Raw genomic sequence first — 57,671 nt, forward strand, 5'->3', positions numbered from 1 at the left:
GAGCTTCCGCGCCGTGCCGACCGAGCGGCCGCTCGCGATGAGCTTCGAGGAGAGCCAGCCGCCGCCGATCGCGCCGCCGTCGGCCACGATGAACACGACCGGGATCGCGTAGGCCATGAACATCGGCGTCAGCTTGAACTCGCCGACGAGGAACTTCGGCAGCCAGGTGAGATAGAACCACCACGGCGCGTCGGTGAAGAACTTCGCCATCGCGACCGCGTAGACGGGCCGCATCCCGAACACCTCGCTGATGCCGAGGGCCTCGGTCGACTCCTTCGCGTCGGAGCGGATGTGCGCGAGCTCCGCGGGCGACACCTTCGGGTGCTCCTCGGGGCGCCGGTAGAGGCGCGTCCAGAAGAAGATCCACACGACGCCGATCCCGCCGAGGAAGAGGAAGCAGGCGCGCCAGCCGTACGCCTCCGCGATGCGCACCGCGAGGAGCGGGGCGAGGATGGCGCCGACGTTCGAGCCGCAGTTGAACAGGCCGGTCGCGAGCGCCCTCTCCTTCTTGGGGAACCACTCGGCGACGGTGCGGACGGCGGAGGGGAAGTTGCCCGCCTCGCCGACCCCGAGCAGGAAGCGGATCGCGGCGAAGCCGCTGAAGCTGCCGACGAAGGCGTGGGCCGCAGAGGCGACGTTCCAGAGCAGGAACGTCACGGTGAGCCCCTTGCGGGTGCCGACGCGGTCGATCCAGCGCCCGACGAACACCATGCCGAAGCCGTAGGCGAGCAGGAAGCTCACGTTGATGAGCGCGAGGTCCGTCGGCCCGAGGCGCAGCTCGTCCTCGAAGAACGGGACGAGCAGCGAGAAGAGCTGCCGGTCGAGGTAGTTGATCGTCGTCGCGAAGAAGAGGAGCGCGCAGATGGTCCAGCGGGTGCGCGTCATCACGCCGCCGCTCGCCGGGACCACGGGAGATGCAGCGGTCATTGGTTCACCCCAGAAGCTAGAAAGCCACCGTCGACTGCGATGCTCGTGCCGGTGATGAAGCTCACCGCGTCAGAGCAGAGGAAGAGGGCCGCGCCGATCAGCTCCTGCGTCTCGCCGAAGCGGCCGAGCGGCGTGCGGGCGAGCAGCTCCTGCCCGCGCGCGGTGCCGTCGAGGAGGGCGCGGTTGAGGTCGGTCACGAAGACGCCCGGCACGAGGGCGTTCGTGCGGATACCGTGCTTCGCCCACTCGGCCCCGAGGCTCCGGGTGAGCGCCATCACGGCCGCCTTGGATGCGCCGTAGGCCGCCACCTCGTGGAACGCGACGAAGCTCGACAGCGAGGCGATGTTGACGATGCGGCCCCGGCCGCTCTCGCGCAGCGGGCCGTGGAACGACTGGCAGGCGCGCAGCATGCCCGTGACGTTCGTGTCGAGCAGGCTGTTCCACTCGGCGTCTCCGACGTCGACCGTGGGTGTGCGGAAGGTCCGGCCGGCGCAGTTGACGAGGATGTCGACGCCGCCGAGCGCCTGGACCACGCCGTCGCGCAGGGCGTCGAGGGACGCCCGGTCGCTGACGTCGCACGTCGCCTCGAGCGAGCGGACGCCCCGCTGGAGGATCTCGCCATGGACCGCCCGGGCCCGATCGGCGCGCGTGCCCGAGGCGACGGTGTGGACCCCCGCCTCGGCGAGGCCGAGGGCGATCGCGCGGCCGATGCCGGAGGTGCCGCCGATCACGACGGCCGTGCGGCCCGCGATGTCGAAGATTTGGGTCATGCTCCCAGCCATTCCCCGGCGATGCCGCCCAGGAGCGCGCGCGCGTCGCGCTCGATTTGCGCGTCGGTCGGCGGGACGGACATCGCGCCGTAGCGTCGCGAAAGCGCGTTGCCGATCGAGCGGCGCGCGTGGCGCCATTTGTAGATCAGCTGATCCAGGACGCGTGCGTCGGAGTGCTGCGGCACGAAGGTCGGCCCCAGCATCTCCAGCCGCATCGAGGTCGTCTCCTCGATGAGGCTCGGGTTGTTCATGAACCACCAGCAGCCGAACGGGAGGACGTTCGCGAACTTGCGCGCCACGACGCAGAGGCCGTGCGTGTTCTCGCGCGCGAGCGTCGTGACGAGGAAGCGGACGTCGGGGTTGTCGCCGGCGAGCCGCTCGAGCGGGGCCAGGTCGACGGTGCTCATGCCGTCGCCGGCCACGCCGAGGCGGGGGTTCACCGCGCGCCGGACGCCGACCATCATCGCGAACGGCAGGTCGTGCGCGCGGCACGCGTCCAGCACGGCCCGGGGCGGGGCCGAGACCTCGTTGACGGAGATCGCCAGGTAGCGCGGCCGCATGCGGGCGATCCACCGGTCGAGCTCGGCCGCGAGGTCGTTCGAGGTGACGAGGCGATCGATGCGCAGCGCCGCGTAAAACCGCGGATCGGGCGCGACGTCCGCCTCCCAGATCGCGCGCTCCGCGGGGTCGGTCGGGTCGTTCGTCATCGCGAGCGCGGTCACGCCCGCGAGGCGCAGCACGTCCTCCAGGTGCTCCTCGACCTTGCGCGCGGCGAAGAAGGCGCGCGCGTCGCGCAGGTCGGGCGCGGCGGGGTCGAGCCCGAACGCGTCGAGCACGGTGGCGACCCCCGCGGTCGCCTCGGACAGCGGCGATCGGCGGACGAAGAGCGCCTCCCACACGAGATCGGCCTGCGCCGTCTTGTCGCGGGCGTAGAACGCCTCGGGCGCGACCTTCGGCTCGGCGCGCAGGGTCTCGGCGACGAGGTAGTGATAGGTCAAGAGCTCGTCGACGCCCCAGAGGTTCAGCGTGTTGAACTGGGGGGCGAAGAGGTGAGTGTGGAGATCGATGACGGGCGCGGCGGCGACCGCCTTGGCCACGCGTTCGGCGAGGGTCATCTCGGCACCTCGGGGATTCGGTCGTCCTTGGGATCGGCCCAGCGATCGTTCGGCACGGTCGCGCACCAGGCCGGGCGCAGCGGATCTCTGTCGTAGGGATAGGAGCCCAGGCGGCGGTATTCCTCGGCGTAGTGGGCGAGCTTGTCGCGATCGAGGCGGACGCCCAGGCCGGGGCCCTCGGGGACGCGAATACGGCCGTTCCGGTAGGGGAGCGGGCCTCCCCGGATCACGTCGTCTTTGAGGTGGTGGTAGTGCGCGTCGGCGGCGAACGAGAGGTTCGGGATGACGGCGCCGAGGTGCAGCATCGTCGCGAGCTGCACGCCGAGCTCGCCCGAGGAGTGGACGGCGACGCCGAGGCCGAAGGTCTCGCAGATGCCCGCCGCCTTCACGCAGGGCCGGATGCCGCCCCAGAACGTCGTGTCGAGGAGGATGACGTCCACCGCCGTGTCCAGCACGTTCGCGGCGAGCTGCTCGAAGCCGACGACGACGGTGTTCGTCGCGAGCGGCATCCGCACCTTCTCCCGGGTGCGGCGCATCGCGTGCAGGCCGAACACGGGGTCTTCCAGGTAGTCGTTGTTCAGATCCTCGATCGCCTGCCCGAAGCGGATGCCCTGTTCCGTCGACCAGACGGCGTTCGGGTCGAAGCGGACGCGATCTTCCCCGACGGCGTCGGCCACCGCGCGGTAGCACTCGAGCTCGTAATCCGGGTGGAACACGCCGCCCTTGAGCTTGTGCGAGGTGAACCCGTGCTTCTTCTTCAGCGCCCTCGCCTCGTCGGCGATCTGCTTCGGCGTGCGCACCTCGCCCGATCCATCGGCGTTCGGGTAGCGGAAGAAGAGGTAGGACGCGAAGGGGACCTCGTCCTGCAGCTTGCCGCCGAGGAGGTCGTGGACCGGCACGCCGAAGGCCTGCCCGAGCAGGTCGAGGCAGGCGAACTCCAGCGCGGCGAGGATCTGGGTGCGGTTGTTGTAGAGCGAGGCCGTCGGGTTCGCGATCCTGAACCGCATCTCCTCGAGGCGGGCGGGGTCGTGGCCCACGAGGTAGGCCTTCATGGCGCGGAACACCGCCTCGGCCGACTCGCCGCCGCCGCCCATCTCCCCGAGGCCGATCAGCCCGTTGTCCGCCTCGACCTCCACGATCGTGCGCACGAAGCGGCCCCAGTGGCAGCCGTTCGCGTGGCGCAGCGGCGCCTCGAGCGGCACGGTGACGGTGGTGGCGCGGATGTCGACGATTCTCATGCAGGATGGGGCTCCCGTGGCCCCAGCTTTCCGGTGGGTTGGACGAAGGGTACCCGACGCGCAGTGGTGCCTGCAGGGCGCGCCATCGCCCGATCGGCTCCAGCGTGCAAGACCCGATCAGCGGCTGTGACGCATAAAATTGCAGCAAATCCGCGTAAACGCCGGCGTTGCTGTGCGGCGCCGGTGAATTCCCCCACCGAGACGAATTGATCACGCGTCGATCTGAAATGTGCGATCTCCGCCACCTCGCCGACAAAGTCGCCCGATCAGACCGCCGAGGGGGCTCTGCAGCGCTGCGCGAGAGTTAGAGAAGGAGAGGAACCGCCAAGAGCGCCAAGAGCGCCAAGAGAAGAAATTTTCACAACCACCGTTGACACCTCGCCATGTCCCCGGCTCCGCGGAGAGCGCCGCCCCGAGATCGCCCCCCGCGCCGCTCGGTGGACCTCGCGGTGACGGTGGCGGACGAGCTGCCGGCCGGCACGCGACCGCTCGCGCGGAGCTCCGTCGGCCTCACCACGGCGCCGCTCGTCAAGCTCCACGCAGATATGTAGTGACCGTTAGAAAGACGAAGTACGTTCAAGACGTTATGGCGTGCGCCAATACCTCTTCGTCGCTTGGCGTGGTACCCCGCCCGTTTCTGTCCTTGCGGCGCGATCCACAATGGCTGATAACGAGAGGCTGACCGGGGGGAGATGGGTTTGGCTGCATGGCGTTCAAGCTCCCTTGCATCGACGTCTCTGACTGGAAGACTTTCGAGCTGCTCCAGCTCGTCATCGACACCATCCCGGATCCCATCTTCGTCAAGGATCGGCAACACCGCTGGATCGCCTGCAACCCGGGCTTCTGCAGGCTGATCGGGCAGCGCCACGAGGCCCTGATCGGCCGCAGTGACCCGGATTACTGGCCGAAGGAGCAGGCGGAGGTGTTCTGGAGCTACGACGATGTGGTCTTCGACTCCGGTGAGCCGAGCGAGAACGAGGAGAGCGCCACCGGCTCGGACGGGGTGACGCGCACGATCTGGACCCGCAAGTTCCCGATGAAGAACGCGCGGGGCGAGGTGGTCGGCCTCTGCGGGCTCATCACCGACATCACCGATCTGAAGCAGCGGCACATGGAGGCCGAGCGGATGGCGGCGGAGAACCGGGAGCAGCGGGCGATCATCGACGCGCAGTCGGCGATGCTCGATCGCATGGCGATGCCGGTCATCCAGGTCTGGCAGGGGATCCTGCTCATGCCGCTCGTCGGGGAGATCAACGACCAGCGCGCGGCCCAGGCGCTGGAGAGCCTGCTCGGCGCCATCGGGCAGCGGGGCGCGGAGTTCGTGATCCTCGACATCACCGGCGTGCCGATGATCGACACCGCCGTGGCGCGCCACCTGATCCGCGCCGTGCAGGCGGCGGAGCTGCTCGGCTGTCGGAGCGTGATGGTGGGCATCGGCCCGGAGATCGCGAGGACGCTGGTGAGCCTGGGCATCGACTTCGGCGGGATCTCCACGCAGAGCACGCTCCAGAGCGGGCTCGCCTACGCGATGAGCCGCCTCGGCGCGCAGCGCGCGGCGAGCGCGGCCGCCCGCTGATCCTCGACCGCGGCGGGCCGCGCCGCGGCGCAGCCGTCGCGGCGCGAGCTCACCGCGCCCGGGTCTCGCTCGCCTGGATGCGGCGGACCCCTTCCTCGAGGGTCACCTCGTCGGCGCCGGCCGCCTCCCAGTGGGTGACCGCATAGTTGGGCTCGACCAGCTCGTTCACGGCGTCCATCGCCGCCAGGTGGGCAGGGCTCATGACGAACTCGACCATCGCCTCGGTCGACGACCACACGGCCAGCGTGCGCCCGGAGCCGCAGGACGGCGACTGGCCCAGCTGGATCGCCACGAGGCCTGGCTGCGACGCGAGCTGCGCCTGAATCGCCCCGAAGTACTGCACGTATTTCTCCATCACGGCGTCGCCCGGCCTCGGGATCCCGTAGGTCGCGCTGACCGTGTACGACGAGCCCTCCGGGGGCGGCTGGAGCTTGCCCGTGGCGGGATCGACGCCGGGCCCGCTCAGCGGTTCCGCCTGCAGATCGGCCTCGAGCACGCCGCCTGTGCACTCGGCGGGGGGCGCGTCGGGGGGCGTCGCGCCGGCGTCGTTGCCGCATCCCGGCAGCATCACCCCGAGCGCCGCGAGGACCGCGGCGGCGAAGGCGCGCGAGGAGCGCTCGAGGGTCTCGTTCAACGTGCGTGTCGTCATGGTCATTGTCCTTTCTGGTTCGGGCGCTGCCAGGGGCTCAGTCGGCGCGCGAGACGACCCCGAACACGAGCTCGGGGAACGTCCGCGAGAGGCGGCTTGAGTGGAAATTCGTCTTGCGACCCATGCTCCGCACCTGCACCGGGGTGCCGGGCGGCGGCGCGTCGCCGACCGTGACAGCCCACGTGAGGGCCTCGCCGGTGCGCACGGCGACATAGGTGTACGAGCCGGCCGGGAGGCGCTCCTCGACGCGGCCGACGAGGAGCGCGCGATCGGCGCCGGACCGGGAGAGCTGGCCGAGGGGGTTCGCCGCCGCCACCGCCGCGAGAGGCCCCGAGGCCGCGGATGGCCGGTCCAGTTGCCACGCGAGCGCAAGGAAGAGCGCCGCGAAGACCATGAGGCCGAGGAGCGGCTTCACGAGCCGGCGCCGGGCAGATCGCGGCGCAGCGCTCCGCGCCGCGGGAGCAGGGGAGAGGGGCGTCATCGGTGACTCCTTGTGGGCGCGCCTCGGGCACCCCTTCGAGAGGTCGCCGCTGCGTGGCCGGATACACCTCCGTTCCCGGACGCCGGCGGAACGTTCAATCGACGCCGCGCTTTCGCTCGCGGCCGTTCCAGCACCCCGTGTCGTCGATGATGCAATGCGTTATATTCGCCACGATCGCACAGGATGCAGCGACGCAGGGGGACACAAGGGGGGCGGCGATCCTCCGACCTGCTGAACAAGGAGACGGATCGCGTGGATCGAGCGAGAAATGAACCGCCGCGACGCGAGGGGCGGTCCCAAGAGGCGGCTGTGCAGCCGCCCGGAACCATGTAGAATGACGGTGTCCTCAAAAAGGGGGTAGATTTGAGCCTGTCCGATTTCTTCAAGTCGCCGTTCAGCCGACGGTCCGACGTGTCGTCGCTGCCCTCGCCGCCGCTGGCACCGGAGGACGACGTGCCCGCACCGCCTTCTGAGGTCGATTTCGCGGCCATCCTGCTGGCCGCCGGCGTGAGCCCCGAGCAGCGGAGCAAGATCCTCAAGGCGCAGGAGCTCCTGAGGACGCTGCCCGGCGATACGCCCGCACCGGTGAAGCGGGACATCGTCGAGGCGGCATTCAAGGCCTTCGATGTCCCGACTCAGGAGATCGTGGCCGCAGCGTCGAAGCAGATCGAGGCGCTGAGGGCGTTCACGCGCACCGGCGAAGAGCACACGCAGGAGGTGCTCGCCGAAGGAAACCAGCAGATCAAGCTGCTGGAGTCCAAGATCGCCGGAGTGAAGGCGTCGATGGACCGCGAGGTCGCCGCGCAGGCGGTGCGCGCCAGATCCACGCTCGACCAGATCAACAAGGTGCAGCCGGTGCTGCAGTTCTTCGCGCGGGACGCGGCCGTCCCGGACCACCAGGCCGACCCCACGGTCACCTCGCCGGGGCCAGGGGAGTGGTCCCAGGGCGAAAGCGTGGACGTCCAGTTCGACGGGAGCCCCCTCACCGAGCAGCGTCGCGGATAGGTACCCTCGTCCAGCAGCCGGATCACGAAGGCGACAGGAGCGTCGCCGTCCGGCTCCATGACAGGATTGCGCCGCCGCTCCGCCTTGCCATGCGCTCGGGTGAGGGTGCATCCTGACCAGCCCATGCTGCCCGGCAGGCTGCTCGACGACCGCTTCGAGCTGGCGGAGGTCGCCGGCTCCGGAGGGATGGGCACGGTCTACCGGGCCATCGATCGCGCGAGCGGAGAGGTCGTCGCGGTCAAGCTGCTGCGCCGGGTGGACGCGCGCGCGGAGGCGCGCTTCCTCCGCGAGGCCGAGGCGCTGTCCCGGCTCACGCACCCGCACATCGTGCGGTACGCGACGCACGGCGTGGCGCCGACGGGGGAGCCGTACCTCGCGATGGAGTGGCTCTCCGGCGAGAGCCTCGCGGATCGGCTGTCGCAGCAGGAGCTGCGCGTCGGCGAGAGCGTCGCCCTCGCGCGGAGGGTGGCGGACGCGCTCGGCGCGGCGCACGCGCGCGGGATCGTTCACCGCGACATCAAGCCGAGCAACCTCTTCCTGGTCGACGGCGCGCTCGATCGGGTCAAGCTGCTCGACTTCGGCATCGCGCTGCTCTCGGACGCCACGTCCCGCCTGACGGGGACGTCGGCGGTGCTGGGCACGCTGGGCTACATGGCCCCGGAGCAGGCGCAGGGCGACCGGGCGGTGGTCGATGCGCGCGCCGACGTCTTCTCGCTCGGCTGCGTGCTGTTCGAGTGCCTCACCGGGCAGCGGGCGTTCCGCGGGCAGCACCTCTCGCTCGTGTGGAAGCTGCTCCTCGAGGAGCCGCCGCGGGCGACGGACCTGCGGCCCGAGGTGCCCGAGGCGCTCGACGCGCTCCTCGCGCGGATGCTGGCCAAGGACCCGTCGGGGCGACCCGAGGACGGCGCGGCCGTGGCGCGCTGCCTCGACGCGCTCGGCGCCCTGGGAGGGGGCGGCGCCCCCTCGCGCCTGCCTCGCGCCGAGGCCATCAGCGCGAGGGAGAGGCGGCTGGCCTCGATCGTGGCGGTCCGGGCCGCGCAACCGTCGTTCTGCGCGACGACGGAGTCCCTCGATGTGCGCGCGCCGCCGCCGGGCGCGCTCGCCGCGGTGCGCCGCGCGACCCTGCCGCTCGGCGCGCAGGTGCAGGAGCTCGGCGACGGGAGCGTGGCGGCCATCGCGGCGAGCGCGGGCGGCGCGACCGACCAGGCGGCGCTCGCGGCGCGCTGCGCGCTGCAGATCCGCGCGCAGCTCCCCGGCGCGGCGGTCGTGCTGGTGACGGGGCGGGGCGAGACAACGGGGCGAGCGCCGTTCGGCGAGGTGCTGGACCGGGCGGCCGCGCTGCTGGAGGAGGCCGCCGCGCCCGCGCCCGCGCCCGCGGACGGCGGGCGCGGGGGCGTCCACATCGACGCGGTGACGCGGGCCCTGCTCGACGCGCGCTTCGAGGTCGTGGCGCAGGACGGGATCGCGCGGCTCGAGGCCGAGAACGAGATCGGCGAGGGGGCGCGCGAGCTCCTCGACAGGCCGAGCCCCTATGTCGGGCGCGAGCGGGAGCTGCAGCAGCTGCTCGAGCTCGTCGACGACAGCTTCACCGAGCGGCGCGCCGCGGCGGCGCTCGTGACCGCGGCGGCGGGCATGGGCAAATCGCGCCTGCGCCACGAGGCGGTCGAGGCGCTGCGCCGGCGTCACCCCGGCCTGGTGCTGAGCGTCGCCCGCGGCGACCCCCTCGGCGCGGGCTCCGCGCTCGCGATGCTCGCCGGAGCGCTGCGGAGCGCGCTCGGGATCGCCCCCGACGAAGCGCTCGACGTGCGGGGGGAGAAGGTCGCGCAGGCGCTCGGGCCGCTGCTCGCGGGCGAGGAAGGGCGGCCGGCGGCCGCGGTCCTTGGCGAGCTGCTCGGCGTCGCCCCTCGGGACGCGGCCGCGCCGGCGCTGCGGGCCGCGCGGCGCGATCCGGCGCTGGTGGCCGAGGAGAGCCAGCGCGCGTACGTCGACCACGCGCGGGCAGTGACGGGCGCGCGCCCCATGCTCGTCGTCCTCGAGGATCTCCACTGGGGTGACGCGCCCTCGGTGAGGATCTTCGATCGGGCGCTGCGGGAGCTCGGCGATCGCCCCTACGCGGTGCTCGCCTTCGCCCGGCCCGAGGTCCACGCGCTGTTCCCCCAGCTCTGGGCCGAGCGGGGGCTCTCGGAGCTCCGGCTGCGCGAGCTGCCCGCCCGGGCGGCCGAGCAGCTGGTGCGGAGCGCGCTCGGCGCGTCGCTCGCGGCCGAGCAGGTCTCGGCGCTCGTGCGGCGGGCCGGGGGCAACGCCTTCTGCCTCGAGGAGCTCATCCGGGCCGCGGCGGAGGGGCGCGGCGGCGCGCCGCCGGAGACGGTGCTGGGCATGGTGGAGGCGCGCCTCGCGGCGCTCGGGCCCGAGCCGCGGCGGCTGCTGCGGGCGGCCAGCGTCTTCGGGGAGGTCTGCTGGGCGGGGGGCGTGCGCGCGCTGCTCGGCGCGCCGGCACCGAGGGCGAGCGAGCGCGATGCGTGGGCCGAGCTGGTCGATCGGGAGGTCCTGGAGCGTCGGCCGAGCTCGCGGTTCGCGGGCGAGGAGGAGCTCGCGTTCCGCGATGCGCTCCTGCGGGAGGGCGCCTACGCGATGCTCACCGATCGCGACAGGACGCTCGGCCACCGGCTCGCCGGGGCGTGGCTGAAGGAGGCCGGCGAGCAGGACCCGGAGGTGCTGGCCGAGCACCTCGCGCGGAGCGACGAGACCGGGCCGAGGAGCCCGGATCGCGCGTTGGGGTGGAGCGACCGCCGTGGTAGGGGCGTCGCATGAGCGCGGTTTGCAGCTCCAGCGCGGGCCGGCCGACGAGGCGCCGGGCCCCGGAGGCACCTCCGCCCGCCGACGGGTTTCAATGACGCCTCAAAAATGCACCGGGTGGCCCGGGAAATGCGCCGCGGTCGACGGCTTCGAGAAAAAAGCGCCCATCCGTGATTGATTGGAAGGCGTCCCGGATACAGGGACGCTGAAGGAAAGGCTCGTTCATGCACTGGGACGTTGGATCTGCCGCTCGTCGGAGGGTGGCCCGGGTGTCGTGGGTCACGCTGCTCGCCCTGGCCTGTTGCACGGATCCGGGGGCCTCCGGGGACGGCACCGGAGCTGGAGCGGGAGGGGCCGGCGGAGGCGCGTCGCCCGAAGCGAGCAGCTCGAGCGCCGGGAGCACCGTGGCGTCGACGGGGACCGCTGGCAGCGCCGGGGCCGGCGGTGACGCGCCCGCCGGAGCGGGGGGCTCGGGCGGCGATCCCGGCGGCGGCGGGTCAGGCGGGATGGAGCCGCTGCCGAACATCACGATCTGGATCGCGGGCGACTCCACGGTCGCCAACGGGCAGACCCCCTGCCCGGCGGGCTGGGGCGGCCAGTTCGCGGCGCTGTTCGACGAGCGGGTCACCGTCGTGAACCGCGCCGTCGGCGGCCGCAGCGTGCGGACGTGGCTCTACCACGTGCAGACCGCCATGGATAGCGCGGGGGAGTGCGTGCTCGATCGCGACTCGAGCGGCGAGCCCGTGCTGCAGGACAGGTGGACTGAGATGCTCGACGGCATGAAGCGGGGAGATTACCTGTTCATCCAGTTCGGCATCAACGACGGGTCGCGCACGTGCGACCGGCACGTGGGGCTCGACGCCTTCAAGAGCAGCTACGGGATGATGGCCCTCGCCGCGCAGGAGCGAGGCGCCCAGCCCGTGTTCGTGACCCCCGTGAGCGCGATCGCCTGCAATGGCAGCACGGCCCGGGGGACGCGCGGCGGGTATGTGACCGCGACCCTCGAGGCGGGCGAAGAGCACGGCGTGCCGGTGATCGATCTCCACGAGCACAGCGTCGCGCTGTACAACACCCTCGGCTTCTGCCCGGTCCCCGGGGGAGACGTGAGCGGGACGACCGGAGGGCCGGTCGGCGAGTTCTTCTGCGATGATCACACGCACTTCGCGCGCTCCGGCGCGGAGCAGATCGCCAGGGTCGTCGCCGGCGCGCTCCGCGCTCAGGAGCTCGGCCTGGCCGCGTACCTCGAGTGACCCCGCGCCGGCGCGGCGCGGGAGCCCCTCAGAAGCCGATGTCCTCACGGATGGCGGCCACGATCTTGCAATGGTTCACGAGATCGTCCGTCGTCTTGACCTCGCTCGTATAATTGAGACCGTACGGCCAGAAGTGCTGGCTGTCCGCGTGCACGACATCGCTCTCGTTCCCCGTGATGGCCCTGAGCTGGCGCGTCGCCGCATCGCCCGTGAAGATGCCGTCCTTCACCAGCGCCACGAACTCGAAGCTGCCGACCCCCAGGGTGTGGCCGATCTCGTGCATGGCCGTGATGTGATTCATGGAGGCGAGCGAGCCGAACCGGATGGATCCATTGACGTTGCCGTCGGCCGTCGCGACCGATGGCACGTAGGACACCGACAGGCTCTTCTCGATGCTCGTGTGGCAGTTGTAGTGCGACAGCGCCTCATCCATGGCGCTCGTGATCATGTCGTACGCGGACTGCTGCTCTGCCGTCGGCGCAGGCGCCTTCGCGAGCGTGTAAGAGATCCCGCCCATTCCCACGCAGCCGGTCCCCTCGCCCCCGCCCGCGCCGCCCGCGCCCGCGCCGCCCGTGCCCCCACCGCCGGTGCCCCCACCGCCGGTGCCCCCGCCGCCCGTGCCCCCGCCGCCCCCCTCCGCGAGGCCTCCCGCGCCGTCGTCCCCGCCGGCGCTGCTGCTGCTGCTGGCCGAGGTCTGTCCGCCGGAAGCCGCCGCGCCGCCGCTCCCGCTGGCGACGCCGCTGTCGTCGGTGCCCGCAGGGCTGTCACCCGACCCCGAGCACGCGACCGGACCGGCCGCCGCGAATGCGAGCAAAACGATGTTCGTCGCCAGTTGCCTCAGCATGTTTCGCACTCCTTCCAAAGAACCTTGCGTCGTCGCTCACAGGCCGTGGGGCGCTCGCGGCGCATCGCGCGACAGCTCGCCGACGAAGCCCGCGCCCTCGCCCTCTCACCGGCGGCGTCAGAGGTCAATTCGCTGCAGATCGCAGGGATTGAATCGGCAGCTGCGGTAGAAGATTCCAGCGGCCTCGGACAGCTCCGGACGAGCCCCGCCGCCGCCCGGTGAGCGGCGCGCCGCCCCGCGCGCACCGGTCCGCCTGCCGGCCGCGGCGCTCCCGCGGCGCCGGTCGGGCGCGAGCGCGATTCTGAATTTCTTCATCAGGTGCGCCGGAACCGGACGACCCTCGACGGACGTCCGAGGCTCCACACCTTATATGAGCTACCGTGAGCAGCGAGGTCGGCCGTGGATAAAGCCTTATTGACGAGGTCGACAGCCGCCCTGCGCAAGCGCATCATCGACCAGGCGAGCCGTCCGGCGCCGCGCGCCGCTCCTCCCGGAGCGCGCCCGCTCGCCCTGCCTCGCCGCGCCGCCCAGCAGAGGGAGCGACGATGAGCCGGACCGCCATCGGCCCGGGAGCCGTGTTCCAGGAGCGCTACGAGATCGTCTCCGCGCTGCGGGAGAGCGGGTTCGCCGACGTCTACAAGGGGCGTCAGCTCGCCACCGGGCAGATGGTGGCCATCAAGGTCATGCGACCAACCGGGGGCGGCAAGCCCGCCGACGTCGCCCGGCGCTGCGCTCGCTTCCACCAGGAGGCGCGGTTCTGCGCGCAGCTCCACCACCCCAACATCGTCCGGCTCATCGACGCCGGACAGACGGACGAGGGCACGCTCTACACCATCTTCGAGTTCGTGCCCGGCAAGAACCTGGCAGAGGTGCTGGCCGAAGAGATCGCCCTGGAGCCGCGCGAGGCGCGGCACCTGATGCTCCAGATCCTCGACGCGCTCGGCTGCGCCCACGGGCAGAACGTCGTCCACCGCGACCTCAAGCCCAGCAACATCATGATCGTCTCGACCGGCGCGCGGCGCAACGCGCTGGTGCTCGATTTCGGCATCGGCGCGCTCATCGCCGGGGCCATGGAGGGCATCGACGCCAAGCTCACCCCGAGCAACGAGATCCTCTGTACGCCCGCCTATGCAGCGCCGGAGCAGCTCCTCGGGCAGCCGGTGAGCGTGCGTTCGGATCTGTACGCCTGGGGGCTCGTCTTCCTGGAGTGCCTCACCGGGCGGCCGTCGATCGCCGGCAGGTCGCTGCAAGAGGTGCTCTTGCGACAGGCCAGCTCCGAGCCGATCCCGATCCCCGCGGTGCTCCTCGGGCACCCGCTCGGCACCCTCCTCAGGCGCGCGACCCTGAAGAACGTGTCCGATCGCGTCGTCACCGCCTCCAGCCTGCTGCGCGCGCTCGAGGCCTGCGACGTCGAGGAGCTGAGCCGTGAGGACCTCGTCGCGCCCGCGCGAGCGCTGGACCCACCGATGGCCCCGGACGCGCCGGAGGGGGACGGCTGGGTCCAAAGCGCCAGCGAGACGGCGCCGCTCGCTCGGCTCCCGCGGGAGGGCCGGGCGACGCCCAGCGACCGCGCGGCGGCAGATACGCTGCCTTCCCCGGCGACACCGCGCCTGGACGACACGCCCTCTCCCCTGGAGGGGGAGCGCGCCGGCGGCGCCAGCGCCGCGTGCCTCGACGGCGAACGGCGGCCGCTCACCGTCGTCTGCTGCGCCTTCACCACCTCGGGCGCCGGCCTGAAGAGCGCCGACGTCGAGGAGCTCGACGACCTGCTCGGCGAGCAACAGGACGTCTGCTCCGAGATCGCCCGCCGCCACCGCGGGCGCTTCGCCGGCGCGCTGGGCGATCAGATCCTGCTGCATTTCGGCTACCCGTCCGCGCAGGAGGACGACGCCCGGCGCGCCGCGCGCGCGGCGCTGGAGATCGTGGAGGACGTCCGCGCGCGCAGCGCGCGCCTGGAAGCGACGCGGGGCCTCTCACTCGAGGTCCAGGTCGGGCTCCACACCGGCCTCGTGATCGCCGGCCAGTGTCCACGCTACACACAGCACCTCGGGACGACACCGCAGATCGCGTCCCGGCTGAGCGCGCTCGCGGCCCCGGGCACGATCGTTGTGAGCGGCGACGCGTTCAGGCTGCTCCGGAGCCGGTTCACGCTCGAGCAGGTGACGTCGCACGACCTCTCGTATGCGGACCGCCCGGTCGCGATCTACCGCATGGGGCAGGAGATCGCTGTCGCGCCCCAGGACCAGGACACCGCAGGCCGGGATACGGAGCCGCTGATCGGCCGGAGCCAGGAGCTCGATCTCCTGCTCCAGCGCTGGGGCCAGGTCCGGCAGGGCATCGGGCAGAGCATCCTCGTCACCGGCGGGCCCGGGATCGGCAAATCCCGCCTCAGCTGGGAGCTCGCCCGGCGGCTCCACGGCGACTGGCACAGCTGCCTCGAGTGCCGCTGCACCCCCGACCGGCGCAACAGCGCGCTCCACCCGATGATCGAGCTGCTCGATCGGCTGATCGACCCCGGCCGGGACGACGCGCCGGGGCGCCGGCTCGCCCGGCTCGAAGGGCTCCTGTCCCGCCGCGGCTTCGACCTGGAGGAGACGGTGCCGCTGTTCGCGGCGCTGCTGTCGATCCCCCTGGAGGCGCGCTACTCCGCCCCGCAGGACCCGCCGCCGCGGCAGAAGGAAAGGACGCTCAACGCGCTCGCGACAATGCTCTTCGACATGGCCGAGGAGCGGCCCGTCCTGTTCATGGTCGAGGACCTGCAATGGGCCGATCCGACGAGCCTGGAGTGGCTCGGGATGCTGATCGTCGACGTGCCCTCGACGCGGCTCATGGCGCTCCTCACCGCGCGGCCGGAGTTCTCGCCGCCCTGGTCGACGTCGGGCATGCTCCAGATCCAGCTCGGCCGCCTGGATCGCTCGCACGTCGAGCACATGGTCGCGCGGCTCGCCGGCGGCCGCTCGCTGCCCGAGCCGCTGCTGGCGCAGGTGGTCGAAAGGACCGACGGCGTCCCCCTCTTCGTGGAGGAGCTGACGCGGATGGTGCTCGAGTCCGGGTCCCTCGTGGACGAGGGGGACCATTACACGCTCTCCGAGCCGATCTCGGCGCTCGCGATCCCGACGACGCTGCGGGGCCTCTTGATGGCGCGCCTCGACCGGCTCGGCAGAGCCAAGGAGACGGCCCGCATCGCCGCGGTGCTCGGCCGGGAGTTCAGCCTGAAGGTGCTCAGCGCCGTGTCCACGCTCGACGGGGAGCTGGTCCAGGAGGACCTCGATCGGCTGATGGCCGCGGACCTCGTCCACAGGAAGCGCCGGCTGAACAACCCGACCTACCTGTTCAAGCACGTGCTCATCCGGGACGCCGCCTACGAGTCGCTCTCGAAGCGGAGCCGGCAGAAGCTGCACGCCCGCGTGGCCCGGACGCTCGAGGAGCGCTTCCCCGAGATCGCCGCGGCGCGGCCCGACCTGCTCGCGCACCACCACGCCGCCGCCGAGCAGAAGCAACAGGCGATCGCCTACGCGGAGACCGCGGCGGAGCGCGCGCTGAAGCGGCCGGCGAACGCGGACGACAACGAGGCCGTCCTTCATGTGACGCAGGCGCTCGGCTGGCTCGAGGCCATCACGGACGACCGGGAGCGCGCGCTCGCCGAGCTGCGCCTGAACAGCCTGCTGATCATGGCGCTCCTGGAGCGCCGCGGGTACATGCTCCAGGAGCTCGCGGCGGCGGTGAAGCGCTGCGAGGAGCTGAGCGACGCGTTCGGGGACAGCCCGATGACCGCGCCGACGCTGTGGGCAATGTTCTGGTACCACAACTTCCGGAGCCATCGGCGCGAGGCGCGGGCGCTGACGGAGCGGCTGCTCGGGATGGCGACGCGGTCGCAGGACACCGGCCAGCTGGTCGCGTCGACGGTGCTGCTGGGGAATTGCCTGTTCTTCGAGGGGAAGCTCGCCGAGGCTCGCCCGCACCTCGCGCGCGGCATCGCGCTCTACGACCCTGCGCATCGGGAGCAAGTCGCCCTGTATGGCTTCGATCCAAAGACCAATGGCCAGTACACGCTCGCGCTGTTGCTCTACCTGATGGGCAGCCCGGCGCAGGCGTTCGCCCAGGGGGAGGCGGCGGTGGCGTGGGCGCGCGAGCTCGACCACCCGAACACCCTCGGGATGGCGCTGCTCCACCTGGCCGGCGTCTATCACTACGGCCACGAACGGGAGAAGGTCGCCGCGGTGACCGACGCTCTCGTGCAGCTGACCGAGCGCCATCTCCTCTGGTTCAAGGAGCTCTGCTGGGCCATGCGCTCCTGGGCAGAGCGCGACCTCGAGAAGCTGAGGCGGGATGTCGAGGCGATCCGGCGCACCGGTCAGAAGATGGGATTGCCGTACTGGCTCTCTCTCGTGGCGGAGCTCGAGGCCGAGCGCGGGCAGCACGAGGCCGCGGTCGAGCGGCTCGCGGGCTGCTTGCTGCTCGCCGCGGAGCTGGGCGACGTCTACTACGTGCCGGAGCTCTACCGCCTGAAGGCGCTGTCTCTCCGCGCCTGCGGCGCCCACGCGGAGCAGGAGAGCGAGCGCTGCCTGCGTCAATCGATCGCGATCGCGCGCGAGCAGGGCTCGCGGATGATCGAGCTGCGCTCGACGCTCTCGCTCTGCCGTACCCTCGTGCGGCAGGACCGGCGCGACGAGGCGCGCCCGCTGCTCCGGGAGATCGACGGCTGGCCTGTCGAGTGCGCCGATCTGCCCGAATTTGCCGAGGCGCGCACGCTGTACCAGGAGCTGGCCGGTTGAGCTGTCACGGCACCTTCTCGAGCGCCTTCGACACGGCACCTTCTCGAGCGCCTTCGATCTCCCGCGGAGGGCTCGACGGGGGGCGGCGCCGGCTCCATGGTTCCCGGGGCGCCTGCACGGATGGAGACAGCCATGTTTTCCCCTCAGTCATCCAAATACGAGTCTGGGACGTCGGAGACCGAGAGCACAAGGGCGCAGGTCGAGGGTGGAGGCGGTTCGGTCGAGATGCGCCCGCCGCGCGAGCGAGGCGCGACGGAGGACGAGCTCCTGGAGCTGGAGTCCGCGTGGCTGCGCGCCGTCGCGCTCACCTGGGAAGACCCGGCGCAGCTCGCTCGGCTGAAGAGGGATCCGCGGGAGTTCTTGATGGCCTGCTGCAGCTATACGCTGCCGCCGGGGATCGAGCTCACCCTCCGCGAGGCGCGGGAGCCGGGCTCGCCCAGCGGCGACGGGTGGCGCTTCTGCGAGCAGCGCAAGGGCTGGGATCCATCGGCGAGCGCCCTCACGCTCTATATCCCACCGCCGCCGGAGCTGTCCGAGCGTCCCGTCGCGCTGGCCGAGCTCGCGAGCGACGCTTCGCTCTCCGTCCTCATCTGCTGAGTCACGCCTCGATCCCGTAGAACCTGGCGGCGTTGTCCCAGAGGATCTTGCGGAGGGCGTCGCCGGGGAGCCTGCCGCGGAGCGCGAGCGCCCGCTCCACCATGCCCGCGTCGTGGTCGATGTGGGGGAAGTCCGTCCCGAAGATCGCGTTGCCCTCCCCGAGCCACGGGATCGCCTGCGCCAGCAAAGGCTCGTCCGGCTCGATCTCGATGAAGCACTGGCGGCGGAAATACGCGGACGGCTCGCGGCGGACGTGCGGCGCGACCTCGTCGGCCAGGCCGCGGTACTCGATCTCGTCGAGGCGCCAGAGCCAGTAAGGCAACCACCCGCAGCCGGCCTCGAGGAAGGCCACCCGCAGGCGGGGGTGGCGCTCGAGCACGCCGCCCTCGATCAGCGCGAGCAGCGCCATCATCTGCTCCATCGGGTGCGAGCAAGCGTGCAGGGCGAAGCGGCTGCGAAAGCGGTCCGCGCCGGCCGCCGGCAGCGAGGCGTGCGCGCCCTCGTGGAGGGCGACCGCGATGGAGCGCCGCTCGCACTCGGCCCAGAACGCCTCGTAGGCAGGGTCGCCCAGCGTCCGGCCCGCGACGGGGTTCGGCCGGAGCACGACGGCGCGGAAGCCGAGCGCCACCGCCCGCGCGAGCTCGGGCACCATCTGCGCCGGATCGTGCGGGCTCATCAGCGCCACGCCCCGGAGGCGCCCGGGGTCGTGATCGCAGAAGCCGCGCAACCAGCTATTATAGGCCCTCGCAAAGGCGCTCGCAAGCGGCGGCTCCAGATGGGCCATGCCGAGGAGCATCAGCGCGAGGGTCGGGTACAGGAAGGCCACGTCGATGCCCTCGCGGTCCATGTCCTCGACCTGCGTCCGGGGCAGCTCGAGCGGGCCGAGCCGCGCGAGCCGCCCGGACCGCCGGCGGGCGGCCGAGGCGAGCGCGCGCCATGTCCGCGCGCTCATCCGGTGATGGAGCGGCTGTCCATCCACCATCGGCTGCGGAGGGAGCGAGAGCAGGCCCTCCGGTCCGGGGTACGCCACGCGGTCGGCCAGGGGCTCGCCCTCGCCGGTGTACGCGAGGTACGGCGCGTGAGCGCGGAGCTCCGGATCGAGGTGGGACTTCCACAGATCGAGCGGCTCGATCACGTGACGATCCGCGTCGAGGATGCGATGGCCGTCGCGCATGGGAGGGGGTCTCCTTGGCCGGATGCGGCCTAGACGTGGAGAGGCACCGGGTTCAGGTCCCCTTCCCGATTCGCCCGGTCGAGCCACCCGAGGCGGACCGGAACGTCGTAGAGGCGCCCCGGCCCGAAGCGGGGCCAGAAGTGCCGCAGCCCGGGCACCGCCACCTTGACGACGCACAGGCCCGTATCGGGCCGCGTCTGGTCGAGCACCACGGTCTCCAGGCCGACGCGCGCGGCGCGCGCCACGCAGTCGTTCACGTCGTCGCGCAGGTCGTCGCGCAGGGCGTAGGGATAATCGCCGCGCGTCCGCGCCGGGACGGCCTCGGCGGGAAACAGGTACGGCTCGCCCGCCAGGGAGGCGCGATCCCAGCCGCGGGGCGGCCCGAGGCCGCTCGGGTCGAAGAGCTGGTTGAGCTCGGTCAGCGCCCGCTGCACCCCGAGGCGGGCCTCGTGATGACAACCGAAGCCGAGGGTGAGCCGGGCGGTGTCCGGCGTGCGCGCCACGGCGACGAACGCCGGGATGCCGAGATCGGTCGTGACGTCGAGCACCCAGAGGCGCTGGCCGAGATCGCGGTAGTGGGCCTCGAGCGCGTCGAAGTACGGCTCTCCGAAGCTCGCCAGATCGACCGCGGGCCGGCGCGCGCGGTTGTACCACCAGAGCGCGACCGCATCGCGCTCCACGAGCTCCAGGAAGCCTTGCACGATCGCCTCCTCGATGCAGTTGCCGGCCGCGTGCCCGTTCGAGTCGAACGAGCAGAACGGCTCCCCGGACGCCGCCGGCAGGTGGAGATAGCAAGCAGCGGCCGGGAGGTAGCGCCGCCTGCCGTGGGTCAACGACCACGCAGGGGCCCAGTCGATGGCCGCGGCCGGGTCGTACGGCAGGGAGACCGCCTGCCGGGGGTCGCGCGCCCGGCCGAGCTGCGCGCCGCCGGCCTCCGCCGCGCGGAGCTGCGCCTCGCTGACGTGCTGCAGGGCGTCCGGGGGGATGCCGTCGCCGCCCAGCTCGGCCAGGCGCGCGCGGCGGAGGGGCGCGTCGCCGTGGTAGGTCGCGCTGTAGCGCTCGATCGCCTCGCACAGGGCGCTCGCCCGCGCCTGGGCGGGGGTGCGGCCCTTGCCGCTGCTCGCGCGGTGGAAGTCGCCGAAGGCGGGCGCGTCGCCCGCGGGGCAGGCGCGGTAGACGGCCGCGTAGACCGGCCGGAGCGGGTGATCGCGGCCCTCCAGGGGGCCAACGCTCGCGACGAGGCCGGTCGACGGGCTCACCTGGCGGCAGACGCGCGCGATGGTCGCGTCGGGCGGGACGGCGCGGTGGCCGCCGTCGTCGGTGAAGCGCTTCGGGCGGGACGCCAGCGTCACCGGCGCGAGCGCGCGCGCCCGCGCGCCCTCGGGGTCGCCGCAGGCCGGGCACTGGGGGCGCCGCTCGACCGGGTGCTCCGCGAGCCGCATGCACGCGAGATCGAGGCTGTAGAGGCGATCGTCGAGCGGGCCGGCGCCCCCCGCGGCGATCCAGCGCGCGAGGAGCACGGCGGCGAGCCCGAGCGCCGCGCGCCGGCCCGCAGGCAGGGCGACGCGCGGAGGCAGGAGCGGGTCGCCGCCGCCGCGCCGCCGCTCCAGGTACGCCTCGACCGGGCGGTTATGCCGCAGCCGGTGCGCAAGACAGGCCCAGCACGGCCCCGCGCCGGGGCAGAACATCGGCCCCATCCACGGCTCGACCCCGCCGGGCTTGACCGGCACCCAGCGGAGCACCTCCCGGAGCGCGCGCCGGTTCCACGCGTCGAGCCCGGCGTCCAGGTAATCGCCGGTCGCCAGGGCGACGATCGGGGCCTCCGGCTGCACGACGACGCCCGCCTCGGCGAGGGCGCCGGCGAGCGCCTGCGGATCCTCACCCCCGGCCGCCCGCACGGCGACGGGCGTCGACGCGAGCCGCTCCGCGGCGCGGCCGGCGTCCACCCCGAGCGCCTGCCAGAAGCCGGCGACCTCCGGCGCCGGCGCGGCCTCGGCGAGGTAGCCCCGCTGCTCCAGCCGCATCAGCGCATAGCGGACCTCGACGCCGGAGACCTCGCCGTCGAGCGCGGAGACGAGCTCGTCCTCGGTCCGGCGGCCATCGAGGAGCGGCCCGAGGAGCCCATAGACGCGGCCGCGGAGCATGAAGCGCTCGCGCTCGCCGATCAGGAACACGGTCTCCTTGTCACCAGCGGGCTCGACGCGCAGGTGGTGCTTGAATTGCAAGATGCGAGGCATGCGAGGCATGCGCGGCATGAGGGGCATGAACACCGGACCCGGTGAGCCATGTGGTGCGTCGCGGGCCGCAGGAGACGCCCGTGCCGGTGCGCAATTCAGCATCAGCGAGCGCCTGCCTGCGAGGCGGGCGGGCGGGCTCGCCGCCACGCGCCGCCCGGCGCGCAGCGTGGCGCCCGGGCCCCGGGACGACATCTCGTGAGAGGGGGATAAACAGCGTGTCAGTCATTCGCGAGGACAGCGGCATGGAGACAACGCCGCTGTCGAACAGCTTCATCGATGCGCTCCAGCGTGTCAGGCAGGACGACCGGCGCGTGGCCCTGCTCGTCTACCATCGCGACGGCGCCGAGCGCGTCGTGCTGAGCCCGGGCGCGCCGGTCGTCATCGGCCGCGCGCCGCCGTCGCAGGTCCAGATCCGCGACGTCAGCCTCTCGCGCGAGCACGCCCGCTTCACCCTGTCCGGCGACAACGTCCTCATCGAGGACCTGCGCTCGACCAACGGCACCTGGCTCGGCGGGGCGCGCGTCGCGCGCTGCGAGGCGAAGCCGGGGGACGAGGTGATCCTGGGCAAGGTGGTGGTCGCCGTCCGCGCGATCACGGCGGCCGAGGGCGAGCTGCCGGGCCTGCTGAGCCACGAGCAGCTCCGCGTCGCCCTCGAGGAGGAGGTGAGGCGCGCGCGGTACTTCGGGCGGAGCTTCGCCATCGTCATGGCCCGGCCCGCGCGCCAGCAGGACGCCCACGTGAGCCACCTGTTCCCGCGCGTGCGGGCGCTGCTGCGCCCCGTGGACCGGATCGCGCTCTACAGCTCGGACGTGGTGGCGGCGCTGCTCCTGGAGGCCGGGGCCGAGACGGCGCTCGACGTGGCGCGCGCGCTCGCCGCGCCGCCCGGGGGCGGGGGGCCCGTCATGCTCTCGGGATTCGCGACGTTCCCGGACGCGGGGACCGTGGCGGAGGAGCTGCTCCATCGGTGCTGGAGCGCGGTGCGCAGCGCGACGGTGGATCAGCCGGTGCGGTCGGCGCCGGGGGGGACAGTGAAGAGCTATCCGGGCTCCGGGCACACCGATCCCGTCGCCGCGAGCCCCGCGATGCTCCGGGTCTTCGAGATCGTCAAGCGGGTGGCGCGGTCGTCGATCCCGGTGCTCTTGCTGGGCGAGACGGGGACGGGCAAGGAGGTCGTGGCGCGCGCGATCCACGACCTCGGCCCGCGGAGCGGGAAGCCGATGGTGTGCGTCAACTGCGGGGGGATCCCGCAGCAGCTCGTCGAGAGCACGCTCTTCGGCCACGAGCGCGGCGCGTTCACCGGCGCGTGGCAGCAGCAGCGGGGGGTGTTCGAGGCGGCGGATGGGGGGACGGTGTTCCTCGACGAGATCGGCGAGCTGCCGGCCGCGGCGCAGGCCGCGCTCCTGCGCGTCCTCGAGACCCGGCAGGTGACCCGGGTCGGCTCGAACAAGCCGATCGAGGTCGACGCGCGCATCCTCGCGGCGACCCACCGCGACATCGAGACCATGTGCGCGTCCGGCGGGTTCCGCAGCGATCTGCTCTACCGCCTGAACGCGATGACGGTGACGATCCCTCCGCTCCGGGCGCGCCCGGACGACATCGAGCCGCTCGCGCTCCGCTTCCTCGAGCAGGCGAACCAGGCGAACGCTCGCTTCGTTCGCGGGTTCGACGCCGGGGCGCTCGCGCGGCTCCGGACCTACGCGTGGCCGGGGAACGCGCGGGAGCTGCGCAATGCGATCGAGCGGGCCGTGGTCATCGCCGAGGGCGAGTGGATCGCGGAGGAGGACCTGCCCGAGCGCGCGCGGGCGGCGCCGCCGCCGGCCGCGACGGCGGAGGAGCGCGAGCCGCCGTGCGACGGCGTCGAGCTCACGGCCGCGGCTCCTGAGGGGGACTTCCTGAAGGCGCGGCTCCAGCGCTGCGAGGCCGAGCTGATCGTCCAGGCGCTCCGCAAGGCGGGCGGGAACCAGACGGAGGCGGCGCGCGCGCTCGGCATGCCGCTGCGCACGCTCGTCTACAAGCTCAAGGCGCTCGGGATCAAGCGGCTCGGGTACGCGCCGCCCGGGGATCCGTAGCGCGGGATCATGGGTCCGTAGCGCGGGGTCATGGGTCCGTAGCGCGGGGTCATGGGCTCGACGGCGTTCACGGGAGGCGCGCGACGCTGGCCTGAATGGCAGGCTCGGGGCCGAGCGGGAGGTCGACGAGGAACGTCGAGCCGCGGCCCAGCGAGCTCTCCACGCCGATTTGGCCGCCGTGGGCGCGCGCGATCTCACGCGCGAGATAGAGCCCGAGGCCGAGACCACCGAAGTGCTCCACATCGCCCACGCGCTCGAAGCACGCGAAGATGCGCTCCTGGTCCTCGTCCGCGATGCCCGTGCCGTGATCGCGGACGAGGAGCTGCGCCCCCCTGGGAGAGGCCTTCACCTCGACGGAGATCGGCCGGCCTTCACCGAACATGATGGCATTCTTGACCAGGTTGAACACGAGGCGCCCGATCTGCTCGCGATGCCAGCGGCCGACCACGCCCTCCGGCGTGTCGACCGAGATCGAGGTGGACGGGGCGCTGAGCTCGATCGCAAGCCCGGCGACCACCTCCCGGACGAGCGCCCCGAGATCGACGCTCTGGCGCTCGGGCGCGAGCTGGCCCGCTCGGAGCGCGATCGCCTGGAGCATGTCGTCGCAGAGCCGGGCGAGCCGGTTGACCTGCCGGCCGACGACCTCGAGCGAGGCGACCCACGTCGACGCGTCCCCCGCCTGGCGCTCGCTCATTCGCTTCATCCTCTGCACCTGTAGCGCGAGCGAGGTCAGGGGCGTCTTGAGCTCATGGGATGCGAGCGTGAGGAACTCGTCCCGGAAGCCGTCCCCTCCGTCGTGCTCCGAGGCGCGAGCAGGCCGGCGTACATCGAGGGTTCCAGTGGGCTGCGGGTTCAGGGCGGACATGGTGAGCATCCCGGTCAACAGTGGATGGTCGTTCGTGGTCGTCGCGTCGTCGTCGTTCAAGCATCCGCGATGCCATGCGTCCGCGCCGCGGGCCGGAGCGTCATTCACCCTGGATCTTGCATGCGAGTCCAGGCTGCCGAGGGCGGGTGTGTCCTCGCGCGCGACCTGCGTTTGCTCAAGTACGCAAGAGGCGTACGAGGAGGCGGTGTCCGTGGGCAGGGAGGCCAGGACCGCCCGCGCGCCGGAAGAGCGGGGCGAGGCGCGTCGCGCGAGCCATGCCGTGGCGGGCCACCGTGGCGGGCCACCGTGGCGGGCCACCGTGGCGGGCCGTCGGCGAGGCCGGTGTGGATGGGGAGGTGTCGTGGCCGGCGAGGACGGCGGAGCATCGAGTAGATCAGGCTCGCCAGGACGTCCTTGACCCGAACCACGTGTTCCCCGTGAGCGGCCGCAGGCTACCGAGCGACGCTCCGATCACGACGAGCTCCAGAGGTCCCGTCCCGTTCGACTTTTCCTTCAACCGGCGCAGTGACCCGACCCAGGTTGCGAAGGTTGGGGCGACCCGACCCAGGTTGAGTGACCCGACCCAGGTTGAGTGACCCGAAGGTTGGGGTGACCCAGGTTGGGGTGACCCGGGTGACCCAAGGTTGGGGTTGGGGCGGGCGATCGACGGCAGCCTGGGGTGGCGGACAACCTGGCGGCCGCCACCCTCCGGGCGCACGGCAAGTCCTTGCAATCGCCCACCACGAGCCTCGGCACGGCGTTTGTTGATGTGCGCCAGCCATGAGCCAGCCCCGCGAGATCATCCCCGGCGCCACGTACCTGATCACCCGCCGTATCCTGCGCCGGCACCACCTCCTCCGCCCCGACGCGACCATCACCCAGCTCTTGGTCTACGCTCTCGCGGTCTCCAGCCGCCGCTACGGCATCGAGGTCCACGCGCTCTGCGCGATGTCAACGCATCTGCACCTCGTCGTGACCGACGTCAACGGCGTTTTGCCGCGCTTCCTGCAGTTCTTCCATCGTATCGCCGCGCTCGGCACGAAGGTGCTCCGCACGTGGGAAGGGCCGGTGTGGGACCACGAGCCCACGAGCGCGGTGCGGCTGCTGACCCGCGCCGCGTTGGTGGAGAAGATCGCGTACGTCCTCGCAAATCCTGTGGCCGCTGGCCTCGTCCAGCATGCGAACGAGTGGCCCGGCGCCAAGGTGGACGTGGGCGAGCTCGGTCGCGGCGTGCTGCACGCAGTACGGCCCTCGGCCTATCTCGACCCGGAAAACCCACAATGGCCCAAGGAAGCGACGCTCCCGCTCGCTCTGCCCCCGGCCATAGAGCAGGACAGCGCGGAAGCGTTTCGCCGCGAGGTCACCATCGAGCTCGAGCGACTGGAAGCGCAGGCACATGCCGAGGCGCAGCGGCAGGGACTCCGGTTCCTGGGCGCCGAGCGAGCCAGCAAGGTCTCCCCTTGCAAGCGGGCCACGAGCTTCGAGGCACTGCGCGATCGCAATCCGACGTTCGCGGTGGGCCGTGATCAGGGTGACGCATGGCGAATCGCTGGTGCCGCTGTGCGGGCGTTTCGCGCGTTGTACCGCGCGGCGCTCGAACGCTGGCGTGCCGGAATACGCAGCGTCGTCTTCCCGGCGGGGACGTGGTGGATGCGCACGTTCCACGGCGCCAGCGCGACCGATGTCGTGCTGGTGGTGTAGGCGCTGCGCGGGTGCGCTACACACTGAAATGCGCACGGGCGCGCGACAGCTGCGACGCGCTGTCGTGGGGACCGTTTGTTTTGAAAAGGCGGAGCGGGCGACAACTCCTCCGCACGGCGTTGCATGAATGGTTGTGCGTGGGTCATGGCGCGCCGAGCGCGTACGAGGCGGCGCCAGGGGCGAGGGGTTGTAGGGGCTGCTTGACCGAGCGGTGCCGCGCCTTAGCGGTTGGCGGCGACCCCAACCGATGGTCAACCCGGGTCGCTTCGAGAAAGGGGTCGATGGGTCAACCCGGGTCGGGCAATGAAAATGGATGGCTCAACCCTGGATGGCTCAACCCAGGTGGGTCACCCGGCTGATTGCGGACGCCCTCAACGCGTAACAACGAACCCCAGGGCCTCCAAGCTCGCGCCAACCTCATTGTCCCAGCCCAGCCGCGGAGCCAGGCGCAGCTCGCCCGGTGCAAGCGATGCCGTCAGTGCCAGCAGGGCGCCGACCTCGACCCCTTCGAGCTCGGCACCGGCGTCGCCTGCGAAGGGCGGGCAGAGCACGCGGCCGAACGGCGCGAGCGCTAGCGCGGTGCGCAGCGGCTCGCCGAGCACGGCACGCAAATCGTCGAGATCGCGGCCGATGGCGACCGGCGGGATGGCCGCCGGCCAGAGCCAGACCGCGAGGCCGGGCAGATCGGCGACGCAGGCCGCCGCCGCGCGCTCCGGCGGGAGTGCGAGGCCGCGGGCGCCGACGCGCGAGGCTGCGATCGCGGCGACGACGAGCCCCGGTGGCGCGAGCGTCAGCGCCGCGAGGCGACCCAGGTTGCGGTGCGCCGCAGTCCGGCGGGCGGCAACCACGGTGAGGTCGTCGGGTCGGTCGTAGACGAGCTCGACCTCGCGCTGGACGGCCACATGAGGCGCCGCCTGCGCCGCCGCCGCGAGCGCCCGCTCGCGGAGCCCGCCGTCCGGCGCCGGCCCGCCGTTATCCTGCGGCGGCGCGGCCTCCTCGATTTCCAGCCGCTCGCGGAGCAGCTGCGCCACCCGCGACGGCAGCCCCAGCGAGCCGAGCGACCAGGCCGCGGAGAACCAGTCGACCGGCGCCGCGGGCTCCGCGGGCGCGAGCGCCTCTGCCGACGCACGGTCCCACGCGGCGAGCGCCTCCCCGAGCGGATGGCCGAGCTCCCGGAACAGCGCGCCCGCCTCCTCGAGCGCCGCCGCCGCGCCGGGATCGCCGAGGTCCCGCCGCGCGCGCCCGGCAGCCCGCGCCGCGTAGGCGATCCAGGTCCGCAGCGGCGGCGCGGCGCCCGCGGCGACCTCGCGGGCGCAGCTCGCGAGCGCGAGGGCGTCATCGGCACGGCCCAGCTCGAGCGCGAGCTCCGAGAGGAACGCGAGCGCCCGGGCGCGGCCGAACGCATCGCCGAGGCGCGCGCACAGCCACTCCTGCCGCTGGAGCGCCGCGCGGGCGCGCTCGAGGGCGCCGAGCCCGAGCGCCGCCGCGCCGAGCTGGCCACAGGCGATCGCCTCGCCCACCGCATCGCCCCGGCGGCGATGGAGCTCGGCCGCATGCTCAAGCAGCGCCTCGGCCGCGCCGTGGGCGCCGAGGGTCACGTAGAGCGTGCCCAGCGAGTTCAGGATCTGCGCCCGCTCGCCGAGGAACGGCTCCGACCGGCGCAGCGCCGACAGCAGCGTGCGCTGCGCGGCCGCCGCGTCGCCGACGATCCGCTCGGCCGTGCCGCGGTAGTGGCCGGCCACGACCGCGGCGCGGCGGCCCGTGTCCCCTGCGCCCGCGATGGCGTCGAGCTCCGCGACGGCGGAGGCGCAGGCCGACCGCGCGTCGCGGCGCAGCCGCGCGAGCACCGCCTCGCACCGGGCGAGGTCCCGGGCCTCCGCCTCGCCTTCCCGGTCGAACGCCGCGGCGGCGCCCTCGAGCAGCACGACCGCGGCGTCCAGCGCCCCCTCGCGCAGCGCGAGCGCGCCCCGCCCGAAGCCGAGCGCCGCCGCGAGGAGCGGGCCTCCGGCAGGCGGCGCAGCCGGCGCCGCCGCTGGATCCCCGGCCTTCCCGAGGAGCACCGCGACACGGTCGAGCTCGGCGCGGACCTCGGCGCCCGGCGCGCTCCGGAGCAGCCGCGGCAGCGGCGACATCCTCTCGAGCGGGTCAAGCGGGAGCACGGCCATCCTCCAACTCCTCCGCGCCCGCGCGCTGCGGCGCCGCTCGCGCCGCCGTGGCGCCCTCCACCGCGCTCCTCCCCGCCCCGCGCGCGAGCTCGTGCAGCGCCGCCTTCACCGCCTCGATCGAGAGCTCCGGCCGGGCGGCGCGGATCCGCGCCACGTGCGCGGTCACGTGGGGCGCCGCGAACGAGGTTCCGGTCCAGCGCCGCTCGCCGCCGCCGGGCGCGGGCGCGAGCACCTCCTCGCCGGGCGCGAGGATCTCATGGTCCAGCGTGAGCTCGCTCCGGAGCGCCTCCGGGTCCTGGAGGGCCCCTCGACCGACGCCGATCAGCGACTTGAAGCGCCCTGGATAGGTGCGGAACGCCGCCGCGTTCGGGCCGGCGGCCACGAGCACGACCTCTGCCGTGTAGGCCGCGTCCGCGACCTCGTAGAGCTCGACGAGGGACCGGTAGTCGCCGGGGCGGAGCGGCGCGCTCCTCGGGATGTCGATACCGAGACTCAGGTTGACCACGGAGAAGCGCTCGCGGACGCAGAAGCGCAGCGCGGCGATGAGCCCCTCGCGCGAGCATCGTCCGTCCTCGCCGAGCGCGCGCACGCTCGTGATCTCGGCCCCGGGCGCCATGCGGTGGACGATGCCCGCGCACGCCGTCCCGTGCCCGCTGACGTCTCCCGGCGCGCACGGCGCGGCCTCGTGCGCGCCGCCGCGGCGGACCAGCGCGACGTGGCGCAGCGCCGCCGCGCTCAGCGCTGGGTGCGAGGCGTCGACGCCGGAGTCGACGAGCGCGACGCGCACGCCGGCGCCGCGGCGCGCCTCCCCGCGCGCCGCGTCGTCGAGGTCGCCGCCCGGTCCTGCCGGAGGGGGCGCCGTCACGCCGCGCTCCCCTCCCCCTCGGCGAGCGGCCCCTGTGCGCCGCCGGCGCCGCGCGCGTAGGCGTCGATCCGCGCGAGGAGGTCGAGGGCGAGGCGGGCCTCGGCCTCGCCGTGCTCGGCGAGCCTCCCCACCACCGCCGCGAGCTCCAGGCGGCGGCGGTACTCCGGCGTGAGCCGGAGCGCGTGGATGTGCCGCTCCAGCGCGGCGCGGAGCGAGGTCGGCGGCGGGGCCGCTCCTTCCTGCGCCGACTGGCCCGGCGCCTGCGCGAGCAGGTCTGGCATCGCGCGGGCGAAGAGCTCGAAGACGACCCGTTCGGTGCGGAACGACTCCACGGTGAGCGCGAGGACCTCGGCGAGCCGCTCGGCCATGTCGAGCTCCCTCGCTCCGAAGGGAGCGTCATGCGAGAAGAGCGCGGCGCCGCCCACGGTCGTCGCGCCGACGCGGATCGGCACGAAGATCGCGGCCGTCGGCGCCGCGGCCAACAGCGGCCGGAGCGGCGCGATCATCGGGTCGCCGTCGGACAGCCCCACCGCGTGCCCGCCGCCGCCGCCGAGCAGGAACGCGAACGGGGTTCCGCTCGGCGGCAGCTCCGCGCCCGGGGCGCGGAAGCCGGCGGCGTCGGCGACGACGGGCACCGTGAGCCGCCCGAGCGCCTCCATCTCGACCGCGACGAGCGCCTCCGAACACGGCACCGCGAGGCAGGCGAAGCGCAGGTGCTCTCCGAGCCCGCGCACGCGCGCCTCGACCGCGCCGAGGAGCGCCGCCGACTCGACGGTCGCGAGCAGATCGCGGAGGCGCGCGGTGAACGGGGCGAGCGGCGAGCGCAGCGCGTGCGGGTGGGGCGGGAGGGCCCGCGCCGGGGCGGGCGGGGCGCCCGGCGCGGAGCGGTCGGCGAGCGGCATGGTGCGGCGATGCTACCGCCGTAGGGCCCTCGAGCGAACCGCCATGACGCCCGCGCCGAGCCGCTGCCCCCCGGACAGCGCTGCCGCGGGCGCGGCGGGCCGCCTCCCGCCCTGCGAGGTTCGGGTTGACGTGCCCTGCTCCTCTCCTAGCATGCAAAGACATGCGGCGATCCGGCTGCCCCGCGCACCGTCCGAAGCGATCGACCGCGCACGCGGCAGACGGATCGCGGTTCACGGCCGCGAGGCCCCTCGATCCGGCGCGGGCGCGATGAGCCCGTCCGTCCGCGAGCAGCGGCTCCGTCTCGCCGTCGTCCTCTGGGGTGTCCTCGGCGTCGTGGCCGTCCTGATCGAGGCGATCTACCGGCTCGGGGCCACGGCGGTTCACATCCTGACAACCCACGATCTCACGACAGCCCAGCTCATTCTTCTTGCGGCCTGGACGGTCGTGATCGCCTATTTCGAGGGGTATCGCGGTTTTCAGCAGCGCTTCTCGCCGCGGGTGATCGCGCGCGCGCTCCACCTCGCGGAGCACCGTCGGCCCCTGCATGTGGCGCTGGCGCCGCTCTACTGCATGGCGCTCTTCCACACGACGCGCCGCCGGCTGATCGCGACGTGGGTGCTCATCGCGGGCATCGTGGCGCTCATCCTGCTCGTCCGGCAGATGTCCCCGCCCTACCGCGCGATCGTCGACGCGGGCGTCGCGTTTGCGCTCGCCTGGGGGACCGTGTCCATCCTCGTCTACCTCGCGCGGGGGCTCGCGGGCCGCCCGCTCGGCATCCCGGCGGACGTGCCGGAGGACGCGCTCCGCGCGGGCAGCGGCGCGGGGCAGCTCGCCCGTCCGGCCGTGCAGGCGGGCGGCCCCTGCGATCCGTGAAGCCGTGCAGACGGGCGGGCGGCCCCTGCGGACCAGGAGCTCCGCGCAGGCGACCGACCTCCGCAACAGCACAGCCATGCGGGCGAGCGGCGCTGTGACGCCCGATCGGCCCGGCTCATCATACGCCCTGATCTGAACCGCGTCGCGGCCTCACCTGTGGCCTTCTGGTCATCGCCTCCGACGTCGCGATTCGCGGCAACAAATACTTTGTAAACACATCTTCATGTCACGCGTGTGGCGCGATGCCTCGCGCGGCGCGGCCCGCGCAGGGGAGAGCGCGCTGTCGCGCGGCGCCTCGACGCCTGCGGCCGCAGTTGGCCCGGACCGTGCTCCAGACCGGGGACGACCGGGAGCGCTCGTCGAGGGCGCGTCACCGACGAAGAACCGCGCTCCGTGGAGCGCACCGGGGCACCGTGCAGGACTCGATCAACAGCCAGAGACCGGCCGACGAGAGAGCAGAGATCGCCGACGAGCTCATCGTGCCTGTCGTCGCGCAGGAGCTCGAGGTGCAGAAGCGCACGGTCGAGTCTGGACGCGTCCGCATCGCCAAGCAGGTTCACGAGCGGGTGGAGGCCGTCGAGGAGCCGCTCGTGAGCGAGCGCGTCGTCGTGGAGCGCGTCGCCGTCAATCAGGTGGTGACGGAGCCGCCCGCGACCCGGCAGGAGGGCGACACCCTGATCGTGCCGGTCGTCGAGGAGGTGCTCTTCGTCGAGAAGCGCCTGGTGCTGAAGGAAGAGCTCCGCATCACCCGGATCCGCGCGGTCGAGATGAGCCCGCCGGAGCGCGTCACGCTCCGGAGCGAGGACGTACGGGTGGAGCGCGTGCCTCCGCGCGATCGCGACGGCGAGTGAAGAGTTTTCGAGGGGCTCCGGCGTCCCGGACCCCGAGCCACGAACCCCACCCTCGCGCGCGGCGCGGGGGACAACGGTCCAGAGGGACCCCACCGACCCTGGAGGTCATGTCATGAATCACAGCGAACGTTCCATGTCCCCGTCCCAGCGCTCTCAGCAGCTGAGCAAGTCCCAGCAGACCACCAAGACCGCCACCTCGACCGCCAGGACCGAGGACCTCCGGGCCGACGTCCTGCAGGAGCAGCTCGCCGTCCCCGTGATCGAGGAGGAGCTCCAGGTCGGCAAGCGCGAGGTGAACCGCGGGGGCGTGCGCGTGTCGAGCCGCCTGGTCGAGCAGCCGATCCAGGAGTCGGTGAGGCTGCGCGAGGAGCACGTCCACGTCGAGCGGCACCCGGTGGATCGGCCGGTTCAGCCGGCGGCGCTCGACGCCTTCCAGTCCGGCACCGTGGAGCTCGTCGAGACCGACGAGGAGGCGGTCGTCGCCAAGAAGGCGCGCGTCATCGAGGAGGTCGTCGTCAGCAAGGCGGTCACCCAGCGGACCGAGCAGATCCGGGAGACCTTGCGTCACACCGAGGTCCACGTCGAGCCGGTCAGCGCGGCCGAGCGCAGCAACGGCGTGAGAGGGTACGAGCAGTACGACACCGACTTCCGGCAGCACTACCAGACGGGCGCCTACGCCAAGCACGGCTATGCCTACGAGCAGGTCGCGCCGGCGTATCTGTTCGGCTACCAGCTCGGCACGTCCAAGAACTTCAAGGGACACGACTGGACGACCATCGAGATGGAAGCGGGCAAGGCGTGGGAGGAGCGCAACCCCGGGACCTGGGAGCACATGAAGGCCGCGGTGCGGCACGCCTGGGACAAGGTCACGGACAAGGCGTAGGAGCGCGGCGCTGGCACGCCGCTGAGCCCCCGAGACGGGAGGGCGCTGGAGGCGCCGGGAGATGGGTTCTCTCGGCGTCTCTTTGCTTGCTCCGATTCAGGACCAGCCCTCTTCCAGCCGCGCCGCATGGGCGCCGGGGCCTCGGGCTCGTGCCTCGCTCGCGGGGCGCGGCTTCCACCGGAAGGCCAGCACCACGATGAGCGTCGTGCACGCGATCTCGATCGTCGCGAAGAAGAGATAATAGCCGGCGGTGGGACCCATCATGAGCGTCGCCGCGACGACCGCGGTCTTGACGGCGCCGGCCACGATGTTGGCCCACCGGTTGGCCCGATGCGGCAAGACGCGCGACAGGAGCGTCATCGCGATCGGGATCTCCATGAGCACGGCTGCGCCGAGGAGGAACTCGCGGGTGATCCGGAGCGAGTCGACCTGGCCGCGCAGGTACTGCGCGAGCATCGTGGAGTCCATCAGCCCCACGACGTCGGCATAGAGGTAGTTGAACATCGCGAAGACCCACAGCGCCGAGAGGAGGCGCTGCATGTCCCGGGGCGGCGCGTGGATCGCGGCGGGCGGCGTCGAGAGGGTGTGTTCCGGGTGCCTCATGCGATGAACGTAGCGGTTCACATTCGTTCAACCGATGGTTGAATCCGCAGATTCACTGTGCAAGGATGCACAGGTGGACTGGGACGACCTGCGGCACGTGCTCGCCCTCGCGCGGCACGGCACGCTGAGCCGCGCTGGCGTCGCGCTGCGGACGACCCACACGACGGTGGCGCGCCGCATCCGGGCGCTCGAGGAGCGCCTGGGGGTTCTGCTCTTCGCGCAGACGCCCGACGGCTACGTGGCCACGGCGGCGGGCCAGGACGTGGTGGAGGTCGCCGAGCGGACCGAGGGCGAGCTGCTGGCGCTCGAGGCGCGCGTGCTCGGCCGGGACGCGCAGCTCCAGGGGAGGCTCCGCGTATCCACGATGGATATGCTCTTTCGCGTGTACCAGCCGGCGTTCTCGTCGTTCACCGAGCGCTACCCGGGCGTCGAGCTGACGGTCGCCTCCGGCGACAGCGAGGTCAGCCTGCCGCGCCGCGAGGCCGACGTCGTGCTGCGCATGACGAGCTCACCCCCCGAGCACCTCGTGGGGCGCAAGGTCGGCCGCGTCCAGTTCGCCGTGTACGCGAGCAAGGGCCTCGCGGAGCGCGCGGGGCAGCCGGCGCGCTACGCCGACTTCCCCTGGATCCACTGGGACGAGCGGCTCGACCCGCGCTGGCTCGACGCGTGGCTGGCGGCGAACGTTCCGGGCGCGCGCATCGCGATGCGGGTGGACTTCAGCTCGATGGCGCTCCAGGAGGCGGTCGCCGCGGGGATCGGCGCGCACTTCCTCGCCTGCATCGCGGCGGACGGCGACCCGCGGCTCGCGCGCATCGGCCCGATCGACCCCGCGTTCGACCGCGACCTCTGGCTGCTCACGCTCCCCGAGCTGAGGAACGTGAACCGCATCCGCGCGTTCATGGAACACATGGCCGAGGCGCTGTCGGCTTGACGCCGCGCTCGCACGGGAGCCGCGTGGGGGCTCACGCCGGTGGGGCGCCGAGCTCCGCGCGCCGGCGCTCGCGACGGGAAGCCGGAATGCGCAAGCCCCACGACATCCTCATCGAAGACAACGTCTTCTGGGGGGGGGACCGCGAGCATCATCACCACTACGTAGCGAGCAGGAAGAACGATTTCGCGACGACCACGATTCGCGGCAATTTCTTCGTCGAGCGGCAGATGGGCTGGGGGAATTCCCTCAAAGCTTCGGAGGACGATCACAAGGTGGGCGTGGAAGCCCAGCCGAAGCCGTCGGCCGGCTGGCACATCGTTCGCTCTCCGGAGATCAAGAGATCAAGTCGAAATACGAGAACTATCGCCTCATCACCGTGAACGAGGACGGCGCCTTCGTGGTCCGCGGCGACGTCCCGATCACGAGGGGAGGGAGCAGCTGAGCCGCAGCCCGCCGGAGGCGCGTCGCCGCCGGCAGCGGTAGCGCCTGTGCCGGTCCTCTTCTCGTCACCCTTCCTCGCGCTCACACCCGTACTTCTCGCGGATCTCCGTCGCCATCCGGCGCACCACCGCGCCTGCGTCCGCGCGCACGTGCAGCTCCAGCCCCGGCATCAGCTCCACGCGCCGCCACGCCCGACCGATCTCCGCCGCGTCCGCGCGCTCCCCCGCGCCGGGCGCCCCGCTCGCGGGCGGCTCCGGCGGCAGCACCTCCCTCGCCAGCTCCTCGAGCGGGATCTCGGCGAGCTTCCGCTTGATCTCCGGGAGCAGCAGGTTGTGCTCGCGCAGCTTCTTGATCGCGAGCGCCCGCACGAGGTGCTCGCGGCCATATGTCGTGCGGCGGCCGCGGAACGCGGGCTTGTCCATCAGCCCCTCCGCGATCCAGTGCTTGATCGTGCCGGTGCTCACGCCGGCGGCGCGCGCCAGCTCGACGGCGCTGTAACCGCGCGGGGCGACGGGGGGCGACGGGGGGCGACGGGGGGCGTGGGGACCAGGGGCATCGAGACATCCTAGCCAACAAACAAGACAACAATCAACTCAATCTAGAGAATACGTCTTGGTTTCTAGAAAGACCCGGGCTACATCCAGAATATAGATGCCATAATATGGCTTACTGGAAGCTAAATCGAGATAATCGACTCAAACAACAAGACAATCATGGCCTGGATCCAGATAAATCACTCAGGAATCAAGCGAATCGGGCACGATCCGGGCTGTAGAGTAGCCCCCGGCCAATCCCTTCGGGGGCCCTCGCCAGATCCGGACAAGGAGATTTCCACCATCCGGCTCTTCCGCCGAGAGAGCTCCGGGAGACGTCCAGATCTGGACGCGGTTCTGCGGCCCAAGCAGCGGGAAGTCCCGCAGCAGGTCTTGAAACCGCTTCCAGTTCAGGTGCGCACGCTGGCTCCGCCGGCATAGCCACTTGTGCCATGCCCGTCCGGCCTCACGGGTCAAGAGCGCGATGCTCCGGATGTCTCCGTTTACGCCGAAGTAGTTGCAGTGCCCGACGATGCGTCGTGTGAGCGCGGCGTGCTGTTCCTTGACCGATCGCCGTACCCTTCGCAGGGTCCGTCGCAAGGCTGGCTTCCGGCTGGTCGGGCGTGACCTTGACCGGGCGGGATTCGCACCCGCTGGACGACAACCCCGCTTTCAGAAGCTACCGCTCCACTCCTTTCCCTCGGGACCAGCCCCCCCTCTGTGCCAACGTCGGGTGAGACAGGCTTCTCCTGGAAATCTGTGGTGAGAGGGCGGAGAATGGATCTGACCCGTGCCGAAGCCCTCCCATCTCCGATCCGTCGATCCTACCCCCGCCCCAGCGGCTCAGGGCGCTGCTCCCCGCCCGAGTGGCGTGGCCGTCGAGACCGCGCCGAAGCCGGGCAAGAGGCGGAAGCTTTCGGCGGCGGAGATGCTGCGCATCGTTCGCGAGGCGGCCGCGTGCACGCAGCGCGGGGACATCGAGGCGCTGCTGCGCCGCGACGGCATCTACAGCTCCCTCCTGACGGCCTGGCGCAAGCAGCTCGCCCTCCACGGCAGCGAGGCCCTCGCGGGGCGCAAGCCCGGCCGCAAGCCGAAGCAGGACGCGAAGGACCGGCGCATCGCCGAGCTCGAGCAGCGCTCGGCGCGGCTCGAAGAGAAGCTCGCGCTCGCCGAGAAGCTCATCGGCCTCCAAGAAAAAGCCTCTGCCATTCTGGGCGTCAACCTCACGAACGACGGTCGGGCGGGAGCGACGAGCGACGCGCGCAGCGTCGTGGGCCGATGAAGCACGCCAAGCCGACGCTCTCCGCCGCGGCCCCCAACCCGCTCTGGACGTGGGATATCGCCGAGCTGCGCGGCGCGTCCCTCAACGCGATCCACTCATAGGATTCTCGTCCGGCCTGTCTCGAACCTGTTGGCAACTTCCGCCATCGACCTCCACGAAACAAACCCACACATCAACAACCACAAGACAACACCATGGGCACACACGAAGCGATCTCCATATGCCTCGGCGCTCTCGGGTTCATAACCAGCCTGGCAACGCTCTTGCTGGCGATCAAGACACTAAGGGCAGACCATGAACGGCGCAAGAAACAGGCCACAATAGAGTACGCGAACGATATTCGCGATCTCTGGCAGGAAAGGAGAGTTGCCATAGAGAGTGGCATCGGCAGAAAAATCGAAGCCAACAGCAAGTCACTCACAGAGAAAGAGGTAGAAACGATCAAGAATTCGCCGGAGCTGAGAGACGCAGTGAGAGAGCTCCTCGCTCGACTGGAGCATCTATCGGTCGGCATCAACACATGCGTCTTCGACAAGAACCTACTCTATAGAATGTCCGGAAGCTATCTGATAAGAGTCTACGCGTTCATGGAGCCTTACATTACATCAGTTCGACCGAACAGCAACTTCGCCTACATCGAACTCGAATGCATGATAAAAGACTTCATGGACCAGAAGAGGGCCAACCCTGATCCGCGCACGGTCGGGGACATGAACTTCTCCTGAGTCGCCCCGAAGCCGACGCCATGGGCGAAGCCGAGCACCGGCCCTGCGACGCCGCTGCCCATGAACGGCGGGCCGACGCTGCTCGTCCCGATCTCCGGGAACGCCGCGCAGCCGCTCGCGGCCTCGAAGGCGAACCTCGCCGCATCGCCGGCGAGGCACCGGCAGCGCCGGGGCGACCCCCGGCAGCGCCCCGACACCGCCGGTCGTGCCGCCGGGCTCCGAGGAGCAGCTCAGGACGTCAGTTCCATCGCCCTCCTCGTCCGAGGTCTACTCCAGGGCGCTGGCGAACGCGTTCTTCAGCTCGGAGGCGATGTCCCCCCGACGACATCTCGCCGGAGTTGACTCGCGCTCCACCCATTATCGGATCCTAGTCGGGTAGACCGGGGTCGACTGCCCCCCGGCCCCCCACAGATCCGGACGTGCGGAATTCCCGCATCCGGCTCTTCGGGACACGGGTTCGCTACGAGCGTGCAGGAGCGGGGTGCCTGATGCGCGGCCGCGGAAGGGGATACCTCTCCAGCAGCCGGTGTATCCGCTCCCAGGTCATCTTGGCGTTCTGCGAGCGGCGATCGAGCCACTTGCGCCACACCGCCACAACCTCCCAGGCGAAGCGACGGAGCGCCTCCGAGTTCCCGGTGATCCCGTAGTACTCGTAGTGACCCCGCAGCTTCATGGCCAGGCTCCCCTGCTGGCTGCTCAGCTCATCGTGCATGTGGTCCCTGCACCACTCCGCCACGCGCCGCAGCGCGCGGCTGAAGCGGTCCTTGGCGGTCCTGCGTTTGATCGCCCAGTTGCCTCGCCGCGACCTGCCCCAGTGATGCATGAAGCCGAGCAGATCGAACGTCGACGGCCACATCGGCGACGCCCCGCCGCTCGGCGGGGGTCTCTTCGGCGGCCGCTGGAACGGCAACAGGCGCGTCTTGTCCGGGTGCAGGCTCAGCCCGTACTTGCCGAATCTCTTCGGCAGCACGGCCATCACCCGGCGCGCGTCTTCTTCCACTTCGAACAGCAGCACCGCGTCGTCCGCGTAGCGGATGAGGTGTACCCTGCCTCGAAGCCGGGGTCGGACATCGCGCTCGAACCACGTGTCGAGCACCTCGTGCAGGTAGATGTTCGCCAGGATCGGCGAAACCACGCCGCCCTGCGGTGTGCCGGCCTCCGGGTAGCTGAGGCTACCGTCTTCATGCACGCCCGCGTGCAGCCACTTGCTGATGAGACGGAGCAGCACGCCGTCTCGTACCCTGCGGCGCAGCGCATCCATCAGGTGCTGACGGTCCACCGTGTCGAAAAACTTTCGGATGTCGACCTCGATGACCCATCCGCCCGCCATCTCCATCGCCTTGTCCCAGAACGACGCGAGCGCTCGGTGTGCCGAACGGCCGGGCCGGAAACCGTACGAGCAGTCAAGAAAATCCTGCTCAAAGACGGCCTCCAGCACCATGGCCACCGCGCGCTGCAGGATCTTGTCCTCAAAGGTCGGGATGCCGATCGGGCGTGTTTCCCCGTTGCCCTTCGGGATATGGACCCGCCTCACCGGCGGCGCGCGGTACGTGCCCGCCTTGGCTCGTTCCAGCAGCGACCGGAGGTTGTCCTCCAGTTGCTCCGCGTACTGCTCCGCGGTCTGCCGGTCCACGCCGGGCGCGCCGTCCTTGCGCGTTCGCCGGTAGGCTTCGCGCATCCAGTCCAGGTCGATGTGATGGGCGAGCGTCGTCAGCACCATGGTGGGTGCCTGCCGCGCCAGCTCCGCTATTCGTTCGAGTTTCGTGCAGACGGTTTCGGAGCCCGATGTCTCCTTCATCTTTCCCTCCAACGATCCCGTGCCCCGGTGCTCCCCTTCCCTCCACGGGGTCCCTCGGGTTGGTTCCCCCGCTTCCGCGGTACTACGAGTGCACTCCGACTTCCCGTCGCCCCCGCTCCGCTCGCTTGCGCTCCGCTCGGCGGTTCCACCTCTCGGTGGAGGCGGCGGGACCTCCCAGGTTCCTCGGGAAACCCTTGCGTACGTGCCCTGGTCTCTGACCCCGGTGGGTCGCCACGCCAGGCCCTGCGACCGGGGGCTACCCGGGCTCGCTCTTGACGCGACGATGTTGTCTTCCGCTGCGTTCACGGCGTCGACCCCACGACCTCTGATCTTTCGAGGCTCCATCCCACGGCCCGCACGCTCGCTGTCTACGCTTCGCGACGCCGGTCGCCCGGCGCCCCGCAAAACTCGCTTCCGGCTGGTGGGCCAACCTTGCCGGGCGGGACTCTCACCCGCAGGGTTTCTTCGCGAAGTTTCAGCTCATCGCTTCCTCCTCGCCCAGGCTTGGCCTGGCGCACGAGCACCGATCACGTTGATCGAGCGAGAAATGAACCGCCAAGGCGCCGAGGACGCCAAGAAGAGAACAAGATCTTGGCGTCCTCGGCGCCTTGGCGGTTCGATTCTCTGCTCTTTCGAGCGGTTTCAACCCGTTTGTCGTTCTAGTATTCATCGACATTCAGCTGTGCGCCTTGAGCCGGTGTGCTGAACCCCACGTCGCGGCGACGAGCGACAGGGCTCCGAGGGCGTGAAAGAAGACGTGGGTAGTCGAGCGGCGTGACGGCGCGAACATGGGCTTCTCCTTGCGGGACATGGGGGCTGGACCAACCGAGCCTGGCCCTGAAGGTCGAATGAGGCATCCTCGCGAGGCGCAGAAACGAGCGCCGAGAGGTCATGCGGTGGCAAAGCGCGTCGGCGTCACGAACAGGAGCTCGACGCGCGCCCTGGGCAGAGCACAGTGCACGCCATGTGCCGGCGTGAGATCGCGGCGATTTCGCCTGCGACCGCGCGCAGGGACGCGCGAGGGGACGGCTCGAGCGGCGCAGCTGGAGGCTCGAGCCGCCAGCGCTGGCGCTCTCAGCCTCCATCCCGGTCGGCGGGGATGTCGCTCTCTCGACGTGCTAGCCCGGCGGCGGCGAATCACCGCGACCGGGAAAGGTCCCGGCCCGATTCGTGGTCCTCGATCGCGCTGGGCTCCTGGGACCCCAACGTGGTCGACGAGTACGTCGCAAGCTCTGACGAGCGCCTCCTCCTGAGGGGATCCCTCAGGTGACAGGGGTCGAGCGCTGCAGCGCATCGGCCAGCAGCGACCGGTAGAGGTGCGAGCCCTCGCGCAGCGACTCGTGCGTGCCCACCGCCACGACCCTGCCCTCGTCGAGCAGCACGTTGAACGTCGACCTGAGGAGATGCGGCCCGTGGGTCACAACGATCGCGGTGCGCCCGGCGGCGACCTCGCACACCGTGCGCAGGAGCGCCTCGGCGGTCGCGCCCGGCAGGCCCGCCTCCGGCTCGTCCAGCACGAAGACGCGCGGCTCGCGCAGCAGCACCCGCGCGAGCAGCAACCGCCGCGCCTCGCCGCCGGACAGGCTCGGCGGCGACGTGCGCACCTCGGTCGCGATCCCGCGCGCCGGCCGCGTCCCCGCCGGCCCGTCCGACCCCCCCGCCAGCTCGTCGAGCTCCACCCGGCGAAGCGCCTCGCGCATGCGGTCCTCCGAGGGCGCTGGCGCGAGGCCGAGCGCGAGGTTGTCCGCGATGCTCCGCTCGAACAGCCGCGCCGACTGGCCCACCACGCCGAAGAGCCGCGGCAGGTGCTCGGGCGGGATCTGCCGGAGATCCACGCCTCCCACGGAGATCGCGCCCGACGACGGCTCGTCCAGGCGCAGGAGCAGGCGCAGGAGCATCGATTTGCCGCTGCCGGAGCGGCCGCAGACGCCGACCACCACGCCGGCGGGAATCGAGAGCGACACGTCCTCGAGCACCGGACGGCTCGCGCCCGGCGGGGTGAAGGTGACCCGCTCGAAGACGATCGCCAGTGGCCCCATGGCCTCGCCGTCCAGGCCGGTCGCGGGGGCGCCGCTCGGGCGCGGCGGGTGCTCCGGCAGCCGCAGCAGGGCGAGCGTCGCATGCAGCAGCGGGGCGCGCTCGAGGAAGCCGGCGCGGAGCGCGTCGAGCGCCTCGAGGCGCGCCATCAGGAGCGGCACAACGAGCAGGAGCTCGCCGACCTCGCCCGCGCCCGCATCCCCGCGGGAGGCCGCGATCGCCGCCACGATGACGAGCGGCGAGAGCGCCGCGAGCACGCCCTTGATCTGGCCCGAGACCGCGAGCGCCTGGCCGAAGCGGCGGCGCGCGTCCGCGACCCGGTGCGCCGCCCCGGCGAGCTCGCCCTCCGCCTGGGCGCGGGCGCCGAGCAGGCGCAGGTCCTCCGCGCCCGCGAGCGCCTCGCCGAGGGCGCCGAAGACGGCCGTGTCGGCGTGCTGCATCTCCCGCATCGCGTGCGCCACGCGGCCCGAGGCGCGATCCGCCGCGAGGCGCGAGGCCGCGAAGAGCGCCGCGCCGCCCGCGAGGACGAGCGCCATGCCGCTCGAGACGAGCGACGCGGCGAGCACCGCGAGCGTCGCGAGCGCCTGGGGCAAGCCGGTGGCGAGGGCGACCCCGAAGTCGGCGACGAGGCCGGCGTCGCGCGCGATCGCGAGCCGCACGACCTCGGCGCCCCGCGCGGGCGGCGCGGGCGGCGCGCCGGCGCCGGCCGGCGGCCGGGGCGCCGCGGCGGGCCCCGCCGCCCGGGCGTCCAGGAGGGCGCGCCCCGCAGCGTCGACGTCCCGGGGCGAGGCGGAGAGCGCCGCGTGGAAGAGCGCGACGCGGAGCGCGGCGGTGAGGTCGCCGGCGAGCTCGGAGCTCTTCCGGCTCGACAGCACCGCCGCCGAGGCCGAGGCGAGCGTGGCGCCCAGCGCGGCGAGGACCACCGCGGACGGCGGCGCGCCGTCGAGCAGCCGGGCGAGCGCGCCGCCGAGGCCGCTGGAGGGCGCCGCCGCGCGCCCGGCCACGGCGCCGAGGGCCGCGCCGGCCATGGCCGGCAGGAGGCCGGACAGGGCGCCTGCGAGCGAGGAGAGCGCCACGACGAGGGCGAGGCGCAGCCCTCCGGAGAGGGCCGCGCGGCGCTCTGCCGGCCCCTGCTCCCCCGCCGGCGCTTGCGACATGTGCGCCCCGCCCCCCTCGCGCAGCGAGCGAAGACCGATCCGCAGGATCGCGAGGAGCGCGCGCATCGACGTGCGGCGCCACGCTACACCGCGGACGCCGTTGCGCGCGACGCGCATTCGATCGACCCTCTCCCCGTGCGCACCGCGCTCGTGGTCCTGCTCCCGCTGCTCGCGGCCTGCGAGCGCCCTCAGCCCGCGCCGCCGGCGGAGGCCGACGCGGGGGCTCACACCCCCTGGACGCGCGGCGCCGCGCCGCCCCTGAGCGAGCGCAGCGCCCACCCCCGGACAGGCGCTGCGCCGGCGGTGGGCTCCGCCGAGCCGGACGCGCTCGAGGAGATCCTCGCCGCCGCGCGGCAGGCCGCGCCCAGGCCGGGCGACGGCGCGAGCCTCGCGAAGATCGGCACGAGCACCGGCCTGCCGGCGCCCTCCGCGCCCCTGCCGGCCCCGGCGCCCGCCCCCACCCCGGCCCCGCGCTCGCGCGTCGAGATCGGCGCGCCCATGATGCAGGCCAACATGTCGAGCCCCGCGATCGAGAAGGCGGCGCGGGCGCAGCTCTACTGGGACCTCGTGCAGCGCTGCCGCGACCCGGACGGCAAGAGGTTGCCGCCCGACGCCGTCCGCGTCGAGTTCAACGTCGACGCCGAGGGCTACATCGTGGTGCCGACGATCATCGGCAGCGCCTCCGACCCCCGCCACGACGAGGCCGCCACGTGCATGCGGCGGGAGCTGTCCGGCGCCGCGTTCCGCGCGCCGGCGGGCGCGCGCGGGCTGCCGACCCGGGTCGACGCCACCGTGCCGTCGGTGGACTGACCGGCCGGCGCCGGCGGCCCCCGCGCCGCCTCAGTCGAGGCGCGAGACGCTGAGCGGCCGCATCAGCGCCCGCTTCTTGTCCTGGTGCTCGTGCATCCGCTTCAGCACGTCGACGACGAAGGCGACCGTCGCGACGAGGTTCTCGCCCTGGTTGAGCATCACGCACTCGGCGCGCGAGCTCATCGCCGCGTCCGTCACCTCCCCGCGGGTCGGCACGCCGGTCTTGTTCAGGCTCTCGAGCACCTGCGTCGCCCAGATCGCCGGGACCAGCGCGGCCTCGCACAGCCACAGGAGCTCCTCCTGGACCTCCGCCACCCGCACGACCCCCATCTCGACGGCCATGTCGCCGCGCGCGAGCATCACCCCCACGTGCTCGCTGCGCATCGCCGTGAGCAAGAGCCGCGGGAGCTGCTGGAACGCAGGCGTCGTCTCGATCTTGAGCACGATCCCGAGGTGATCCGCCCCGCGCGCGGAGAGCTCCGCCTGGAGGCGCTCCACATCGGAAGGAGACCGAACAAACGAGAGCCCCACCATGTCGGCGTGGCGCGCGATGAAGTCGAGATCCTCGAGATCCTTCGGCGCGAGCGGCGGGATCCCGAGCTCGGTGTCCGGAAAGTTCAGGCCCTTTCCAGGCTTCAGCTTCACCGAGCCCTGCCGCGCGAAATCCACCTCCACGAGCGCGGCCCCCTCGGTCACGGCCTGGACCGTGCCGCCCAGCCGCCCGTCGTCGTAGAACACCCTGTGCCCGGGCCGGAGGTCGTCGACGACCTCCGGGATGGAGCAGCCGACCACAAGCGCCTCCTCGGCCTCGGCCCCGCCCGCCAGGGCGCGCGCCCGCTTCACGTCCTTGCAGAGCCAGAACTTCGGCCGCTCGCCCGACGCAGGGAGCGTGACGCGCGCCGACCCGCCGATCTTGCCCACGCGCGGGTTGGGCCCGGCGATGTCGCAGAGCACCTTGTACGCGATCCCGGTCTCCTTCCCCGCCTTCCGGAGCCGATCGAGGAGCTCGGCCCACGCGTCCGCGTCCCCCTTCGAGCAGTTGATCCGCGCGATGTCCATGCCGCCCTCGAGCAGCCGCTTCAGCTCGCCCTTCCGCGCGTCCCGGGGCAGCGTGACCATCACCCGCGTCTGGCGCCCCTGCCCCCCCTCGCCGAGCAGCGCCAGCGCGTGCTCCTCCAGCAGCGCGCCCCCCGACGCGAACGTGGTGGGGTGCTCGCCGGGCGGCCGCGCCTCGGGGCGCCGCGCGAGCGCGTCGAGCGCGCCGAGCACCGCGTCCAGCGAGGCCAGCGCGCAGCTCTCCAGGCGCCCCAGCGAGCTCAGCCCGAGCGAGGCGAGCCGCGGCTGCAGCTCGCGGAGGTCCTGCTGCCGGACGGCGAGGTAGTGGAGCAGGTTCGTCGCCCCCGCCCGGTGCCGCGGGTGCACCGCCGCGATCAGGTGCCGGTAGCGCTGCTCGTGCTCGCCGGCGCTCGCGCGCAGCGCCTCCACGGCGGCGAGAGCGTGCTCAACAACCTGCGGGTCGGGACAAGCCATGGCGCGATCTCCGGGCTCCGGTGCGTGGATCCTCGCACCGCTGCGGCGCACCGCGACGCGCGGCGCTCCGGCGAGTCCAGCACCGCGCTCCGGGCAAGTCCAGCGCTGCAACCCCCGCAGCGCGCCGGCGACGACAGGACGCCTCCGCTCCGCCACGGCGCCGTCACGGACGGCCGCCCCCCGCGGCCAGCGCCGCGGCGGGCGCTGCCCCGAGGCGCTACGCGGGCGCGCGGTACCGCGCCACGACCACCGTGATGTCGTCGTCGGGGCTCGAGCACCAGCCCTCGACGTCCCTCAGGATCCGGTCGCGGATCGCCTCGACGGGCGCGGTCTGGACGGCCTCGATGGCGGCGCAGAGCCGCTCCAGCCCGAACTGCTCGCGGTGCGCGTTGCGGGACTCCGTCACGCCGTCGCTGTAGAGCACGAGGACGTCCCCGTCCTCCAGGACGAACTCGGCGTCCCGCGTCACCGCGTCGATGACGGGCAGCACGCCGATCCAGACGCCCGTGCTCGGGATGCACACGCACCGCCGCGTCCGCGCGGAGCACACGATGATGTCGTCGTGCGCCCCCGCGAACGTCACCCGCCCGCTCCGCTCGTACCGGAGGAGCAGCAGCGTCGCGTGCTCGTCCCGCTTCAGCCGGCCGCGGACGTTCTTGAACACCGCCTTGTTGAGCGCCGCGAGGAGCTCGCTCGGGCTCGCGCCCGGGTCCCGGCTCGTCAGCGCCGAGACCATGCTCTGGATCATCAGCATCACGAGCCCCGCCGCGAGCCCGTGCCCCGCGACGTCGCCGATCCCGAGCCACCCGCCCCCGGGCGTCGCGATGACGTCGTAGTAATCGCCCCCCACCTCGGCGGCCGGCGTCATGGCCGCGCAGAGCTCCAGCCCCTCGACCTCGAGCTCCTCCGGCACAAGCGTCGTCTGGAGGCGCGCCGCGAGGGCGGTCTCCTGCCGCTCGCTCTCCTGCTCCAGCCGCTCGCGCAGCTCCACCTGGCGGACCATCTCCCGGTGCAGCGCCACCGTCTTCACCGCAGAGCCGATCTGGAGCCGCAACGCGTCGTACGCCGTCTCGGACATGCCGCTGTTGAGCGCCATGATCCCGAAAAACTCGGTGTCACCAAACGTAAGCGGCATCACAACGGTACCCCTGCGCTCGTGCGAGCTCAGGAACCCGGGCGGTGCGAGGGAGCGCGCGGGGAAGCTCTCCGCGGGGGGCGCCACCTCGCGACCGCCCTCCATCAAGAAGAACGTCTTCAGGGCGGTGCGCTGGGCGTCCTCGTAGAGCGAGACGGCGGCGCAGGTGACGTGCAGCCGGGGCATCTCCGAGGCCAGCATGCGCTTGAAGAGCGGCAGGCTCAGGCACGTCGAGAACCACCGCCCGCTCCAGCTCAGATCGATCGCGGCGACCTCGACGTCGAGGCGCTGGCGCCCCTCGGCGCGCACCGCCGCGGCCCCGACGAGGACGCGGCACGCGTGCCAGAGCTGCTCGATGGCCTCGTTCGCGGCGGCCCCGGCCGGGTCCTCGCTCGGCCGGCGGAGCCGCGCGCGCAGCAGCGTGATCACGCCCTGGAACAGATCGAGGAACACCCCCTCGCGCGCCGCCGCGTCGAGGACGCGCTCCAGCACGAGCAGGAAGCGCCCCTGGCTCCCCTCGAGCTCCTCCTCCAGCGCCGACAGGAGCTCGCCGGACCAGCCGTCGAGCGAGGCGGCCGGGATGCCCACGGCGCGCTCGAGCGCGCGCTCGAGCTCGCCGCGGCGGCCACCGAGCACGAGCCCCCCGTGGCGCGGCGGCGGGCTCGTGCGCGGCGGCACGGCGGCGACGGCCTGATAGGCGCAGCCGCACGACTCGCGCCGCGTGAGCTCGATCGGCTGCGTGCGGAGCTCGGGGACGCGCTCGCCGTCGAGCATGCGCAGGACCGTCTCGAGCGCGATCTCCCCGAGCCGCTGGATCGGCTGGCGGACCGTGGTGAGCGACGGCTTCGCGTAGCGCGCCACGCCGACGTCGTCGAAGCCGCACACGAGGATGTCCCGGGGGACATCGCGGCCCTGCGCCTTCAGGAGCTCGATCGCGCCGAGGGCCATGTTGTCGTTGGCGGCGAGCACCGCGTCGAGCTCGACCCCGCGGGCCAGGATCTCGGACATCGCGACCCGGCCGCTGTCGATCGTGAACTCGCCGGCCGCGACGAGGCGCTCGTCGCAGGGCAGCGCGCGCGCGGCGAGCGCCTTCCGGTACGCGTCGGCGCGGAGCCTCGCCTCCCCGTTGTTGGCCGGCCCGCCGATGTACGCGACGCGCCGGCACGCGTGCTCGTCGAGCAGGTGGCCGGCCGCCATCTCGATCCCGAGGCCGTTGTCGACGACGACGCTGGGGACGCCCGCGAGCGGGATCCCGATGCTGCACACGGGCAGCGGCGCGTAAGCGCGGCAGAAGCTCTGCACGCCCTCGACGCCGACGTGGTTGCAGAGCGGCGCCGCGGCGACCACGATGCCGTCGACCGCCTCCGGGCCGACGAGGCGATAGATGCTGTTCTGGGCGACCTCGGCGGCGCTGTGGCCGGCGAGCGTCTCGCCGACGGCGATCACGAGATTGACGTCGTGCGCCTCGGCGGCGCGCTCGGCCCCGATCCGCACGGCGGACTGGTACTCGCCCCGCACATAATCCATCACGAGGGCGATCGTCCGGCGCTTCTGCTTCATGTCCTCGGGCTCTCGGGTCAGGCGTCCTCGATCGAGACGAGCTCCGGGGACATCCGCTCGAGCGCCGCCAGGCTCCGCCTTTGCCATCCGAGCCGCGCGTCCGCGATGAACAGCACCTTGCACTTCATCCCGTGGCCCGCGAGGCCGCAGATGAAGCTGATGAACGCCTTCAGGCAGCTCGAGTTCAGGAAGTAAAGGGCCCTGATGTCGAACTCGACGACGTGGATGGAGAGGCGCTGCACCTCCGCCTGGAGCGCCTTGAGGCAGAGGCCGAGCTCCGGCGCCGCCGCCATGTCGCCTGTCCCGCTGAGCTTGACGCCGAGGGTGTCGTCCCTCAGGGTCGGAGCGATCCCGAAGCTGTCCGTGACGACAGGCTCAACCCGCAAGCTGCTCATCGACCCTCCATCTCCCGACCGGCGCGCGCGCGAGGCGCGTCAGCTCGCCGCCCTCGCTCGCGAGCGCGCGGTCCTCGTCCAGCACCATCGCGCAGACGCTGGACACCGGCCGTAACAGCGCGATAACCGTCCGTTTGCTCGGAAGAAACGTGATGCACCAACGTGATGTACAGGAACGGCGAAGCGTTCTGGCTCACTCCGGAAGCTAACACGACCCGGCCAGCGTACGTCGTTCTTGCACGGGATCCAATCCCCTCGGTCCGCTGTGCGGCCATGTAGGCGCGCTCGTGGCCGCGCGCCACCACCGCGCCGGGCCGTCAGGGCTGTCGGGGCGCTCGGTACCTCGCCACGACCATCGTGATGTCGTCGTCCGGGCTCGGGCACCAGCCCTCGACTTCCTTCAAGATCCGGTCGCGGATGGCCACGACGGACGCAGACTGGGCGGACTCGATGGCGGCGCAGAGCCGCTCGAGGCCGAACTGCTCATGGTGGGCGTCGCGCGCTTCGGTCACTCCATCGCTGTACAGCACGAGGACGTCGCCGTCCTCCAGGACGAACTCGGCGTCTCGCGTCATCGCGTCGATCGCGGGCAGCGCGCCGATCCAGACACCCGAGCTCGGGATGCACACGCAGCGACGGGTGCGCGCGCGACACACGATGAGGTCGTCGTGCGCCCCGGCGAACGTCACCCGCCCGCCCCGCTCGTACCGGAGGAGCAGCAGCGTCGCGTGCTCGTCCCGCATCAGGCGGCCGCGGACGTTCTCGTACACCGCCGCGTTGATGGCCGAGATCAGCCGGGCAGGGCTCGCCCCCGGGTCCCTGCGCGTCAGCGCCGAGACCATGCTCTGGATCATCAGCATCACGAGCCCCGCCGCGAGCCCGTGCCCCGCGACGTCGCCGATCCCGAGCCACCCGCCCTCGTCGGTCGCGAGCACGTCGTAGTAGTCGCCGCCGACCGCGGCGGCCGGCTTCATGACGGCCGAGAGCTCGAGCCCCTCGACCGAGAGCCGCTCCGGGACCAGCGTGGTCTGGATGCGCGCCGCCACGACGCTCTCCTGGCGGACCTTCTCCTGCTCCAGCCGCTCGCGCAGCTCCACCTGCCGGATCATCTCCCGGTGCAGCGCCGCGGCCTTGACCGCCGAGCCGAGCTGGAGGCGGAGCGCGTCATAGACCAGCTCGTGCGCACCGCTGTTGAGCACCGCGACACCGAACTTCTCCAGGTCGCCGAACGCGACAGGGATCGCGATCAGGGTCGTGCGCTCTCCACCCCCGAGAAAGCCGTCGGGCGCGAGGAGCCGGGCCGGGAAGCTCGCGGGCGGCGGCTCCACCTCGCGGCCGCCCTCCATGAGGAAGAGCGTCTTCATCGTGGTTTGCTGCGGATCGTGGGCGCCGAGCGTGCTGTCATAGAGCGACACCGCGACGCGCGAGAACCCCAGGGCGGGCAGCTCCGACGCCATCACGCGCTTCAGGATCGGCAGGCTCAGGCAGGTCGAGAAGCTCCGCGCGCTCCAGCTGAGGTACGTCGACGCGAGCTCCACGTTGAGCCGCCGCTCCCCCTCGACGCGCACGGACGCGCTCCCGATGACGATGCGCGAGGCGTGCCAGAGCCGCTCGAGGGTGGCCTGGAGGACGCCGTCGCCGCCGTCCTCGACCGGCCGGTGGAGCCGCTCGCGGAGCACCGCGATCGCGCCCTGGAAGTGATCGAGGATCGCGCCCGCGCGCCCCGCCGCGTCGAGGAGCGCCTCCAGCGCATGCAGGAAGCGGCCCTCCTTCCCGGTGAGCTCCGCCTCCAGCGCCGACAGGAGATCGCCGGGCCAGCCGTCGAGCGAGCCGGTCGGGATCGACACGCTCCGCCGGAGCCCCCGCTCCAGCGACTCCCGCTGCGCGGCGATCAAGGCCGCGCCGCTCCGCCCCAAGGTGCCCGGAGGCGGGAGCGAGGCGCTCGCCTGGACCCCGCAGCCGCACGACTCGCGGCACGTGAGCTCGACCTCCAGGAGCGCCATGTCCTGCACGTCCTTGCCGTCGAGCATGCGCACCATGCTGTCCATCGCGAGGGCCCCGAGCCGCTTCATGGGCTGGCGGACGGTGGTCAGCGACGGCTTGGAGAACCGCGCGATGACCGCGTCGTCGAAGCCGGACACGAGGATGTCCTGCGGGACGCGGATCCCCCGCTCCTTGAGCAGCTCCATCGCACCGAGGGCCATCTTGTCGTTGGCGGCGACCACGGCGTCGGGCTCGCCCCCGCCGGTCAAGAGATCGCGCATCGCGCTCCTGCCGCTGTCGATCGTGAACGCGCCTTCCGCGAAGAGGCGCTCGTCGAGCGGGACGGCGCGCGCCGCCAGCGCTCCCCAGTACGCCTCGGCGCGCGCGCTCGCCTCCTCGTTGTTGGCCGGCCCGCCGATGTACGCGACGCGCCGGCGCCCGTGGGCGTCGACCATGTGCCCGACCGCGAGCTCGATCCCGAAGGCGTTGTCCACGGTGAGGCTCGGGATGCCCTCTATCTCCATTCCGATGCTGAGGACCGGCAGCGGCGCGTAGCCGCGGAGGAACTCCCGCATCCCCTCGATGCCGATGTGATGGCAGAGGGTCGCCGACGCGACGATGACGCCGTCGACCGTCTCCGAGCCGACGAGGTGATAGATGCTGTTCTGGGCCGCGTCCGTCGCCTCGGGCAGCGCGAGCGTCTCTCCGAAGGCGACCAGGAGATTGACGTCATGCGCCTCGGCGGCGCGCTCGACCCCGAACCGCACCTCGGACTGGTAGTCTCCGCCCACGTAGTCCATCAAGAGGGCGATCGTCCGGCGCTTCGTGCTCATGCCCACGGCTCTCGGATCAGGTATCGGCGATGGAGACCAGCTCCGGGGACATGCGCTCGAGCGCCGTCAGGCTCCGCCGCTGCCACCCCAGCCGCGCGTCCGTGATGAACTCCACCTTGCACTTGAGCCCCTGGCCCGCGACGCTGGAGATGAAGCTGATCAACGCCTTGAGACAGCTCGAGTTCAGAAAATAAAGCGCCCTCACGTCGAACGCGACGGCGCTCACGCGCAGGCGCAGCGCCTCCGACTGGATGTCCTTGAGGAAGAAGCCGAGCGGCCCGACCGCCGCCATGTCGCCCGTACCGGTGAGCTTGACGCTGAGGGTGTCGTCCCTCAGGGTCGGCTCGATCCCGAAGCTGTCCGTGACGACGGGCTCAACCCTCAAGATGCTCATCGACCCTCCACCTCCCAACCGGCGCGTGCGCGATGATCGTCAGCTCGTTGCCCTCGATCTTGTAGTCCACGTCGAGCCCGCCCTCGGCGCGCACCCGCGCGAGGCCGAGCCCCGACACCCCTTCTACCATCGCCGTCTCGCAGATGAGCTCGTCATAATGCTTCACCGGATCGATCGCTGTCTTCAGCTCGAACAGCCGCCTCTCCACCTCGCGCAGCCGCTCCGGAGAGGCCTCGTTGCGGGCGCATATCTTCATGACGCACGAGCTGTCGCTCTCCTCCAGCGCGAGCTCGAGGCTGACCTTGGGGCCGGAGGAGTACTTGATGATGTTCTCGGCGAGCTCGTGCGCCGCCATGTAGAACCGCGAGCACACGTTCGCGTCGTCGAGCACCATGCTGCAGAAGCTGGACACCAGGCGAAGCACGCTGTTGGCCATCCGCTCGGTCGGATAGAACGTGATGCACAGGAACAGTGACCCGCTGCGGCTCGGTTCGGACACTGGCACGATTGAGCAGCCTACGTGGTTCTCGGACGGAATCCAATCCCTGTCTTCCTTCCCGCGCGCGAGGTAGCGCTCATGTAGGAAAGCCGGCGGACTGGAGCGACAGCCCCCGAGGCGCGCTGTACCTCGCCACGACGACCGTCACGTCGTCATCGGGGCTCGGGCACCAGCCCTCGACCTCCCTCATGATCCGGTCGCGGATCGCGTCGGCGGGCGCGTCCTGGGAAGACTCGATGGTGGAGCACAGCCGCTCGAGGCCGAACTGCTCCCGGTGGGCGTCGCGCGCCTCCGTCGCGCCGTCGCTGTACAGCACGAGGAGGTCGCCGTCCTCCAGGACGAACTCGGCGTCTCGCGTCATCGCGTCGATCGCGGGCAGCGCGCCGACCCACACGCCCGAGCTCTGGATGCACACGCAGCGACGGGTGCGCGCGCGGCACACGATGAGGTCGTCGTGCGCCCCGGCGAACGTCACCCGCCCGCTCCGCTCGTACCGGAGGAGCAGCAGCGTCGCGTGCTCATCCCGCTTCAGCCGGCTGCGGACGTTCTCGTACACCGCCGCGTTGACCGCGGAGACGATGTCGCTCGGGCTGGCGTTCGGGTCGCTGCGCGTCAGGGCCGAGACCATGCTCTGGATCATCAGCATCACGAGCCCGGCCGCGAGCCCGTGCCCCGCGACATCGCCGATCCCGAGCCAGCCCCCCTCCGCGGTCGCGAGCACATCGTAGTAGTCGCCGCCGACCGTGGCGGCCGGCCTCATGACGGCGGAGAGCTCGAGCCCCTCGACCGAGAGCTGCGTCGGCACAAGCGCCGTCTGGATGCGCGCCGCCACGACGCTCTCCTGGCGGGCCTTCTCCTGCTCCAGCCGCTCGCGCAGCTCCACCTGCCGCACGACCTCCCAGTGCAGCGCCGCGGCCTTGACCGCGGAGCCGATCTGGAGGCGGAGCGCGTCATAGACCAGCTCGTTCGCGCCGCTGTTGAGCACCGCGACGCCGAATTTCTCCGCGTCGCCGAACGCGACCGGCAGCGCGATCACGCTCCAGCGCTCCCCGTCTCCCAGAAAGCCGTCGGGCGCGAGGAGCCGGGCCGGGAAGCTCGCGGGCGGCGGCTCGACCTCGCGGCCGTCCTCCATCAGAAAGAGCGGCACCATGGTGTTGCGCCGCGGGTCGTCGTAGAGCGACACGGCGACCCGCGAGAACTGCATCCGCGGCAGCTCCGACGCCATCATGCGCCGCAGGATGGGCAGGCTCAGGCAGGTCGAGAAGCTCCGCGCGCTCCAGCTCAGGTACAGCGACGCGAGCTCCACGTTCAGGCGCTGTTGCCCCTCGGAGCGCACGGACGCGCTCCCGACGAGCACGCGCGAGGCGTGCCAGAGCTGCTCGAGCGTCTCCGCGAGCGCCGCGCCCCGGAGGTCGCCGGGCCCGCGGCGCACCCGCTCGCGGAGGAGCGTTATCACGCCCTGGAAATGCTCTAGGTTCGCGCCCTCGCGCCCCGCTGCGTCGAGGAGCGCCTCGAGGGCGCGCAGGAAGCGGCCCTCCTCCCCGGCGAGCTCGTCGTCGAGCGCCGACAGGAGCTCACCGGCCCAGCCGTGGAGCGGGCCGGCCGGGATCGCGACGCTCTTCTCGAGGTCGCGCTCCAGCGCCTCCCGCCCGCCGGCGTGCGCGGGCGGGAGCGGCGCGCGCCGCGCCCTGCTCGAGGGCCCGCCCGCCGCGTCCGCCGGGTTGCCGCAGCCGCAGGACTCGCGCAGCGTGAGCTCGACCGGGAAGAGGCTGCGCTCCGGGACGGGCTCGCCGTCGATCATGCGCATCAGCGCGTCGACGGCGCGCGCGCCGAGCCGCTTGATGGGCTGGCCGACGGTGGACATCGACGGCTTCGTGAAGCGCGCGATGACCACGTCGTCGAAGCCGCACACGAGGATGTCCTCCGGGACGCCGAGGCCGCGCGCCCGGAGGGCGTCGATCGCGCCGAGGGCCATGGCGTCGTTCGCGGCGACCACGGCGTCGAGCTCGACCCCGCGATCCAGGATCTCGCGCATGGAGGCGCGCCCGGAGTCGATCGTGAACGCGCCGCACGCGAAGAGGCGCTGGTCGAAGGGCAGCGATCGATCGGCGAGCGCCCTGAAGTAGGCGGCGGTGCGCACGTCCGCCTCCTCGTTGTTGGCCGGCCCGCCGAGGTACGCGACGCGCCGGCACCCGTGGGCGTCGACCATGTGCCCGACCGCGGCGTCGATCCCGAGGGCGTTGTCGACGACGAGGCTCGGGACGCCGTCGATCGCCACCCCGATGCTGCAGACCGGCAGCGGCGCGTAGGACCGGCAAAACCGCTGCATTCCCTCGATGCCGACGTGATGGCACAGGGTCGTCGAGGCGATGATGATGCCGTCGACCGTCTCGGCGCCGATGAGGTGATAGATGCTGTTCTGGGCCGTACCGGACGACCCGGGGAGGGCGAGCATCTCGCCGAAGGCGATCACGAGATTGACGTCGTGCGCCTCGGCGGCGCGCTCGACGCCGAAGCGCACCCCGGACTGGTACTCGCCTCGTACGTAGTCCATCAAGAGGGCGATCGTCCGGCGCTTCTTGCTCATGGCCTACGGCTCTCGGGTCAGGTATCGGCGATGGAGACCAGCTCCGGAGACATGCGCTCGAGCGCCGTCAGGCTCCGCCGTTGCCACCCCAGCCTCGCGTCCGTGAGGAACTGGATCTTGCACTTGAGCCCCTGACCCGCGAGACCGCAGATGAAGCTGATGAACGCCTTGAGGCAGCTCGAGTTCAGGAAGTAGAGGGCCCTCACGTCGAACTCGACGGCGCTCACGGAGAGGCGTACCACCTCCGCCTGGAGGGTCCTGAAATAGGAGCCGAGCGGCGCGGCGGCCGCCATGTCGCCCGTGCCGGTGAGCTTGACGCTGAGGGTGTCGTCCCTCAGGGTCGGCTCGATCCCGAAGCTGTCCGTGACGACGGACTCAACCTTTAAGCTGCTCAATCTGCCCTCCATCTCCCAACCGGCGCGTGCGCGATGATCGTCAGCTCGTTGCCCTCGATCTTGTAGTCCACGTCGAGCCCGCCCTCGGCGCACACCCGCGCGAGGCCGAGGCCCGACACCCCCTCTATCATCGCCGTCTCGTTGATGAGCTCATCATAGTGCTTCACCGGATCGCTCGCGGTCTTCAGCTCGAGCAGCCGCCTCTCCACCTCGCGCAGCCGCTCCGGAGAGGCCTCGTTGCGCGCGCGGATCTTCAGGATATAAGAGCTCTCGTCCTCCTCCATCGCGAGCTCGAGGCTGACCTTGGGGCCCGTCGAATACTTTGTGATATTCTCGGCGAGCTCGTGCGCGGCCATGTAAAACCGCGAGCTCACGTTCGCGTCGTCCAGCACCATCCCGCAGAAGCTGGACACCAGCCGTAACACCGCGTTGGCCAGCCTCTCGCTCGGGAAGAATGTGATGCAAAGGAACAGTGAAGCGTTCTGGCTCGGTTCGGGCGCGGGCACGGTTGGAGCAGCGTACGGCGTTCGCGGACCGGATCCAATCCCTTCTGCTCTCTCGCGGCCGCGCAGGTGAGCGCGCTCCCTACAATGTCACGTCCGATGGGCCGAGAGAGAGAGAGCGCGCGCGACAGCGCGCTTCGAGGGCGCGGGCGAGGCGCCCGCCCGCGTGAGCGCGATCGGTGCAGCGGTTCACGAGAGATTCGCGAGAGGTCCCGGGCGCGTGGCGCGGGGGATCGTGCGTTGCGGGTCACGGGGATCCGTGGCGCGCCACGAGCCGCTTGCCCTCGGCCCGCAGGTTCGACACCGCCTCCCCCACCCGCCGGGCCAGGGGCAACCCCCGGGGCACCACGACGCCTGCCGGCCCGCCCACGCGGCCGAACGACCACGAGAGCACCGAGCCCTCGGCGTCCCAGGGCGCGAGCCGCTCGCGGCCGTCCGACGGCATGGCGCCGACGATCTCGCGCCGCACCAGGTCGAGCACGGCGATCCGGTCCGCCGACGAGAGCAGCATCGTCTTGCCGTCGGGCGCGGCGGAGAGGTCCTCCCACTCCGCCCCGCTCACGCCGTCGAGCACCCGCTCGGCGAGGCCGGCGCGGCGGACCAGGACGACGCCCGTCGCGTCCGCGAAGGCCACGTCGCCCGGCAGCGGGCCGTCCGCGATCGCGGTCGCCCGCGGCGTCGCGTACCCGAGCACCCGCACCTCGCCGCGCCGCTCGTCGATGCGCGCCACCGCGCCCGAGCTGAAGGCGAGCCACAGCCCCGGGCCGACGTCGCCGCGCGCGGGGCTCGGGCGCGCCTCGTAGACGTAGCCGTCGGTCACCGCGAGCGTGCGCGACGACAGGTCGCGGAGCGACGTCGCGACGAGGTTGCCGTCGAGCTCCTGCGTGAACAGCGTCCGGCAGGCGGCGTCGACGCCGAGCACGAGCGCGGGCGCCGTCGGCACCGCCTCCACGGTCGCCCCGGTCGCCGCGTCGAACAGCGTCCACACCCCCTCGTCCTTGCGGTACGCCAGGACGCGGCCGTCGTCGCAGGCGCGCAGCAGGTGCCCCCGCTGCGCGGCCGTGCGGCGCCGCGACCCCCCGTCGTAGAGGCGCACCTCGCCGCCGATCTGGAAGGCCACCGCGCCCCCGCTCCGCAGCGCCGCGGCGGCCGAGGCGCTCACCTCGCGGAGCTCCGGCCTGCCCGCGGGGTCGAGCCCCTCGAACCGGAGGAAGCGCTCCGCGGCGGGCGGGCCCGGGCTGAACAGGATGAGGTCGCGCGTGAGCACGCGGCGGTCCGGCAGCCGCCACCCGCCGAGGAGGCCGTGCGGGCCGACGTCGCGCTCGGCGAGGTCGGCCGCGTCGCTGCGCGCGCGCAGCGGCTGCGGCGCGCGCTGGCCGGGCGGCGCCTCGCACGGCGAGCCCTCGGGCGGCGGATCGCCCGGGGCGCGCCCGCCCTTCCGGAGGTAGTGCCAGGCGCTGCCGCCGCTGCCGCAGACGCCCAGATCGAGCCCGCCCGCGTCCCAGCGCGCCGACGCGGGCGCCGGGTCCGTGTCGAGCTCGAGGAGCGGCGCGCCGGGCCGATCGAAGGCGTAGATCGACGTCCTGCTCTGCTGCACGAGCGCGATCGCGGGGTCCCGCGGGCTGAAGCGCCCGAGCACGGCGGGCGCCGCCAGGGTGATCTCGGCGCCCGCGCCGCCGTCCGGCCCCCAGAGCAGCGCCCTGCGCCCGAGCACCGCCGCCACGCGCGCGCCGTCCGGCGAGATGCCGAGCACGTTGCCGCGGAACGGGTGCCTGTCGACCGCACCGGCGCCGCCGCCGCGCCGCATGTCCCAGCGCGCGATCCCGCCGTCGGTCGAGCAGGCGAGGACGGGCGCCGCCTCGGCCGCGTGCACGGCGCTGCTGCACTGCACCGGCGCGACAGCGGCCAGCGCCACGGTGCCGCCCTCCCGCAGCCGGAAGACGCGGACCTCGCCCGTGACCGAGCGCGTCGCCACCGCCGTGTCGAACGCGAACGGCACGCGCTCCACGTGCGGGGCGTCGTGCGGCCGCAGCGCGAGCACGCGCGGCGGCCTGGCGAGCTCGACGCTCTCCGGGTCGACGTCGAGCGCGACGTCGTCGATGACGTCCGGATCGGGCGGGCGCAGGTCGGCGATGAGCAGGGTGCCGCCGGGGCCTCCGGCGACGACCCAGCGGTCGTCCCACGGCAGCGCCGGCCCCACCACGCTGTCGACCGTCAGGAAGTGCGCGCGCGGCAGGCCCATGGCCGCGGTCGCGAGATCGAGCGGCAGCGCCGCGTCGTCCGCGCGCCGCCCGAGGGCCGCGGCGATCCACGCGGCGCGGTGGTACGGGTCCTCGGTGCGGCGCGCCTTGCCGATGAGCTCGGCGAGGTCGGCGCGCTCCTCGGCCGCGCGGCGCGCCGCCTCGGCGCTCGCCTGGCGCGCCGACACCCACCGCTCGGCCACGAACCCCGAGGCGACCGCGAGCCCGAGCGCCGCGACCGCGCCGATCTTCTTGGCACGCTGGACGCGGGCGCGCCGGAGGCTCTCGCGCACGAGGGCCTGCTCGCGCCGCGGCAGCCGCGAGGCGAAGGCGGCGCCCGCGCTCACCTGGTCGAGCAGGTCGCGGCGCAGCAGGAAGTCGGGGCTCTCGCCGGAGCGATCCCACACGTCGGCGGCCTCGCGGAGCCGCTCGAGCAGGATGACCCGCTCCATGTGCCGCGCGCGGGTGGCGGCGAGGTGCGGCCAGCCCGCGACGAGCGCCTCGTGGGCGAGCTCCACGGCCCTGTCGCGGCGGACGAGGAGGCGCGCGCGCTCCAGGGCGCCGAGGATCCGGTCGACCTCGGCGGGCGGGGCGGCGACGGCCTCGACGAGCTCCGCCTCGACCCAGCGGACGCGCGACCCGTCCACGGCGCCGAGGCGGAGCAGCGCCTCGTCGGCGATCGCGCGGTCCT

General features: G+C 72.3%; 42 protein-coding genes and 1 pseudogene (2 of these 43 running past the window's edge). 16 read left to right on the forward strand and 27 right to left on the reverse strand.

The window, feature by feature from the left end:
• The 4 genes in view from WMF17_RS26765 to WMF17_RS26780 are tightly spaced (each overlapping or abutting the next) and all read right to left on the reverse strand, a layout consistent with a single transcriptional unit that may run on beyond the window.
• On the reverse strand, positions 1 to 927 hold the 5' portion of the coding sequence (locus WMF17_RS26765) for an MFS transporter (RefSeq protein ID WP_437596000.1). Its footprint begins 738 nt before the window's first position; 927 of the gene's 1,665 nt are visible here — the first part of the coding sequence; the start codon lies at positions 925 to 927; the stop codon falls past the left edge of the window.
• Positions 924 to 1,697 (reverse strand): SDR family NAD(P)-dependent oxidoreductase, encoded by a 774-nt coding sequence (locus tag WMF17_RS26770; RefSeq protein WP_437596001.1) that lies wholly within the window; start codon positions 1,695 to 1,697, stop codon positions 924 to 926. The genes WMF17_RS26765 and WMF17_RS26770 overlap by 4 nt, the downstream gene beginning before the upstream one ends.
• A complete protein-coding gene (locus WMF17_RS26775; protein ID WP_437596002.1) occupies positions 1,694 to 2,812 on the reverse strand; it encodes a hypothetical protein in 1,119 nt (372 codons plus the stop codon). The genes WMF17_RS26770 and WMF17_RS26775 overlap by 4 nt, the downstream gene beginning before the upstream one ends.
• Positions 2,809 to 4,050 carry an enolase C-terminal domain-like protein gene (locus WMF17_RS26780; RefSeq protein WP_437596003.1) on the reverse strand — a complete coding sequence of 414 codons (1,242 nt, stop codon included), beginning with the start codon at positions 4,048 to 4,050 and terminating at the stop codon, positions 2,809 to 2,811. The genes WMF17_RS26775 and WMF17_RS26780 overlap by 4 nt, the downstream gene beginning before the upstream one ends.
• Positions 4,051 to 4,756: 706 nt before the next feature.
• On the opposite strand from WMF17_RS26780, the gene WMF17_RS26785 reads away from it, so the two are divergent.
• Complete coding sequence (locus tag WMF17_RS26785) at positions 4,757 to 5,626, forward strand: PAS domain-containing protein (protein WP_437596006.1); 870 nt, start codon at positions 4,757 to 4,759, stop codon at positions 5,624 to 5,626.
• 49 nt (positions 5,627 to 5,675) lie between these two features.
• Here WMF17_RS26785 and WMF17_RS26790 read toward each other — a convergent pair whose 3' ends face one another.
• Positions 5,676 to 6,275 (reverse strand): antibiotic biosynthesis monooxygenase family protein, encoded by a 600-nt coding sequence (locus WMF17_RS26790; RefSeq protein WP_437596007.1) that lies wholly within the window; start codon positions 6,273 to 6,275, stop codon positions 5,676 to 5,678.
• A gap of 37 nt (positions 6,276 to 6,312) precedes the next feature.
• A complete protein-coding gene (locus WMF17_RS26795; protein WP_437596008.1) occupies positions 6,313 to 6,756 on the reverse strand; it encodes a hypothetical protein in 444 nt (147 codons plus the stop codon).
• Positions 6,757 to 7,119: 363 nt separating this feature from the next.
• On the opposite strand from WMF17_RS26795, the gene WMF17_RS26800 reads away from it, so the two are divergent.
• The 3 genes from WMF17_RS26800 to WMF17_RS26810 all read left to right on the forward strand — a co-directional run bounded on the left by WMF17_RS26800 (position 7,120) and on the right by WMF17_RS26810 (position 11,807).
• On the forward strand, positions 7,120 to 7,761 hold the full coding sequence (locus WMF17_RS26800) for a hypothetical protein (protein WP_437596009.1): 642 nt from the start codon (positions 7,120 to 7,122) through the stop codon (positions 7,759 to 7,761).
• A 123-nt stretch (positions 7,762 to 7,884) separates the two neighbouring features.
• The gene (locus WMF17_RS26805; RefSeq protein WP_437643977.1) at positions 7,885 to 10,572 is read left to right on the forward strand and encodes a protein kinase domain-containing protein; all 2,688 of its coding nucleotides are present in this window, start codon (positions 7,885 to 7,887) and stop codon (positions 10,570 to 10,572) included.
• A gap of 254 nt (positions 10,573 to 10,826) precedes the next feature.
• Positions 10,827 to 11,807, forward strand: a complete 981-nt coding sequence (locus tag WMF17_RS26810; RefSeq protein ID WP_437643979.1) for a GDSL-type esterase/lipase family protein — start codon at positions 10,827 to 10,829, stop codon at positions 11,805 to 11,807.
• A gap of 28 nt (positions 11,808 to 11,835) precedes the next feature.
• On the opposite strand, the gene WMF17_RS26815 is transcribed toward WMF17_RS26810, so the two are convergent.
• Positions 11,836 to 12,651 carry a hypothetical protein gene (locus WMF17_RS26815; protein ID WP_437596012.1) on the reverse strand — a complete coding sequence of 272 codons (816 nt, stop codon included), beginning with the start codon at positions 12,649 to 12,651 and terminating at the stop codon, positions 11,836 to 11,838.
• Positions 12,652 to 13,196: 545 nt separating this feature from the next.
• Here WMF17_RS26815 and WMF17_RS26820 point away from each other — a divergent pair.
• Both WMF17_RS26820 and WMF17_RS26825 read left to right on the forward strand, forming a co-directional pair.
• Positions 13,197 to 17,426, forward strand: a complete 4,230-nt coding sequence (locus tag WMF17_RS26820) for a TOMM system kinase/cyclase fusion protein (RefSeq protein WP_437643981.1) — start codon at positions 13,197 to 13,199, stop codon at positions 17,424 to 17,426.
• 132 nt (positions 17,427 to 17,558) lie between these two features.
• Positions 17,559 to 18,023: a BMA_0021/BMA_0022 family TOMM bacteriocin gene (locus WMF17_RS26825; RefSeq protein WP_437643983.1), complete on the forward strand. Its 465-nt coding sequence runs from the start codon at positions 17,559 to 17,561 to the stop codon at positions 18,021 to 18,023.
• 1 nt (position 18,024) lies between these two features.
• On the opposite strand, the gene WMF17_RS26830 is transcribed toward WMF17_RS26825, so the two are convergent.
• On the reverse strand, positions 18,025 to 19,197 hold the full coding sequence (locus WMF17_RS26830; protein ID WP_437596015.1) for an amidohydrolase family protein: 1,173 nt from the start codon (positions 19,195 to 19,197) through the stop codon (positions 18,025 to 18,027).
• A 29-nt stretch (positions 19,198 to 19,226) separates the two neighbouring features.
• Positions 19,227 to 21,434: a TOMM precursor leader peptide-binding protein gene (locus WMF17_RS26835; RefSeq protein ID WP_437643984.1), complete on the reverse strand. Its 2,208-nt coding sequence runs from the start codon at positions 21,432 to 21,434 to the stop codon at positions 19,227 to 19,229.
• Between the two features lie 215 nt (positions 21,435 to 21,649).
• Here WMF17_RS26835 and WMF17_RS26840 point away from each other — a divergent pair, with 215 nt between their 5' ends.
• A complete protein-coding gene (locus WMF17_RS26840) occupies positions 21,650 to 23,503 on the forward strand; it encodes a sigma 54-interacting transcriptional regulator (protein ID WP_437643986.1) in 1,854 nt (617 codons plus the stop codon).
• A gap of 67 nt (positions 23,504 to 23,570) precedes the next feature.
• On the opposite strand, the gene WMF17_RS26845 is transcribed toward WMF17_RS26840, so the two are convergent.
• Positions 23,571 to 24,428, reverse strand: coding sequence for a sensor histidine kinase (locus WMF17_RS26845; protein ID WP_437643988.1), 858 nt, complete (start codon positions 24,426 to 24,428; stop codon positions 23,571 to 23,573).
• Positions 24,429 to 25,148: 720 nt separating this feature from the next.
• Here WMF17_RS26845 and WMF17_RS26850 point away from each other — a divergent pair.
• Positions 25,149 to 26,069, forward strand: a complete 921-nt coding sequence (locus WMF17_RS26850; protein WP_437596019.1) for a transposase — start codon at positions 25,149 to 25,151, stop codon at positions 26,067 to 26,069.
• Between the two features lie 371 nt (positions 26,070 to 26,440).
• On the opposite strand, the gene WMF17_RS26855 is transcribed toward WMF17_RS26850, so the two are convergent.
• The 3 genes from WMF17_RS26855 to WMF17_RS26865 are packed head-to-tail and all read right to left on the reverse strand — an operon-like array spanning position 26,441 to position 30,001.
• Positions 26,441 to 28,228 (reverse strand): hypothetical protein, encoded by a 1,788-nt coding sequence (locus tag WMF17_RS26855; RefSeq protein ID WP_437643990.1) that lies wholly within the window; start codon positions 28,226 to 28,228, stop codon positions 26,441 to 26,443.
• Complete coding sequence (locus WMF17_RS26860; protein ID WP_437643992.1) at positions 28,215 to 29,099, reverse strand: S8 family peptidase; 885 nt, start codon at positions 29,097 to 29,099, stop codon at positions 28,215 to 28,217. Before WMF17_RS26860 ends, WMF17_RS26855 begins: the two co-directional genes overlap by 14 nt.
• A complete protein-coding gene (locus tag WMF17_RS26865) occupies positions 29,096 to 30,001 on the reverse strand; it encodes a hypothetical protein (RefSeq protein ID WP_437596022.1) in 906 nt (301 codons plus the stop codon). The genes WMF17_RS26860 and WMF17_RS26865 overlap by 4 nt, the downstream gene beginning before the upstream one ends.
• A 268-nt stretch (positions 30,002 to 30,269) precedes the next feature.
• Here WMF17_RS26865 and WMF17_RS26870 point away from each other — a divergent pair, with 268 nt between their 5' ends.
• The 3 genes from WMF17_RS26870 (at position 30,270) to WMF17_RS26880 (ending at position 32,609) form a co-directional block, all read left to right on the forward strand.
• The gene (locus WMF17_RS26870) at positions 30,270 to 30,875 is read left to right on the forward strand and encodes a hypothetical protein (RefSeq protein WP_437643994.1); all 606 of its coding nucleotides are present in this window, start codon (positions 30,270 to 30,272) and stop codon (positions 30,873 to 30,875) included.
• Between the two features lie 413 nt (positions 30,876 to 31,288).
• Positions 31,289 to 31,726, forward strand: a complete 438-nt coding sequence (locus tag WMF17_RS26875; protein ID WP_437643995.1) for a DUF2382 domain-containing protein — start codon at positions 31,289 to 31,291, stop codon at positions 31,724 to 31,726.
• A 112-nt stretch (positions 31,727 to 31,838) separates the two neighbouring features.
• Positions 31,839 to 32,609 (forward strand): YsnF/AvaK domain-containing protein, encoded by a 771-nt coding sequence (locus WMF17_RS26880; RefSeq protein ID WP_437596025.1) that lies wholly within the window; start codon positions 31,839 to 31,841, stop codon positions 32,607 to 32,609.
• Between the two features lie 96 nt (positions 32,610 to 32,705).
• On the opposite strand, the gene WMF17_RS26885 is transcribed toward WMF17_RS26880, so the two are convergent.
• Positions 32,706 to 33,212, reverse strand: a complete 507-nt coding sequence (locus tag WMF17_RS26885) for a DUF6326 family protein (RefSeq protein WP_437643997.1) — start codon at positions 33,210 to 33,212, stop codon at positions 32,706 to 32,708.
• Between the two features lie 73 nt (positions 33,213 to 33,285).
• Here WMF17_RS26885 and WMF17_RS26890 point away from each other — a divergent pair, with 73 nt between their 5' ends.
• Both WMF17_RS26890 and WMF17_RS26895 read left to right on the forward strand, forming a co-directional pair.
• A complete protein-coding gene (locus tag WMF17_RS26890; protein WP_437643999.1) occupies positions 33,286 to 34,143 on the forward strand; it encodes a LysR family transcriptional regulator in 858 nt (285 codons plus the stop codon).
• A gap of 86 nt (positions 34,144 to 34,229) precedes the next feature.
• Positions 34,230 to 34,523 (forward strand): hypothetical protein, encoded by a 294-nt coding sequence (locus tag WMF17_RS26895; protein WP_437644001.1) that lies wholly within the window; start codon positions 34,230 to 34,232, stop codon positions 34,521 to 34,523.
• Between the two features lie 126 nt (positions 34,524 to 34,649).
• On the opposite strand, the pseudogene WMF17_RS26900 reads toward WMF17_RS26895, so the two are convergent.
• Positions 34,650 to 35,069, reverse strand: a pseudogene (locus WMF17_RS26900) (helix-turn-helix domain-containing protein); the annotation flags it as partial.
• A 919-nt stretch (positions 35,070 to 35,988) separates the two neighbouring features.
• Here WMF17_RS26900 and WMF17_RS26905 point away from each other — a divergent pair.
• Together WMF17_RS26905 and WMF17_RS26910 are read left to right on the forward strand one after the other, a co-directional pair.
• Entirely contained in the window at positions 35,989 to 36,399 is a 411-nt protein-coding gene (locus WMF17_RS26905; RefSeq protein WP_437644003.1) for a hypothetical protein, read from the forward strand.
• A gap of 194 nt (positions 36,400 to 36,593) precedes the next feature.
• Positions 36,594 to 37,124 (forward strand): DUF4760 domain-containing protein, encoded by a 531-nt coding sequence (locus WMF17_RS26910; RefSeq protein WP_437644005.1) that lies wholly within the window; start codon positions 36,594 to 36,596, stop codon positions 37,122 to 37,124.
• Between the two features lie 460 nt (positions 37,125 to 37,584).
• On the opposite strand, the gene ltrA is transcribed toward WMF17_RS26910, so the two are convergent.
• The gene (ltrA, locus tag WMF17_RS26915; protein WP_437644007.1) at positions 37,585 to 38,922 is read right to left on the reverse strand and encodes a group II intron reverse transcriptase/maturase; all 1,338 of its coding nucleotides are present in this window, start codon (positions 38,920 to 38,922) and stop codon (positions 37,585 to 37,587) included.
• A gap of 1,262 nt (positions 38,923 to 40,184) precedes the next feature.
• Complete coding sequence (locus WMF17_RS26920; protein WP_437644009.1) at positions 40,185 to 42,233, reverse strand: ATP-binding cassette domain-containing protein; 2,049 nt, start codon at positions 42,231 to 42,233, stop codon at positions 40,185 to 40,187.
• An 18-nt stretch (positions 42,234 to 42,251) separates the two neighbouring features.
• Here WMF17_RS26920 and WMF17_RS26925 point away from each other — a divergent pair, with 18 nt between their 5' ends.
• A complete protein-coding gene (locus WMF17_RS26925) occupies positions 42,252 to 42,926 on the forward strand; it encodes a hypothetical protein (RefSeq protein WP_437644011.1) in 675 nt (224 codons plus the stop codon).
• A gap of 30 nt (positions 42,927 to 42,956) precedes the next feature.
• On the opposite strand, the gene WMF17_RS26930 is transcribed toward WMF17_RS26925, so the two are convergent.
• The 10 genes from WMF17_RS26930 to WMF17_RS26975 form a co-directional block, all read right to left on the reverse strand.
• On the reverse strand, positions 42,957 to 44,456 hold the full coding sequence (locus tag WMF17_RS26930) for a pyruvate kinase (protein WP_437644012.1): 1,500 nt from the start codon (positions 44,454 to 44,456) through the stop codon (positions 42,957 to 42,959).
• 217 nt (positions 44,457 to 44,673) lie between these two features.
• On the reverse strand, positions 44,674 to 47,151 hold the full coding sequence (locus WMF17_RS26935; RefSeq protein ID WP_437644014.1) for a SpoIIE family protein phosphatase: 2,478 nt from the start codon (positions 47,149 to 47,151) through the stop codon (positions 44,674 to 44,676).
• A gap of 17 nt (positions 47,152 to 47,168) precedes the next feature.
• Positions 47,169 to 47,546 (reverse strand): hypothetical protein, encoded by a 378-nt coding sequence (locus tag WMF17_RS26940; protein WP_437596032.1) that lies wholly within the window; start codon positions 47,544 to 47,546, stop codon positions 47,169 to 47,171.
• Positions 47,547 to 47,863: 317 nt separating this feature from the next.
• A complete protein-coding gene (locus WMF17_RS26945) occupies positions 47,864 to 50,362 on the reverse strand; it encodes a SpoIIE family protein phosphatase (RefSeq protein WP_437644016.1) in 2,499 nt (832 codons plus the stop codon).
• Positions 50,363 to 50,378: 16 nt separating this feature from the next.
• On the reverse strand, positions 50,379 to 50,756 hold the full coding sequence (locus WMF17_RS26950) for a hypothetical protein (protein WP_437596035.1): 378 nt from the start codon (positions 50,754 to 50,756) through the stop codon (positions 50,379 to 50,381).
• A complete protein-coding gene (locus WMF17_RS26955) occupies positions 50,737 to 51,255 on the reverse strand; it encodes a hypothetical protein (RefSeq protein ID WP_437604312.1) in 519 nt (172 codons plus the stop codon). The genes WMF17_RS26950 and WMF17_RS26955 overlap by 20 nt, the downstream gene beginning before the upstream one ends.
• Before the next feature lie 76 nt (positions 51,256 to 51,331).
• Positions 51,332 to 53,842, reverse strand: a complete 2,511-nt coding sequence (locus WMF17_RS26960; RefSeq protein WP_437644018.1) for a SpoIIE family protein phosphatase — start codon at positions 53,840 to 53,842, stop codon at positions 51,332 to 51,334.
• Positions 53,843 to 53,859: 17 nt separating this feature from the next.
• Positions 53,860 to 54,237, reverse strand: coding sequence for a hypothetical protein (locus WMF17_RS26965; RefSeq protein ID WP_437644019.1), 378 nt, complete (start codon positions 54,235 to 54,237; stop codon positions 53,860 to 53,862).
• Positions 54,234 to 54,650, reverse strand: coding sequence for a hypothetical protein (locus tag WMF17_RS26970; RefSeq protein ID WP_437596037.1), 417 nt, complete (start codon positions 54,648 to 54,650; stop codon positions 54,234 to 54,236). The genes WMF17_RS26965 and WMF17_RS26970 overlap by 4 nt, the downstream gene beginning before the upstream one ends.
• A gap of 337 nt (positions 54,651 to 54,987) precedes the next feature.
• Positions 54,988 to 57,671 carry the 3' portion of an nSTAND1 domain-containing NTPase gene (locus tag WMF17_RS26975; protein WP_437644021.1) on the reverse strand. It continues 1,966 nt past the right edge of the window, so only the last 2,684 of its 4,650 coding nucleotides appear in the window; the start codon falls outside the window, past its right edge — the gene reads right to left on this strand; the stop codon is at positions 54,988 to 54,990.

It is taken from the genome of Sorangium sp. So ce362, assembly GCF_051519845.1.
Lineage (GTDB): Bacteria > Myxococcota_A > Polyangia > Polyangiales > Polyangiaceae > Sorangium.

Bases quoted from the DNA above. Each gene is read 5' to 3' on its own strand.
- WMF17_RS26770 (WP_437596001.1), bottom strand. From the start codon at position 1,697: ATGACCCAAATCTTCGACATCGCGGGCCGCACGGCCGTCGTGATCGGC.
- WMF17_RS26775 (WP_437596002.1), bottom strand. From the start codon at position 2,812: ATGACCCTCGCCGAACGCGTGGCCAAGGCGGTCGCCGCCGCGCCCGTC.
- WMF17_RS26780 (WP_437596003.1), bottom strand. From the start codon at position 4,050: ATGAGAATCGTCGACATCCGCGCCACCACCGTCACCGTGCCGCTCGAG.
- WMF17_RS26785 (WP_437596006.1), top strand. From the start codon at position 4,757: ATGGCGTTCAAGCTCCCTTGCATCGACGTCTCTGACTGGAAGACTTTC.
- WMF17_RS26790 (WP_437596007.1), bottom strand. From the start codon at position 6,275: ATGACGACACGCACGTTGAACGAGACCCTCGAGCGCTCCTCGCGCGCC.
- WMF17_RS26795 (WP_437596008.1), bottom strand. From the start codon at position 6,756: ATGACGCCCCTCTCCCCTGCTCCCGCGGCGCGGAGCGCTGCGCCGCGA.
- WMF17_RS26805 (WP_437643977.1), top strand. From the start codon at position 7,885: ATGCTGCCCGGCAGGCTGCTCGACGACCGCTTCGAGCTGGCGGAGGTC.
- WMF17_RS26815 (WP_437596012.1), bottom strand. From the start codon at position 12,651: ATGCTGAGGCAACTGGCGACGAACATCGTTTTGCTCGCATTCGCGGCG.
- WMF17_RS26820 (WP_437643981.1), top strand. From the start codon at position 13,197: ATGAGCCGGACCGCCATCGGCCCGGGAGCCGTGTTCCAGGAGCGCTAC.
- WMF17_RS26825 (WP_437643983.1), top strand. From the start codon at position 17,559: ATGTTTTCCCCTCAGTCATCCAAATACGAGTCTGGGACGTCGGAGACC.
- WMF17_RS26830 (WP_437596015.1), bottom strand. From the start codon at position 19,197: ATGCGCGACGGCCATCGCATCCTCGACGCGGATCGTCACGTGATCGAG.
- WMF17_RS26835 (WP_437643984.1), bottom strand. From the start codon at position 21,434: ATGCCTCGCATCTTGCAATTCAAGCACCACCTGCGCGTCGAGCCCGCT.
- WMF17_RS26850 (WP_437596019.1), top strand. From the start codon at position 25,149: ATGAGCCAGCCCCGCGAGATCATCCCCGGCGCCACGTACCTGATCACC.
- WMF17_RS26865 (WP_437596022.1), bottom strand. From the start codon at position 30,001: ATGCCGCTCGCCGACCGCTCCGCGCCGGGCGCCCCGCCCGCCCCGGCG.
- WMF17_RS26870 (WP_437643994.1), top strand. From the start codon at position 30,270: ATGAGCCCGTCCGTCCGCGAGCAGCGGCTCCGTCTCGCCGTCGTCCTC.
- WMF17_RS26880 (WP_437596025.1), top strand. From the start codon at position 31,839: ATGAATCACAGCGAACGTTCCATGTCCCCGTCCCAGCGCTCTCAGCAG.
- WMF17_RS26885 (WP_437643997.1), bottom strand. From the start codon at position 33,212: ATGAGGCACCCGGAACACACCCTCTCGACGCCGCCCGCCGCGATCCAC.
- WMF17_RS26895 (WP_437644001.1), top strand. From the start codon at position 34,230: ATGCGCAAGCCCCACGACATCCTCATCGAAGACAACGTCTTCTGGGGG.
- WMF17_RS26910 (WP_437644005.1), top strand. From the start codon at position 36,594: ATGGGCACACACGAAGCGATCTCCATATGCCTCGGCGCTCTCGGGTTC.
- ltrA (WP_437644007.1), bottom strand. From the start codon at position 38,922: ATGAAGGAGACATCGGGCTCCGAAACCGTCTGCACGAAACTCGAACGA.
- WMF17_RS26920 (WP_437644009.1), bottom strand. From the start codon at position 42,233: ATGCGCGTCGCGCGCAACGGCGTCCGCGGTGTAGCGTGGCGCCGCACG.
- WMF17_RS26930 (WP_437644012.1), bottom strand. From the start codon at position 44,456: ATGGCTTGTCCCGACCCGCAGGTTGTTGAGCACGCTCTCGCCGCCGTG.
- WMF17_RS26935 (WP_437644014.1), bottom strand. From the start codon at position 47,151: ATGAAGCAGAAGCGCCGGACGATCGCCCTCGTGATGGATTATGTGCGG.
- WMF17_RS26940 (WP_437596032.1), bottom strand. From the start codon at position 47,546: ATGAGCAGCTTGCGGGTTGAGCCTGTCGTCACGGACAGCTTCGGGATC.
- WMF17_RS26945 (WP_437644016.1), bottom strand. From the start codon at position 50,362: ATGAGCACGAAGCGCCGGACGATCGCCCTCTTGATGGACTACGTGGGC.
- WMF17_RS26950 (WP_437596035.1), bottom strand. From the start codon at position 50,756: ATGAGCATCTTGAGGGTTGAGCCCGTCGTCACGGACAGCTTCGGGATC.
- WMF17_RS26960 (WP_437644018.1), bottom strand. From the start codon at position 53,842: ATGAGCAAGAAGCGCCGGACGATCGCCCTCTTGATGGACTACGTACGA.